Here is a 44,703-nt window from a genome sequence, read left to right on the forward strand (position 1 = left end):
ATGCTCCAGATGCCGCCGGATCCACCGCGTCGAACTCGACGAGACCACCGCCCTGGGTAGATCGCGGGGAAGCGCCTCGACGAATGCCACCGCGCCCGCGACCGCTTCGATCCCGTCGCGCATCACCCGCTCGTCCTCCGCCAGCCGCGCGGTGTCGAACTCGGGCGGCAGCGCCCGGCCCATATACCGCTCCAGCCGCGCCCGGAAATCCGCCCCCGAATAGCCCATGAAATTCGCCATCGACTCCTCGGCCGTCGTCGGATGCCCGTTGGCCGTCAGCCATCCCGCGATCTGCCGGTTGCCGACATACTCGCTCTCGATCAGCACCCCGTCGAAATCGAACAGCACGGCGGCGAACCTCATGCGCGCGCTCCGAACAGCGCCGACCCGACGCGCACATGGCTGGCGCCGATCATGACCGCCGTTTCGAAATCATCCGACATCCCCATGCTTAGGCCTGCTATCCCCTCCTCGCGCGCCAACTTGGCGAGCAGCGCGAAATACGGCGCGGGTTCCAGCCCGGCGGGCGGCAGGCACATCAGCCCCGCGACCGGCAGTTCGGCCGCTCGCGCTTGGGCGATCAGCGCGGGCAGGTCCGCGATCCCGCACCCACCCTTCTGCGCCTCGTCGCCGATATTGACCTGCAAGAAGCAATCCGGCCGCCGCCCCGCCCGGTCCATCGCCTTGCCGAGCGCGCTCACCAGCGAGGGCCGGTCGACCGAATGGATCGCGTCGAACAGCGCCACCGCCTCGTCCGCCTTGTTCGATTGCAATTGCCCGACGAGATGCAGCTGCGCGTCCGGATACTCGTCCCGCAGCGCGGGCCATTTCTCCGCCGTCTCCGCTACCCGGTTCTCGCCGAAATCGCGCTGCCCCGCCTCCAGCAACGGCCTGATCGCACTCGCCGCGTGCGTCTTCGACACTGCGACCAGCGTCACGCCGCCCACGGGCCGTCCGACCGATGTCGCCGCCCTGGCAATCCGGTCGGTGATCGCGCTCAACCTGATGCCAGCCGTCATCCCGGGCCCTATAGAAGCGCCGATGCGTGCCCGATACCCCGCCCGGTGGCTCATGACCGACGAGCGGATGGGTGACGCGCTGATCCCGACGCTGCTGAGGTTGCCGCCCGGGTCGGGCATTGTATTCCGGCATTACATGCTCGCCGACAGCGAGCGCCGCACGCTGTTGGGGCAGGTACGCCGGATCGCCCGAGCGCGTCGGCTGGTACTGGTGGTCGCACGGCCCGCGCGCGTCGGCCGCGCGGACGGGGTGCACGGGACGGCCAAGGGCAAGGGGGTGCGGACCTGGCCTGCGCACGACCGGCGACAAGCAATAGCGGGCGCGCGGGCCGGGGCTGACCTGCTGTTCGTGTCACCGGTGTTCCCGACGCGCTCGCACTCAGGGGCAAAGGCGATCGGCGCAGCCGGGGCGGCGGCAATCGGGCGGGGGCTGGGGGTGAAGCTGGTCGCACTCGGCGGGATGACGGAGCGGCGTTTCAGAGCATCGCAGTGGCTTGGCTTTTCAGGATGGGCGGCCATCGACGCACTTATCTACCCTCTCCCGCCTTCGCGGGAGAGGGACAGGCGCATAGCGCCAGGGTGAGGGCAGGACCGCTTGCGAGGGGAGCACCGCCACCCGCAGCAGCGCCGCGGCAAAGCCGCGCCGTCGGTCGCAGCTACGCTACGCCGGCCGAGCTTGCGCGAGTCTTGCGCCAGCGTGGCGCAAGCCGCGCCGCGCCGCGCTAGAAGCGAAAAGCCGTCCCTAAATAAACCGCTTGGCTGTCCCGCCGATCGTCCAGCCGCGCGATCCGCTCGCGGTCGGTCCGGTACCGGACCCCCGCCGTCACATCCAGATTGCGAGTCAGCGAATAGGAGCTGCCCACATCGAGCGAATAGCTCCGCTCCCCGGCAACCAACTGCGGCCCGCTACCTGCCGCCCGGTCCGCGCCCGCCTTCACACGCGCGGTCAGGCGCGGCAGCGAATAGCTCACGCCGACCTCCGCCGACTCGCGCCCGCCGAGCCGCCCAGGTAGCTCGACCTTGGCGATGTCGCCCGACAGCGCGAACCGCCGCCAGCCAACTGCTAGACCCAGATTATACGCGATAGGGGCCAAGCCCACCGCAGGTGATGTAGCGGCCGTGCGGTCCGCATCCGGACGGTTCGCCCGTGCGCGCACCGCGACGGTCACCTCACGGCTGTTCTTCGCCTCGGCGGGCGTGAAGCGGAAACCCCGCGCCTCCAGCCCGCCCCGCGCGAACAACGCCGCCAACCGAGGGTCGGCCGAAGACGGCGTGAACGCGCCGGCACCGCGCGCCGGCGCGCGCTTCACCATCCTACGGGTCTGCTCGCTCGCAGCGGCCGCAGGCAGGGCGACGGCCCCGGCGGCGACAAGCGCCCCGGCGACGGCTCCCGCGATAATGCGGCCCCTGTTGCTCCCGATTTTCACATTTCAACACCTGTTGCGCCGCGCCGGCAATTCCAAGCACCAATAGCTTGGAGCGTTCGCGCCGCGCCCTTTTTTCGCCCAACTGTTGCTATCCCCACACAATCTGCGTCGCCAGCCCGCTCCTTGCGGCTCCGGAACCGCGCTAGTAGAGCGAGCGCAAATACCCGCTTTCCAGGACCGCCGCCCATGATCCGCCCATCCCGCCTCCTGCTCGCGCCGTTGCTGATCGGCGTGGTGCTCCCTCTCGCTGCCTGTGGGAGCGGGCGGGGTGGCGCGACCGCCGACCTCGCCGCGTCCAAGGTCACGACGATCGGCGTCAACTCGTATCTGTGGCGCGCCAGCCTGGACACGCTGTCCTTCATGCCGCTCGTCCAGACGGATTCGAACGGCGGCGTCATCGTCACCGACTGGTACGCCAACCCGCAGACCCCGACCGAGCGGATGAAGGTCACCGTCACCATCCTCGACCAGGATCTGCGCGCCGATGCGCTTCGCGTCGCCGCGATCCGTCAGGTGGCCCAGGGCGGTCAATGGGTCGCCGCCCCCGTCCAGGCCGCGACCGTCCAGAAGCTGGAGGAGATCATCCTCACCCGTGCCCGCGACCTGCGCCGCGGCGCGATGGCGAGCTGATCCCGACCTCATGACGTCACGCTTCAACGCGCTGAAGGCGGATGCGGCTTGGCAATCGGTGTGGGACGAACGCCGTACCTTCGCGGCCGACGATAACTCCGCCAAGCCGCGCAGCTACGTCCTCGAGATGTTCCCCTATCCGTCAGGGCGCATCCACATGGGCCATGTCCGCAACTACACCATGGGCGACGTCCTCGCGCGCTACCGCCGCATGACGGGGCACGAGGTGCTCCACCCCATGGGGTGGGACGCGTTCGGCATGCCCGCCGAGAACGCCGCAATGGAGAAGGGCGTCCATCCCGGCGGCTGGACCCGCGCCAACATCGCCGTGATGAAAGCGCAGCTCAAACGCCTCGGCTTCGCGCTCGACTGGAGCCGCGAACTCGCCACCTGCGAGCCCGACTATTACGGCCACGAACAGGCGCTCTTCCTCGATCTCTTCGCGGCGGGCCTCGTTTACCGCAAGGAATCGGCGGTCAATTGGGACCCGGTGGATCGCACCGTGCTCGCCAACGAACAGGTCATCGACGGCCGCGGCTGGCGCTCAGGCGCCCTCGTCGAACGGCGCAAGCTCTCCCAGTGGTTCCTGCGCATCACCGACTTCGCCGACGAATTGATCGAAGGCCTGGGCGACCTGAAAGATTGGCCCGACAAGGTCCGCCTGATGCAGGAAAACTGGATCGGCCGGAGCCAAGGCCTGCGCTTCAGGTTCCTTCTAAGCCCCTCCCCTTCAGGGGAGGGGTTGGGGAGGGGAACGCCGGCTGCAAGCGAGAACCAGGATACCCCTCGACCAGCGTTCTCCTCCCCCAACCCCTCCTCTAAAGAGGAGGGGCTTAAAAGTGTCGAAGTCTTCACCACCCGCCCCGACACCATCTTCGGCGCGAGCTTCGTCGCGGTCGCCCCCGACCACCCGATCGCCCAAGCGGCCGCCGCGAATAATCCCGAAGCAGCCGCCTTCATCGAGCTGTGCAAGCGCGGCGGCACCACCGCCGCCGAACTCGACACGCAGGAGAAGCTGGGCTTCGACACCGGTATTACAGCCGCCCACCCGTTCGACCCCGACTGGCGGCTCCCGGTCCACATCGCCAATTTCGTGCTGATGGAATACGGCACCGGCGCTGTGTTCGGCGTCCCCGCGCACGACCAACGCGACCTCGACTTCGCGCGCAAATACCACCTGCCCGTCCGCCGCGTCGTCGCCGAGGGTAACGAGACCGCCCCCGACTTCGCCGGCGAGAACGCCTATACCGGCCCCGGCCTCATCGTGAACTCGGGCTCCCTCGACGGCATGGACATCGAGACCGCCAAGCGCGCCGTCATCGCCCGCGCCGAGAGCGAGGGCTGGGGCGTCGGCACCACCGTCTACCGTCTGCGCGACTGGGGCGTGTCGCGCCAGCGCTACTGGGGCACTCCGATCCCGATCATCCATTGCGACGCCTGCGGCCCCGTCGCGGTCCCGCACGACCAACTGCCGGTCATCCTGCCCGAGGACGTGACGTTCGACGTCCCCGGCAATCCACTCGACCGCCATCCGACCTGGAAGCACGTTGCCTGCCCCTCCTGCGCCGCCCCCGCCCGGCGCGAGACCGATACGCTCGACACTTTCGTCAATTCCAGCTGGTACTTCATCCGCTTCGCCAGCCAGCCTGGCGACCGACCCTTCGACAAGGCGGCGGCCGAACGGTGGCTTCCCGTCGGTCAGTATATCGGCGGTGTCGAGCATGCGATACTTCACCTCCTCTACGCCCGCTTCTGGACCCGCGCTCTCCGTCGCATCGGCCGCCTCGACGTCGCCGAACCCTTCGCCGGCCTGTTCACCCAAGGCATGGTGACGCATGAGACCTACCGCTCAGCCGACGGCCGCTGGCTCTCCCCCGAGGAGGTGCAGGATGGCGTCGAACGCTCGACCGGCTTGTCCGTCGAGGTCGGCCGCATCGAGAAGATGTCCAAGTCGAAGAAGAATACCGTCGACCCCGAACCCATCGTCGACCAATACGGCGCGGACGCGGTTCGCTGGTTCATGCTCTCCGACAGCCCGCCCGAACGCGACCTGCCCTGGTCCGAGGCCGGGATCGAAGGTGCCTGGCGCTTCGTCCAACGTCTCTGGCGCCTGTTCGCAGACACGCACGGCGGCGAAGGCCATGACAAGCAGCTAGCCCGCAAGCTCCACCAGACGATCGCCGGCGTCGCCGCCGACATCGAGGCGCTCGCCTTCAACAAAGCCGTCGCCAAGCTTTACGAACTCGTCAACGCGATCGAGAAAGCCCCGGCGTCCGCCACCCGCGCGCAGGCCGTCCGAACCGCAATGCTGCTGGTCGCTCCCATGACGCCGCACCTCGCCGAGGAGGCCTGGGACGCCGCTGGCGAGGACGGCCTGATCGCCGACGCGCCGTGGCCCGAAATCGACCCCGCGCTCCTGGTCGCCGACGAGGTGACGATCGCGGTCCAGATCAACGGCAAGCTCCGCGACACGCTCGTCCTCCCCAAGGGCCTACCCCGCGAGGAGGTCGAGACCGCCGCGCTCGCCTCGGACAAGATCGTCCAGTTCCTCGGCGGCCAGGCCCCCCGCAAGGTCATCGTCGTTCCCGATCGGCTGGTGAACCTCGTCGCATGAAGCGGTTCGTGATCCTCCTCGCGCTCGCGCTCCCCGCCTGTGGACTCAAGCCGCTCTATGCGGGCGGCGCGAGCGGCCCCGTCGCCTCCGCGCTCGGCCCCGTCGAGATCGCCGCGATCGAGGGCCGCGCGGGCTGGTTGATGGCCAACGCGCTCCGCGATCGCCTCGGGGATGGCGGCAGCGCGCGCTACCGCCTGGACGTCCGCCTCGACGACGCGATCACCGGTCTCGGCATCCGCCGCGACGACGCCGTCACGCGCGAGCGTCGCTCGGTCCGCGCCCGCTACCAGCTCGTCGACCTCACCGACGGCTCGGTCGTGCTCGACGCCACCGCAGGCTCGGACGCGGGCATCGACGTGGTGCAGTCCGAATACGCCACCATCGCCGCCGAGAATACCGCGCTCGAGCGCCTGTCGCTGATCGTCGCCGACGAGATCGTCGCCCGCTTGGCACTCTACGCTCGCGCCAACCCGCGGTTGGAGGCCGCCCAGTGAAGGCCGCCGCGTGAAGGCCAACGCCGGCCAGATCAGGGCCGCGCTCGACAACCCCCGCCACCGCCTGATCCTGCTCCACGGCCCCGACGCCGGCCTGGCGAACGATCTCGCCGCCCGCCTCGGCCGCGCGGTCGGCGACGGGGCCGAGCGCGTCGACCTAGACGGCCCGGCGCTAAAAGCCGACCCCGCCCGCCTCGCCGACGAGGCCGCGTCGATGTCGCTGTTCGGCGACAAGCGCTGGATCCGCGTCACCGGCGCCGGCGAGGAGTCGGTTCCCGCTATAGCCGCGCTGCTGGAAGCCGAACGCGCGGGCAACCCCGTCCTCGCCATCGCCCCCACGGCCAAGGCCACCTCGAAGCTCGTCAAGCTCGCGCTCGACGGGCGCGACGCGCTCGCCTTTGCCTGCTACCCGCCGAGCGCCGCCGATCTCGAACGCCAACTGGCCCAGACCGCACGCGAGCTCGGCCTTCGCGCCGACCCTCTCCTGCTCCGCCGCGTGATCGCGGCGAGCGGCGGCGAGTCCGCGGTCGCCGTCCGCGAGCTCGAAAAGCTCGCCCTTTATCTCGACGCCGCCGCCGACCGCCCCGCCGACCTCACCTCCCAGGCGCTCGATGACCTCGCGGCCGACCGGGGTGAAGCGGAGGCCGACCGCCTCGTCGATGCCGTGCTCGCGGGCGAACCCGCCGCGCTGGGCCGAGAGCTCGCCCGCCTGCGCGAGGCGGGGGTCTCGCCCATCCCCTGGCTCCGTCAACTCCAGCGCCGCCTACTCAGCCTGGCGGCGATGCGCGCCGATCTCGACGCGGGCGAAACCGTGGACGCCGTGATGAAGCGCCACCGCGTTTTCTTCCGCGAGGAACAGGCCACCGCGCGCGCGCTCCGCGCCTGGCCCGCTGACCAACTCGCCCGCGCCCTTACCCACATCCGCGCCGCCGAGCGCGCGATCATGGCCCCGGGCAACGCCGGCCCCGTCCTCGCCGAACGGGCCGTCGAAACGATTGCCCGCGCCCAGGCGAGGCGTCGCTGACATGTGCAACCGCTACCGCATGACCGCCGATTCGTCCGAACTCGCGGCCCGCTACGGGTTCGACCTGCCGCCCAAGGTGCTCGACATTCCACCCCCCGAGCTGTTCCCCGACCGCCCGGCCTTGGTCGTGCGCGAAGACAACGGCGCCCGCACCCTCGACGTCATGAGCTGGGGGTTCCCGTTCCAGACCCCCGGCAAGACCAAAATGCTGGAAAAGCGCGTCACCAACGTCCGCAACCTGGAGAGCGGCTTTTGGCGTAATGCGCTCACCGATCCCGCGCGCCGCTGCCTCGTTCCCTTCACCGCCTTCAGCGAATACGGCCAGACCCGAGGGCAGGACGGCAAGCTACCGCTTCACTGGTTCACCGTCCCCTCGCGCCCGATCACCAGCTTTGCCGGCATCTGGCGACCCATTGGCGACGACGCGCGCGCCTACGCCTTCCTGACCTGCGAACCCAACAGCCTCGTCGCCCCGATTCACCCCAAGGCGATGCCCGTCTTGCTACATGAGGAGGACGAGCAGCGCTGGCTGAGCGGCGAACTCGGCGATCTGGTAAGCCCGTTCCCGTCACAGCTGATGATCGTCGACGCCGACTAACGCCTTGGTAGGTTATCTTCCGGCGATACGCGCCGTCTCTAACGACCGATCGACTGAAGCCAGCGCAGGATCGCCGATTGCGACCGGGGCAGGTAGGCGAGTTCATGCCCAGCCTCGGGCACCAATTCGAATTCGCCGCGCCGTGCGACCTTTACCAGCTTCGCCCCGTGAGCTGGCGCGATCAGGCCGTCGCGTCCCCCGTGCAGGATGAGCGTCGGGGCGGCGACAAGCGCCAGCTTGGCCGCATTTTCATATCGATCGCGGATGAGCAGCCGCGCGGGGAAGAACCGCATCTGCGACGCCGCCACGTCGGCGAGACTGGTGAAGCCCGAGATCAGCACCAACCCGGCGACCTCATGGTGCGTGGCCAGCTCGGTCGCCACACCCGAGCCGAGCGAGTTGCCGACGATCACGACATTTGCGGACCGTACGCCTCGATCGGCGAGCCACCGCATCGCGGCCGCGCCGTCGCGGTACAAGCCTTCCTCGCTCGGCGATCCGGAGTTCCCGCCATAGCCCCGATATTCCGGCAACAGCAGCCCATAGCCCTCCGTCGCCAACGCGCGCGTGGCCATGATCGCGCCACCCAAGTCGTCGCCATTGCCATGAAAGAAGACGATTACGGGACGCATCCCGACGGCCGGCCGATAAAGTGCGCGGAGCCTCAGTCCGTCGGTCGTAGCTAGCCGGGCTTCCTCGAACGGCGACGGATCTTCTTTCGAGACGAAGACCGCGCGAGACGCGGGATAGATCAACCTTCGCTGCATGCCGAACAGCATGACCGTCGCCGTGACATACAGCGTGCCTGCGATCCCGAGCGCGATCAGGAGGGTCCTACCCAACCGCTCGTCGAGTAGCCGCCTCGCTCAAATTCCCTCGCCCGTCAGCCGCTGGCATACCATGTCCAGCTGATCGAGCGTCGCATAGCCAAGCGTCAGCGTACCGCCGCTTTCCCCGTGCGCGATCCTGACCGAGAGGCCGAGCAGGTCGGCAAGCTGGTTTTCAAGCGCCGCGACATCGCCGTCGGCGGCCGGCGTCGGACTCTTCGGCCCGCCGCCGACCGGGCGTGAGGGCCGCTCGGGCGCGCCCTTCGCGCCTCGCGCCAGCTTCTCCGTCTCACGCACCGACAGTCCGCGCGTCGCCACCTCGCGCGCCAGTTCCTCGACCTCGCGCGACCCGAGCAGCGCGCGCGCATGGCCCATGCTGAGCGCACCCTCGACCACCATCGCCTGCACGCTCTCGGGTAGTTCCAGCAGCCGCAGCAGGTTTGCGACATGGCTTCGCGATTTATGGACGATCTTGGCCAGCGCCTCCTGCGTGTGTCCGTACTCGCCCGATAGTCGCTGATACGCCAGCGCCTCCTCGATCGCGTTCAGGTCCTGGCGCTGGATGTTTTCGACGAGCGCGATCTCCAGTGTCTCGGCGTCGTCGAACTCGCGCACCACGACGGGCACTTCGGTCAGCCGAGCCCGCTGCGCCGCTCGCCACCGCCGCTCGCCAGCGACGATCTGGTACGCGCGCCCGTGCGGCCGGACCACGATCGGCTGGATCACCCCGCGCGCGGCGATCGATGCGGCAAGCTCGTCGAGCGCCGCATCGTCGAACCGCCTGCGTGGCTGGTCCGGATGAGGTGTCATCGCGCTCACCGGCAGCATGCGGACGCCCGGCGACGTGTCGCGCCCATCGCCCGTGATCGGCTCCTCGCGCGCGAGATCGCCGAGCAGCGCGTTCAGCCCGCGGCCCAGCCCCCCGCGCCGCTTGCCCGCCCCCTCCTTTGCGATCTCGCTCACTCGGCCGCTTCCACCTGCGCGTGGACCGGAAGGCGTCCGATCAGCTCTCGGGCGAGCGCGATATAGGCTTGGCTTCCCGTGCAGCGGTGATCGTAGATCAGCGCCGGCAGCCCGTGGCTCGGCGCTTCAGACAACTTGACGTTGCGCGGGATCACCGTGTCGAACACCACGCGTCCCAGCACCGACCGGACGTCGGTCGACACCTGCTCGGTCAACCGGTTGCGCCGATCGAACATCGTCAGCGCGACGCCGACGATCGACAGGCCCGGGTTGAACCGGGTGCGGATGCGATCGACGGTGGTCAGCAATTGGCTCAGCCCCTCAAGCGCGAAGAACTCGCATTGCAGCGGTACGAACAGCGAGTCCGCCGCCACCATCGCGTTGATCGTGAGCAGCCCAAGTGATGGCGGGCAGTCGATCAGCACAATGTCGTATCCTCGCCTAGATCGCTGCAGCGCTCGGTCGAGCCGGTGAGTCCGCTCGGGCATCTCGACCAGCTCGATTTCCGCGCCCGACAGATCCTGCACGGCGGGAACCAAGTCGAGCAATGGCACAGGCGTACGCATCGCCGCCTCGTCGATCGTCGTCGCCCCCAGCAGCACGTCGTAGCTCGACCGCAAACGCTGAGACTGCCCAATGCCGAGGCCAGTCGACGCGTTACCCTGCGGATCGAGATCGATCATTAACGTCTTCTTGCCCGTTGCCGCCAATGCCGTGGCAAGGTTGATCGCGCTGGTCGTCTTGCCGACGCCGCCTTTCTGGTTGGCGATCGCGATGATCGTCATCGGCCGAACGCGCCTCGCAGCACGACGATCTGGGACTCGGCATCGGTCAAGCTTTGTTCCACGTGAAACACCCGCGCATGCTGGGACAGTCCGGCCAGCTCCTCCGCGCTTACCCGCCCGCGCGGCAACAGCCAGACCGTGTCGCGTGATGCCACGTGCCGGGCCGCTTCCACAAGCGCCGCAATCGACCCGACCGCGCGCGCGCTGATTGTTTTCGCACGCTCGGCGACCGCCTCCACCTTGCAGGCGTGGACGGTGACATGCGGCAGTCCAAGCGAGGCTGCGGCCTCCTCCAGGAATGCGGCGCGTCGTCGGCGGGGCTCGACCAGATGCACCGCCGTATCGCGCACGATCGCTATCGCCAGCCCGGGGAAACCCCCGCCCGTGCCGATATCCAGCCATGCCCCGTCGGCGGGCGCGAGATCGGCAAGCTGAAGCGAGTCGACGATGTGCCGCGACCAGATGCCCGCCACCGTCGAGGGTGCGATCAGGTTTTGTCGTGTGGTCTCGTCGGCGATCATCGTCGCCATCTCTTCGAGTTTGCCCGCGACCTGCGCGTCGAACCGGTCGGCGACCCAGCCTCGCGCCTCGTCCTCCGTCACGCCGCTCGGCGTCCGTCCGCCCGTTTGGCATGCAGCAGAATCGCCGTGAGCGCGGCCGGCGTCACGCCGCGCACTCGGCCGGCAGCGGCTAGGCTGTCGGGCGACGCCGCGCTCAGCCGCTCCACCATCTCCGTCGAAAGCCCTGTGACCGCCTGGTAGTCGAGCGCGGTCGGCAGCGGATGATCGCCCCGCGCCCGCTCCGCCACCTCGGCTGCCTGCCGCTCGAGGTGAGGCGCATAGCGGGCATCCTCGATGATCTCGGTGACCACGTCCGGGTCGATGCCGATCTCGCTACCCGGCGCGACATCCTGAAGCACGACCGTCGGGATGCTCAGCCAGCCCCAGGCCGATCGCCGCGCCCCGTCGCGCGAGACGCGGACTTCGTTAGCCGCCAGCCCCGACGCGGTTCGCGTCACCTCCAGCCGCTCGCGGAACTCCACGCGCTCCGCCTCGCGCACGTCCAGATGCCGCAAGCGTTCGTCGGACAAGCATCCCAGCCGTCGCCCGATCGGCCCCAGTCTCGTCTCGGCATTGTCGGCGCGCAACGACAAGCGGTACTCCGCCCGCGCGGTCAGCATCCGGTACGGCTCGGTAACGCCGTGAAGTGTCAAATCGTCGATCATCACGCCCAGATAGCTCGTCGCGCGGTCCGGCAGATACGCCTCGACCCCAATCGCCGCCGCCGCCGCGTTCAGTCCCGCGACGATCCCCTGCCCCGCCGCTTCCTCGTACCCGGTCGTACCATTCACTTGCCCCGCCAGAAACAGTCCCGGCACTACCCGCACCTGCAGGCCCCGCCCGAGCGAACGTGGGTCGATATGATCATACTCGACCGCATAGCCCGGCACCGTGATGGTCGCTCGTTCCAGCCCCGCGATCGATCGCACCATCGCCTCCTGCACGTCGACCGGCAGCGAGGTGGAAATGCCGTTGGGATAGACGACGTGATCGTCCAGCCCCTCGGGCTCCAGGTTGATGCGGTGGCCTTCGCGGTCCCCGAACCGGTGGAGCTTATCCTCGATCGACGGGCAGTAACGCGGTCCCGACGCCACGATCGCTCCGTCGAACAACGGCGAGCGGTCGAGCCCCGCACGGATGACGTCATGGGTGCGCGCGTTGGTCCGCGTCACCCCGCACGCAATCTGCGGCGGACGCGTATGGCGGTCGCTCATCGGCGACATCGTCCAGACCTCGGCGTCCGACGGCTGCTCGGCGACCCGCGCCCAGTCGATCGTGCGCCCATCCAGTCGCGGCGGCGTTCCCGTCTTCAGCCGCGCCATCGGCAGCCCCAGGCCGCGAAGCTGAGTGGCCAGCGCACCCGCCGGCCGCTCCCCGATCCGCCCGCCCGCCATCCGCTCATCGCCCCGGAACATCCGTGCCGCCAGGAATGTCCCCGCCGCGATTACCACCGCCCGCCCGCTCAGCGTCGATCTGTCGGTGAACATCACGCCTGCAGCGACACCACCCTCGATCAGCAACGACGCGACCTCGCCCTCGACCACCCGCAATCCCGGTTGCGCCTCGATCATCGACCGCACCGCCGCCGCGAACAACCGTCGGTCGGCCTGCACGCGCGGGCCCCGCACCGCCATCCCTTTGGACCGGTTCAGCATCCGGTGATGGATCGCGGCCGCATCCGCCGCTCGTGCGATCGCCCCATCCAAAGCGTCGACCTCGCGGACGAGATGCCCCTTGCCCAATCCGCCGATCGCCGGATTGCACGATAAAGCGCCGATCGTCCGCCGGTCCATCGTGACGAACACCGTCGTCGCTCCCCGCCGAGCACTCGCCAGCGCTGCCTCGACGCCCGCATGTCCTCCGCCGATGACGATTACGTCGCTCATCGGGACGTCATACTCACCCTAACCTATGCGGTCAAAGTTGTTCCACGTGGAACAACTTACTTTCCGATACAGAACCGCCCGAACAGCGCATCCAGCATCGCCTCGGTGGCATCCGCTCCCGTGACTCGCGCCAGCAGCACGCGCGCTTGGCGAAGCCGTTCCGCCAGGAGCAACGGGTCGTCCTCACTTACCAGTTCGGCTGCCGCCTCTCCCGCCAACGCCCGCTGTCTCTCATTCAGCGACGGCCGGTCCTCCTGCGGCAGCAATCCAGCCGCCCGCGCCGCGATCACACGCCATAACGTCGCAATCGTCCCGGGCTGCGTGCTGGAGGTGACAACATCCACACCTTCCGGCGGCTCTCCCCGACCTGCCGCATCTGCCCGAGCCCAAACCCACACCGCCTCGCCCGGCGGTGCGTCATCGCCCAACCATACAACGATATCAGCTACTTGCGCCGCTGCCCGCGCCCGCTCCACCCCCATCGCCTCAATGGGATCCGCGCTCGCCACGACCAGCCCGGCCGTGTCGGCCAGCACATACGCGACACCTTCGCCAACAACCGGCACCTCGATCACGTCGCGCGTAGTCCCCGCGACCGGCGACACGATCGCCGCCTCGCGCCCGGCAAGCAGGTTGAGCAGCGTCGACTTGCCCGCATTGGGCGGCCCCGCCAGCACCACACGCAGCCCATCGCGCAACCGCTCGGCCGCCGGTCGCGCGAGCACCTCCTCGATCTCCGCCCGCAGCGCCGCGACCGCCCTTCCCGTATCGCCCAGATCGACCGCGACATCGTCCTCCTCCGCGAAGTCCAGGGCCGCCTCCACCTCCGCCGACAGCGCAAACACGCGCTCGCTCCATCCCCGAACCAGCGTGCTCACCATGCCCTCGGCCGCGCCGATCGCCTGGACGCGCTGCGCCTCCGTCTCCGCCGCAAGCAGGTCGGCGAGCCCTTCCGCCTGCGCCAAGTCGATCCGCCCGTTTACCAGCGCCCGCCGCGTGAACTCCCCCGCCTCCGCACGTCGCAGGCCGAGCGCCGCCAACGCCTGCTCGACCACCGCCACCACCGCCCGCCCGCCATGCAGATGCAGCTCGACCAAATCCTCCCCCGTCGCGCTGTCCGGCCCCGGGAACACCAGTACCAACGCCCGGTCGAGCAGCCGTCCTTCGCCGTCGCGGAGCGCCCTGAGCGCGGCCCGCCGAGTTTCCGGCAATCGGCCCGCCAACGCCCGCGCCGTATACAGCGCCCCAGGCCCGCTTACCCGCATTACCGCGATCGCGGCCGGCGGTCGCCCGCTCGACAGCGCGTATATCGTATCGCTCACTGGCCGGGCTTGGCTCCGGCCCCGTTTCCGGCCTCGAACAGCCGCCGCCAGAATGTCAGGCCCGCCTCGCCCATCGGCGCCCAGCTCTTGAGCATGCCCTCCAGCATCTCCGGCTTGATCCCGCCCTCCACCATCTCGCCCAACCGCGCGACGTACCGATCATGGAGCGGCGTCAAGTCCGGCAACCCGACCGCGCGCCGCGCCTCCTCGGGAGTGATGTCGACATCGATCGTGACCTTCATGCGGGAAACCCTCTTGAGCGCCGCCGGAGAGCCCGGCATTGACGGCCACCATGCGCGCGGACACGCCCCGCCCGCAACAGCCCCGGAGCATCCCATGACCAGCATCACCGTCGCGACGTCGGACGGCTCGGCCAGCTTCGACGCCTATCTCGCGCAACCAGCCGGCGCTCCCCGCGCCGCAGTGATCGTCATCCAGGAGATCTTCGGCGTCAACGAAGGCATCCGCCGCAAGTGCGATACGCTGGCGCAGGCGGGCTATCTTGCGCTCGCTCCCGACCTGTTCTGGCGTTTGGAGCCGGGTGTCCAGCTGGATCCGGATGTCGAACCCGAGCTTCAGCGCGCATTCGGCCTGATGAACCGCTTCGACCAAAATCAGGGTATCGCCGACATCGAGGCCACCATCCGCGCAGCCCGTATCCGAGTGGACGGCGGCAAGGTCGGCGTGGTCGGCTACTGTCTTGGCGGTCGCCTCGCCTTCATGACTGCGGCGCGCACCGACGTGGACGCCAGCGTCGGCTATTACGGTGTCGGCCTGGACGGCCTGCTCGGCGAGAAGCATGGCATCGCCAACGCGCTCCTGCTCCACATCGCCAGTGAGGATCATCTCGTCCCCAAGGACGCGCAGGCGGCGGTCCATGCCGGCCTCGACGACCATCCCCGCGTCACGATCCACGACTATCCCGGCGAGGACCACGGGTTCGCCGCCGAGATGGGGCGGCGTCGCTCCGAACAGGCGGCTGGCCTAGCCGACCAGCGCACCACCGAGTTCTTTGCGCGTCACCTCGCCTGAGCCGTCACTCACGCGAACAGCGTGGTGATCCCGATCTTGGGGTCGATCGCCCCGTCATAGATCATCTTGCCCGCGACATAGAGTATGACCACCAGCCCGACATAGGCGATCCAGCGATACCGCTCGATATACCGGGCGATCAAATTCGCCGCCAAGCCCATCAGCGCCACCGACAGCACCAGCCCGATGATCAGGATGCCCGGATGCTCGCGCGCCGCGCCCGCCACCGCGAGCACATTATCCAAGCTCATCGACACGTCCGCGAGCGCCACCGCCCAAGCCGCGCTCGCGAAGCTGCGCGCCGGGCGGATATTCTCGACACCGTCCTCGGTCGGGCGGCTGTGATGCAGCTCGCGCCACATTTTCCACGCCACCCACAGCAGCAGCAGCCCACCCGCGAAAATCAACCCGACGATGCCGAGCAGCCACGTCGCGATCAGCGCGAAGCCGATCCGGAGCACCAAGGCGGCGATGATGCCTATCAGGATCACTTTCTTGCGCTGCTCGTCGGGGAGCCCCGCCGCCAGCGCGCCGACCACGATCGCGTTGTCGCCCGCCAGCACGATGTCGATCAGCAGGACCTGCCCGAACGCGGTCAGCCGCGACGCTTCGGTGATGTTGGCGAAGTCGCCGAGGGCGAGCTGCCACATCTCGGACAAGGAGGGCGCGGCGGCGGTGGCCGCGGCCGCTCCGGCGGTGAGGAGGGTCAGGATCATCAGAGGCGCTTAGCGGGGGAACGCGCCGCGGCAAAGCCGCGTCGTCGGTCGTAGCTGACGCTATGCCGGCCGAGCTTGGGCGTGTCTTGCGCCAGGGTGGCGCAAGCCGCCCTGCGCTACTGATTCATACTGTCGAAGAACACCTCGTTCGACTTCGAGTCCTTCATCTTGTCGAGCAGGAACTCCATCGCGTCGATCGTCCCCATCTGCATGAGGATACGACGCAGGACCCACATCTTGGACAGCTTGGCCTTGTCGACCAGCAGCTCCTCCTTGCGCGTTCCCGACTTGCCGACATCGAGCGCCGGGAAGATGCGCTTGTCCGCCACCTTCCGGTCCAGCACGATCTCCGAATTGCCCGTGCCCTTGAACTCCTCGAAGATCACCTCGTCCATCCGGCTGCCGGTATCGATCAACGCGGTGGCGATGATCGACAGCGATCCGCCCTCCTCGATGTTGCGCGCCGCGCCGAAGAAGCGCTTGGGCCGCTGGAGCGCGTTGGCGTCCACGCCGCCCGTCAGCACCTTGCCCGAGCTCGGCACTACCGTGTTGTAGGCGCGCCCGAGCCTGGTGATCGAGTCGAGCAGGATCACCACGTCGCGCTTGTGCTCGACAAGCCGCTTGGCCTTCTCGATCACCATTTCGGCGACTTGGACGTGGCGCGTCGCAGGCTCGTCGAACGTGGAAGAAACCACCTCGCCCTTCACCGACCGCTGCATGTCGGTGACTTCCTCCGGCCGCTCGTCGATGAGCAGCACGATCAGGAACACCTCGGGATGGTTATCCGTGATCGCCTTGGCGATGTTCTGGAGCAGCATCGTCTTACCGACCCGCGGCGGCGCTACGATCAGCGCGCGCTGGCCCTTGCCCTGGGGAACCACGATGTCGATCACCCGCGCCGACTTGTCCTTGACCGTCGGATCGACCTGGTCGAGCGTCAGTTTCTCTTCGGGATAGAGCGGCGTCAGATTGTCGAAATTGACCCGGTGCCGGACGACGGACGGATCGTCGAAATTGACGGAGATCAGCCGCACCAGCGCGAAATACCGCTCGCCGTCCTTGGGCCCGCGAATCTCCGCCTCGACCGTATCGCCAGTCCTGAGCCCGAACTTGCGCACCTGGTTGGGCGAGACGTAGATATCGTCGGGCCCCGCCAGATAGTTCGATTCCGGCGAGCGCAGGAAGCCGAACCCGTCGGGCAGCACCTCGATCGTGCCCAAGCCCATGATCTCGTCGCCGTTATCGGCCTGCACTTTCAGGATCGCGAACAGCAGGTCCTGCTTCCGCAGCGTCGACGCCCCCTCGACGCCCAGCTCCTCGGCCATCCCCACCAGCTCGGCGGGCTTCTTCGATTTCAGGTCTTTGAGATGCATGCGGGGTCTGCCGACAAGGGATCGGGGAAAAGCTCGGGTTCGCGAAAGACCGCGTGTTCGAAGCTGGCGCGCGAAGACGGAGGACCCGCCTGCGGTTACATCAGGATCTAAAAGGAACCGCCGCGCTCGTCAAGGCGGACGCGGGTCGGGCTCAATCCCGCGCGAAGATCTCTACGTGGGGAATAACCAGCCCGAGCGCCGGCACCGTCAAATCCGCGGGCTCCTGATACGTTCGATCCGACCAGGCATCGGGCCCGGTTCGCTGCAACACCCTCATCCGCTCGGCGAGCGGATCGACGAAAACGATCGTGTCGATGGTCGGCACGAGCCGATATTCGCTCAGCTTCACGCCCTCATCCTCACGACGCGTGCTCGGCGAGAGGATCTCGATTGCGACCTTGGGATCGTCCAGCGCTTTAGCCTCGTCGGACGTGTCCCGGTCGCCGCCGCAATCGATGGATACGTCGGGGTAGCGCACCGAACCGGAATGGGTGCGGATGGCCATGTCGGACCCGAACGGACGACACCCCGATCCACGAAGCGCGCGGCGAAGGAACCCGTAAAGATTCATCTGCACCCGGGCATGGGCCACCGTGCCGCCCGCCATCATGCGGATCACGCCGTTATCCAGCTCCGCCTTCACGTCCGACCCGAAATCGATCCGCAGGAACTGTTCCGCAGTCAGCAGGACGAGTTCAGGTTGTGTGGCCATATCTTCGCTTACTCCAGACCACGTCGCGCGGGAAGCCGAAGCCTCAAGGCTTCACGATCGCCAGCACCACGATCACCGCGATCAGCAGCGCGGGCGCCTCGTTCGCCAGCCGCAGGCGCTTGTTCGTCAGCGTCGGCTTCCCCGCCGCGAGCTTGCGCGTGTAGCCTATCGCCCATCCGTGATAGCCGAGCAGCAACGCCACGAACAACAGCTTGGCATGCAGCCAGCCCTGCCCCCAAGCCCCCGACATCGTCGCCAGCACCACCCCCAGCACCAGCACCACGATCATCGCCGGAGTCAGGATGATCTTGCGCAACTTGCCCTCGCGCTCCACCCAGCGGGCCGCGTCCGCCGTGTCGGCCAGGTTCTCCTGATGATACACGAGGTAGCGCGGGAGCATGAACAGCCCGGCCATCCAGTAGATCACGAAGATCAGATGCGCCGCCTTGATCCAGTCATACGCCACCGATAGCCGCTCCCACATCCCGTATCAGCCCCGCACGTCGCGCCGCACCCTGGCGATCAGCCGTTCGACATTGGCGATCGGCGTATGCTGACCGATGCCGTGGCCCAGGTTGAACAGATGGGGCCGCTCCGGAAACGCCGCCAGCACCCTGTCCACGCCGCGGTCGAGCGTCTCGCCGCCGGTCAGCAGAGCGAGCGGATCGAGATTGCCTTGTACCGGCATTCCCGCCGGCAGCGCCCCGTCCGCCCAAACCGGATCGACGGTCTCGTCCAGCCCGATCGCATCGGGCGCGACCCCGGCGGCGTAGGCGGCCAGCTTGGCCCCCGCACCCTTGGGAAAGCCGATGATCGGCACCCCCGGGCACCGCTCGCGCAGGCGCGTCACGATCTCGGCGTTGGGCGCGATCACCCACCGCTCGAACTGTTCGGGGCTGAGCGACCCCGCCCAGCTGTCGAACAGCTGCACCGCCTCGACCCCAGCCGTGATCTGCCGGGCGAGATACTCGACCGTGAGTTCCAGGATCGCGCCCACGATTTCCGCGAACGCCGCTTCGTCGCGGTACGCGAAAGCGCGCGTCTCACCCTGATCCTTCGATCCCGACCCGTTCACCATATACGTCGCCACGGTCCAGGGAGACCCCGCAAAGCCCAGGAACGTCGTCTCGGTAGGCAATGCCCGCGCTACCCGCGCGACGGTCGCGTAGACCGGCTCCAGCCGCTCGGGCGCCCGTTCCAACGCACCCAGCGCGTGATCCACCAGCGGCGGCGTCAGCCGCGGTCCCTCGCCCACCCCGAAGCTGAGATCCTGCCCGAGCGCCCACGGCACCATCAAAATGTCCGAGAATAGGATAGCCCCATCGAACCCGAACCGCCGGATCGGCTGCAACGTCACTTCCGCCGCCGCTTCCGGATCGGTCGCGAGCGCGAGGAAACCGCCTTTTTCCGCCCGAAGCGCGCGATATTCGGGCAGATACCGCCCCGCCTGCCGCATCAGCCAGATGGGCGGTACATCGAGCCGTCGACCTTCCAGCACGCCGAGCAACGGTTTCAACGACGTGGGCAAACCGGGAGCTTCTCTCTTCTACCTAAAGAAAATCTTAAAAAGGTTGTGATGATAGTGGTCGCGTTGGCGACGGGGATTAAGCTGGCCTCCCCGGTTTGCCAACAGCCGCGAGCGGTTATCCACACGGGGATGCGCGTGAGTCCGACGACCGTCCCCGTTATCCACAGCCGGTGGACGATTGCTCCACCTGTGAACGAGCCTGTGGACCGACGCGGACTTGTCCACTGCGGATCGCCCGCTTGGCGGAAACCGCCGGTTCCGCTACCCCCCGTCCCCGGCTTATCCACAGATCGGTCCCTATCTTCACGTGACACGGCTCCACCTCCACCTCCTGTCGGACTCGACCGGCGAGACGCTGGAGAACATCGCCAAGGCCGCGCTCGCCCAGTATGACGCGGTCGACACGATCCGCCATTTCTGGCCCATGGTCCGAACCGAAGCGCATCTGGAACGCATCCTCCAGGAGATCGCGCAGAATCCCGGCCTCGTCATCTTCACGCTCGTCAACCAAGCGACGCGCCGCACCCTCGAACAACGCTGCCGCACGCTCGGGCTTCCCGCGGTCGCACCGCTCGATCCCGTCAACGACGCGCTCTCCGCGCTGCTCGGCCAGCAGGCCAAGGCGCGTCCCGGCCGTCAGCACGTCCTCGACGCGGCCTATTTCGCGCGCGTCGACGCCATCCAATTCACGATCGCGCATGACGACGGGATCGGTCAGGACGAGTGGGAGGAGGCCGACATCATGCTCGCAGGGGTCAGCCGCTCGTCCAAGACCCCCACCTCGATCTACCTCGCCAACCGCGGCTACAAGGTCGCCAACATCCCCGTCGTGGTCGAAAGCCCGCCGCCCCGCTCGCTCTACGCGCTCCGCCGTCCGCTCATCGTCGGCCTGACCACCAGCGCCGACCGCTTGATCGCCATCCGCCGCAACCGCCTCCTGTCGCTCAACCAGGCCACGGAGACGAGCTATGTCGAACAGGAGTCCGTCGCCCGCGAGATCGCCTTCGCGCGCCGTATGTTCGCCGATAACGGCTGGCCCGTGATCGACGTCACCCGCCGCTCGATCGAGGAAACCGCCGCGGCGATCATCGCGCTCCTGAACGACCGCGGCGGGACCACCGACAGCATCGAGGGCGTCGCGTGAGGCTGATCCTCGCCTCGCAGTCTCTTTCCCGCCGCGCCATGCTCGCCGCCGCCGCGGTGTCGTTCGAGGCGATGAGCCCGCAGGTCGACGAGGACGCCGCCAAGGCGGCGCTCGGCCGGGAACGCCCCCGCGACCTCGCCGACGCGCTAGCCGAATTGAAAGCGGTCAAATTGTCCGCGCGGTTCCCGGACGCGCTCGTGCTGGGCGGCGACTCGCTCGTCGCGCTCGACGACGGAGCGGTACTCGACAAGCCTTACAGCCGCGAGCAGGCGGCCAACCACCTCGCCCGTATGTCCGGCCGCGTCCACCGGCTCTGGAGCGCCGCCGTGATCGCGGAAGGCGGCCGCCCCGTCTGGCGTCACGTCGAGTCGGCGGAAATGTCGGTCCGCCCGCTGTCCTACAGCTTCATCGACGCGTATCTCGAGTCGGAATGGCCGGCGATCGCGGGATGCGTGGGCTGCTACAGGATGGAAGGGCTCGGGGTGCAGTTGTTCTCGCGCGTGGTCGGATCGCACTTCACCGTGCTCGGCATGCCGTTGCTGCCCGTGCTCGACTATCTCCGCGTCCGCTCCGTCCTTCCCGCGTGACGCGCGCGTACGCGTAGGGGTGTGACTTTCATGACTTTCTACGCTCCCGGCCGATCCTACGCCGAAGTGATCGGCGATCCGATCTCCCATTCCAAGTCGCCGCTCATCCACGGCTTCTGGCTCCACGCGCTCGACCTCGACGCCGATTACCGCGCCGCCCGCGTCGCGCCCGCCGATCTCGCCGCTTATTTCGCGTCCCGCCGCGCCGATCCGGACTGGCGCGGATGCAACGTCACGGTCCCGCACAAGCTCGCCGCGCTCGACCATGTCGAAGACCGGGGCGATATCCGCACTACGATCGGCGCGATCAACCTCGCCATGCGTGCCGAGGACGGCGCGCTGATCGGGGCCAACACCGATGCGGGCGGCTTTTACGCGCCAATCGCCGGCTTCGACTTCGCGGGCAAGCCGGTGGTCGTGATCGGCGCGGGTGGCGCGGCCCGCGCGGTGCTGTTCGCGCTGGCCAAGATGGCGGTCGGCCCGGTCACGGTCCTGAACCGCACGCCGCTGAAAGGCGCGGCGCTGCTGTCGACCTTCGGGCTGAAGGGCCGCGCGCTGCCTCTCACCGCCCCGCTCCCGCCCGCGGCGCTGCTCGTCAACGCCAGCCTGCTCGGCATGACGGGCCAGCCCCCGCTCGAGATCGACCTGACCCCGCTTCCCGAGGAGGCGGTCGTATACGACCTCGTTTACGCCCCGCTCGAGACCGACCTCCTCGTCCAGGCGAACGACCGCGGGCTGGAAACGGTCGACGGACTCGAAATGCTGGTCGCCCAAGCCGCGCTCGCCTTTGAACTCCTGTTCGGCGTCGAGCCCCCGCGCGAACGCGACGACGAGTTGCGCGAGCTGCTGACGGCATGATTACGATCGGCCTCACCGGCTCGATCGGCATGGGCAAATCCACCGTCGCCGCCATGTTCGCGGAAGCCGGACTTCCCGTCTTCGACGCCGACGCCACCGTCCACCGGCTGCAGGGCCCCGCCGGTCGCGTCGTCGCCGCGATCGAGGCGGCATTCCCGTCGACCACCGGCCCAAGAGGCGTGGACCGCACCGCGCTGGCCGAGGCGGTGCTGGGCGACGAGGCGGCGATGCGGCGGTTGGAAGCGATCGTCCACCCCGCCGTCGGCGAGGAACGCGCCGCTTTCCTGACGGCCAACGCCGACGCCCCGCTTATCTTGTTCGACGTCCCGCTCCTGTTCGAGACCGGCGGCGACGCCCACGTCGACAAGATCGTCGTCGTCTCCGCGGCACCGAAGATCCAGAGCGCCCGCGTCCTTGCCCGCCCCGGCATGACCTCGGCCAAGCTCGAGGCCATACTCGCCCGACAACTGCCCGACGCTTCCAAGCGCGCCCGCGCCGACTTTGTCATCGCGACCGATGTCACACTCGAAGAGACCCGCGCCGCCGTCGCTCGCGTGGTCGCTTGCCTACTGCCCGACAAAGACTGATATCGTTCCGATGCGCGAGATCGTCTTCGATACCGAGACCACCGGCTTCGACTTCTCGCGGGGCGACCGCCTGGTCGAGATCGGCTGCCTCGAGATCGTCAACCGCGTCGAGACCGGGCGCAGCTTCCACGCCTACCACCATCCCGAGCGCGCCATGCCGCCCGAGGCCGCGGCGGTGCATGGGCTCACAGACGCTTTCCTGTCGGACAAGCCGCTTTTCCACACGCGCGCCGACGAGCTTCTGGCGTTCCTGGGGGATGCGCCGCTCGTCGCGCATAACGCCACCTTCGATTTCGGCTTCCTCAACGGCGAGTTGCAACGCTGCGGCCGAGCCCCCGTTTCGCTCGATCGCATGGTCGACACCTTGCCCATGGCGCGCATCCGCCATCCCGGGGCCAAGCACACGCTCGACGCGCTCTGCTCGCGCTTCGGCATCGACCGCTCGCACCGCGTCCTCCACGGCGCTCTGCTCGACGCGCAGCTCCTGGCGCAGGTCTATGTGGAGTTGACCGGCGGTCGCCAGATCGGCTTGGGACTCCTCGCCGACACACCCGCGGCGCCCGCGCCCGCTGCCGTCGCTACCGAGCGGGTCGACCGCCCGGTCAGGGTTTTCGAGGTATCGGCGGGAGAACTTGCCGCCCACGGAGCGTTCATATCCACCCTCGTCGATCCTCTTTGGCGTTCGGCGACGCGGTGACGACAACAGAAACGGAGTGAGTTCATGGAGATTCGGGTATCGGGCCATCAGGTCGATGTGGGCGACGCGCTCAAGACCCACGTCGAGGACCGTCTCCAGGCGATCGCGACCAAGTATTTCGCCCGCGCGGTCTCGTCCAACGCCACCTTCGGCAAGGGGCCGCACGATAACGGCTTCACCTGCGACATCGTCACGCACGTCACGCGTGGGTTGGTGCTCAAGGGCCGTCACGACGCTCAGGACGCGCATCTCGCCTTCAATGGCGCGGCCGATCACATCGACAAGCAGCTCCGCCGTTACGGCCGCCGCCTAAAAGGGCATCATGTGGACACGGCCGATCTCACGGCGACCGCCGGGACCCTTGGGACTTCCGACAATGCGCGTTACACCCTGTTCCAAGACGGCCGCCACGATGAGGAGGAAGCGCCCGACGCCCCGCTCATCGTCGCCGAAACGCGTGTGGACGTGCCCGAGGCGAGCGTGGGCGATGCCGTGATGATGCTCGACCTGCGCAACACGTCCGCGCTGCTGTTCAAGAACTCCGGCACCGGTGACCACAACATGGTCTACCGGCGCGGCGACGGGACGATCGGCTGGGTGGAGCCTGGCGCAGAGGGGCAGCCCGCCACGGCCGGCTGACTCGCTCAAGCCCGGCCGGCGCAGCCCCGCTGCGACCGACGACGCGGCTTCGCCGCGGCGCTTCTTGCACTAGGAAGCGCCGCCCGCTCCCTCCCGCCTGGACTGTCCGCGAATGTCCGATCTGAGCGACCTGCTGCGGCCCGAAGCCGTCCTGTTCGACCTGGCAGGCGGCGGCAAGAAGGCTTTGCTCCAGACGATGGCCGGCATCGTCGCACCCCAGATCGGGATCGATGCACGCCATATCGCCGATCGCCTGAACGAGCGCGAACGGCTCGGGTCGACCGGCTTCGGCCACGGCGTCGCGATCCCGCATGGCCGCGTCGACGGACTGGAACAGATCGTTGCCGGCTTCGCGCGCCTCGCCCAACCGGTCGAATATCATGCGGTCGACGACCTGCCCGTCGACCTGATCTTCCTCCTGCTCTCGCCGGTTGACGCGGGTGCGGCCCACCTTAAGGCGCTCGCCCGCGTGTCGCGCACGCTGCGCGACCAGCGTTTCCTCGCCAAGCTGCGCGGAGCCGGCTCGCGCGATGCGCTCTACGCGCTATTCACGACGGACGAGGCGCGTGACGCGGCCTGAAGGCGAGGCGGCGCATCACCGGGCGCTGGAGTCGCTCTACGCCGCCGCCCCGATCAATACCTTGTTCCCTTCCACGCTCGAGATCGAGGCGGGCGGGGTCGCGCGCATCCGCTTCATGCTCGACAAGCGCCATTTCCACGCCGCCGGCGCGGTTCACGGCACCAGTTACTTCAAGATGCTCGACGACGCCGCCTTTTACGCCGCCAACAGCTTGGTTACCGACCGTTTCCTGCTCACCACCGCCTTCACGCTCTTGTTCACCCGACCACTCGGACCGGGACCCGTCGTCGCGGAAGGCCGCTGGATCAACGGCCGCCGGCGCGTCTTCAACGCCGACGCCCGCCTGCTGGACGCGAGCGGTGAGGAGGTCGCGCGCGGCACTGGCACCTTCATGCGCTCGCGCATCTCGCTGGCCACGCTCCCCGGATACGGGCTGGCGTGAGCGATCGCCTGCCCGCTTCGGTGGTCGCATCGGCGCTGATCCGCCGGGTCAACGACGCCGGCGGCTTTGCAACGGTGCGCGCCAAGGGCGACGCACAAGGAGGAACGCTTCTGCTGATCACGACGATGCGGGGCGGCGACGCGAAGCTTTTCGAACGCGGGATCGACTCGTCCGGGGCACCGGGACCGATCGACGCGACTCCAAGCAACGGGTCGATGGTCGCCGTGGAGGAGTATTGGCGCAGACGCCGCGCTCGCGATCCCGATCTATGGGTGATCGAACTGGACAGCCCGGACGCGGAACGGTTCGCCGCTGAAACCCTGCGCGCAGGTTGACGCTTCCGTCAGCCTAGACAACGGGAACTAATCGAAATCAGCGTTGTACCGAACCCGTGTGCGATACGGTGGCGGTTACGCAGTCGGGGGGCAATCCCGGACCGGTGCCACAGGCTTGCAATGTTCGAGCCGCGTCGCCCGTCCGCGAACCAACCGCATATTTGTGATAACCAGTGACGATTATTCAGCATGCCGCAACGATTGCGGCGATGACCCTGGCCCTTGGCGGCCTGGCACTCACTACGTCGACCAACGCCGCCGAACTCGATCGGCCCGCGCTTACCTCGGTTCTCATCACACCTGCCACGAACGTGCCAGTGCCGCCGCTGGTTCCAACCATTTTTCCGACGCTCGACCCTGAAGTACCTGCGGCGATCAAGCACGCGCCCGCGACCTTCAGCTCGCTCGATGCCGCCGTCGCCGCCCATGCGGCGGGCGAGACCGGCAACGAGGAGGCGCTCCGCTGCCTCGCCACCACCATCTATTTCGAATCCAAGGGCGAGCCGCTCGCTGGCCAGCTCGCGGTCGCCCACGTTGTCCTCAACCGCGCTAAGTCGGGCCGCTTCGCCTCCGACGTGTGCGGAGTGGTCAAACAGCGTGGCCAGTTCTCGTTCGTGCGTCGCGGCGTGCTGCCCGCGGTCGACGCCGTGAACCGTATGTATCGTACTGCCGAGGCCGTCGCCAAGGTCGCCCTAGCGTCTGCTTGGAAGAGCCCCGCGCCGAACGCCTTGTTCTTTAACGGCCGCAAGGTCGGACTGCCCGGGCGCTTGACGAAGGTCGCGCTGATCGGGAATCATGTTTTTTACAGGTGAAGTGCGGCCTGCGACGCCTCGTCGCAGGACTCGCACAAGCCCGGCCGGCGTAGCATAGCTACGACCGACGACGCGGCTTTGCCGCGGCGCATCCCCACCACACCCTTGTCCTGTTCGCTTCTTGTTCCTAAACGAAGGGCGTGCTTCTCCAAACACCTCCCTCCTGCATCGACCAGACCGACGGCGCGCTCTGCGCGGCCGATGTCGCGCGCGGCGTCATTCGCATGCTCCACCGCCATGACCTGACCGCGATGGCGGAGGTGCCGCTCGAGGGTGGCCGCCGCGCCGATCTGATGGCGATTGATGCTCGGGGACGTATCATCATCGTCGAGATCAAGGTGTCGCGCGCCGACCTGCTCGGCGACGGCAAGTGGCCGGACTATCTGGGCCATTGCGATCGCTATTACTGGGCATTGCCGGCCGGGTTCGACCTGTCCCCGCTCGACGCGGCACCGTTCCTGCCACACCGCACCGGCGTAATCGTCGCCGACCAGTATGAGGCGGAGATCGTCCGCGAAGCCGCGACGGCCTCGCTGCCCGCGCATGTCCGCAAGCGCTGTACGCTCGCCTTCGCACGCCGCGCGGCACGGCGGATGCTCGCGCTGACCGACCCCGACGCCTACGCGGTCTAGAGCTTGGGCCCCGATACCGCACGCGTCGCCCGCTTGGGCGCATCCTCCAGCAGCTTGGCGAGCGCCGGGTTGCGTGCGTCGCGCCGGGCGTAATCGCGCGCCGACATGCCCGCGACGTTGTCGGTCTGGTCGGGGTCCGCCCCTGCCGCCAAGAGCAGGCGCGTCACCGCCACGTCGCGCCGTTGGACCGCGCGGATGAGTGGAGTTTCGCCGCCACCATTGCCCAGGTCGACGCGCGCCCGGCCGGCGATCAGCACGGGGATCAGCCCGGCATGGCCGCCATCGACCGCGAGCAGCAGCGGCGTGTTGCCGCGCCCGTCGCGCAGGTTGGCGTCGGCACCCTTCTGAAGCAGATAGCGCGTGTAAGGCTCGTCGCCGCGCTTGGCGACGATGTGCAACGCGCCCTCCCCGTTGCCGCTGTCGCGCGTGTTGACGATGTTTGCGCCCGGCCGATCAAGGATCGCGAGCACGTCGTTGCCCTTGGCGGACTTGACCGCCTGGAGGAACTTGTAGCTCTCCGACTGCTGCTGCGCACCGGCCGGCACCGCCGGCGCGAGCAGGAGGGCGGCTTGGACAAAGGCTCTTGGCGACATCACGCGGCACCCCAGATATGGTCAGCCGGACACACGGCTTCATCCCCCGCCGCTAACAGAACAAGAATGGCCACGTCATGAACATTCGTTTCGTCCCCGCGGTCGCCGGCCTGGCGCTGCTGGTCGCAGGCTGCCGCGCGGCGAGCCCGCCCGAGCAGCCGCCGCTGGCGGGCGCGAGGATCGGCGGACCGTTCGCGCTCACGGACGAGAACGGGCGTACCGCGACCGACCGCGATCTCGCGGGCAAATGGCGCATCATGTATTTCGGTTACACCTTCTGTCCCGACATCTGCCCGACCGACGCACAGAATATCGGCGCGGGCCTCAAGAAGTTCGAGAAGGACGATCCCGAGCGAGGGGCGCGCGTCACGCCCGTGTTCATCACCGTCGATCCCGCGCGCGACACGCCCGCCGTGCTCAAGACGTTCACCAACGCCTTCCACCCGCGCATGCTCGGTCTGACGGGCAGCACAGAGGCGATTGCGCGAACCGCCAAGGCGTATGCCGTCTATTACGCCAAGGGCGATCTCGCGCCCGGCGGCGGTTATCTGATGGACCATCAGCGCGTCACCTACCTGATGGACCCGCAAGGTCGTCCCGTCGCGCTCCTGCCCGCCGACAAGAGCGCCGACGCGGTCGCGGCCGAGCTGGCACGGTGGGTGACGTGACGCGCTTCTGGGAGGACACGCCGCTCGACCGGCTCGACCGCGCCCAGTGGGAGCAGTTGTGCGACGGCTGCGGCAAATGCTGCATCCACAAACTTGAGGACGAGGATACGGGCGAGCTGGTCGCGACCAACGCCGCCTGCCGTCTGCTCGACCGGCGCAGCGGGCGCTGCTCCAACTACCGGCACCGCCGCGCGTTCGTGTCCGAATGCGTGCGGCTGACACCCGGCAACGTGCGCGGGATCGACTGGCTGCCGTCGACCTGCGCCTACCGCCTGCGCGCGGCCGGCGAGAAGTTGCCCGGCTGGCACCACCTCAATTCAGGCGACCCCGAGGCCGTCCACCGGGCGGGCGTGTCCGTGCGCGGCTGGACGATCAGCGAGGACGAGGCGGGCGACCTGGAGAACCACGTCGTCGACCGCGTGCTGTGACCCCCGACGCGTTCGAGGTCGTGCGTAACCCGCGTGCGAGGCGAGCGCGGTTGACCTTCGACCCGGCGAGCGGGCGCGCGCGGCTCGTGCTGCCCGCCCGCGCCGCGCTAAAGCCCGCGCTGGCCTGGGCGCGCGGAAAAGCCGACTGGATCGCGGAGCAACAAGCGGCGCTCCCCGAGGCGGTGCCCTTCGAGCCCGGCGCGGTGATCGAGGTCGCGGACGAGCGCCTCGAGCTTTGCTGGACGCCAGGTGGTCGTCGCGCTCTGATGCGCCACGGGGACCGGCTTCTCGCCGAAGGTCCGCCCGAGACGCTGCCCCGCCGCGTCGACGCCTGGCTCAGGCGCGCGAGCCTCGACCTGCTCGCCCGCGAGACGGCCGATTTCGCTGACAAGGCGGGCGTGGTCGTCGCCAGGGTCATGGTCGGCGACGCGCGGGGGCGTTGGGGCAGCTGCTCAAGCGGCGGCGCGATTCGCTATAGCTGGCGGCTGCTGCTCGCGCCCGGCTGGGTGCGCCGCGCCACCGTCGCGCACGAGGTCGCGCACCGCGTCCATATGCATCACGGCCCCGCCTTTCACGTATTGGTGCGCGAGCTGCTCGGGACCGACCCGACGCCTGCGCGCGCGTGGCTGCGAACGCACGGCGCGCGGCTTCACTGGATCGGTCGCTCGGCTTCCTCATAGCCGCGCGGCGGCTCGCGGCGGTACTCGCTGGGCGGCACCTCACGCCGATATGCACCGCGCGCCGGAGAGTCGCGGCGCGGCCAGTCGTCGCGCCCCGTCGCGCGGTCGATCCAGTCCTGGTCCATCCGGTCGGGCGATGCCCGCTCCTGCTCCGGGGGAGCCGGACGCGGATCGAACGCCGGCGCCGGCGGGGCGGCGGCGGGAGCTTCCCCGCCGTCCGCGAACGGGTTGCCGTTCTCGTCCACGTACGTCGTGTTGTCCGGCGCGCCGAAATAGCTCTCCTCGTCGGGTTCGATCTGCCATTCGGGGAGCGTCACCTCCGTCTCGAACTGCTCGATCGGGCGTTTGGCGACCGCCGCGCGCATGAATTGCGCGAACGCCCGCGCCGGGGCGCGGCCGCCCGACAGGCCCGCGACCGGCCGCGCATTGTCGCGCCCCATCCACACGCCCGTCGTCAGCCCGCTGGAGAAGCCCAGGAACCAGCCGTCCTTGGCGGAGGTTGTCGTGCCGGTCTTGCCCGCCACGGGCCGCCCGATCTGCGCCTCGCGCCCCGTGCCCGCATTGACCGCGGTCTGGAGCAGGTCGGTCATCTGCGCGGCGACATACGGCGCGACCAGCACGCGACTGCGGTCAACCTCGTGTCGGTAGATCTCCTGACCGTTCGCGGTCACGCGCGTGATGCCGAACGGCGCGACGGCCACGCCCTTGGACGCGACCGACGCGAAGGCGCGGGTCATGTCGATCAGCCGGACGGTGGAGGTGCCGAGCACCATCGAGGGATGCGTGTTGACCGCCGTCGTGATCCCGAACCGGCGCGCCATATCGGCCACCGTCGCGAAGCTGACTTCCTGCCCCAGCTTGGCGGCGATCGTGTTGAGCGAATAGGCGAAGGCGGTGCGGATCGAGACCACGCCCGAGTGCCGGCGCGAGTCGTTGCGCGGGCTCCACCCCTCGATCGTCACGGGCGCGTCGAGGACGGTGTCCTCGGGCTTGTGGCCGGCCTCCAGCGCGGCGAGATAGACGAACAGCTTAAAGGACGAACCCGGCTGGCGCTGCGCCTGCGTCGCGCGGTTGTAGATGGACGACACGTAGTCCTTGCCGCCCACCATCGCGCGCACCGCGCCGTCGCGGTCGAGCGAGACCAACGCGCCTTGCGTTCCCGCGGGCGCCTGCGCGCGGATCGCGGCATCGGCCGCACGCTGCATGGCGGGGTCGAGCGTGGTCCACACCTCCAGCGGCGCTTCCTGCTCGTCGATCAGCAGATCGAGCTGCGGCAGCGCCCAGTCGGTGAAGTAGCGTACGCTGTTCTGCTTGGGCGCCGGCTCCAGCCGCAGGTCCTGCGGATCGGCGTAGGCGGCCTCGGCCGGGCTGATCGCGCCGGTCTCCACCATCGTCTGCAGCACCACGCCCGCACGCCCTTGGGCGGCCTCGGCATCGGCGGTGGGGGAGTAGTTCGACGGCGCTTTCACCAGCCCGGCGATGACGGCGGCCTCCGCCAGGCTGAGCTGCCCCGCGCCGTGGCCGAAGAAGCGGCGGCTGGCCGCGTCGATGCCGTACGCGCCACCGCCGTAATAGACCTTGTTCAGATAGAGTTCGAGGATCTCGTTCTTGGAGAATTTGCGCTCCATCGCCAGCGCCAGGATCCATTCGCGGAACTTGCGCCCGAACTTTTTCTGGCTCGACAGAAATACGTTGCGCGCGAGCTGCTGGGTGAGCGTCGATCCGCCCTGCGTCCAGCGCCCGCGCTCCCACCGCACCTTGACAGCGCGCGCCAAGCCGATCGGGTCGACGCCGGGGTGGCTGCGGAAACGCCTGTCCTCGACCGACACCGTCGCGTCACGCATCACTCTCGGGATCTGGCCGTAAGGAAGCCACTGGCCGTAGCTGGGGCCGAGCGACACCAGGATCGATCCGTCGGCAGCGTGCACGCGGATCATCTGGCCGTTGGGCGACGATCGCAGCTGGTCGAAGCTCGGCAGCTGCGACCGCGTCACATACACCGCGACCACCAGCGCGCCGAGCGCAAGCAGCCCCAGCGCGAGAAGGACCTGAGACGTACGGACGATCCGCTGGCGCCAGGGTGAACGCCTGGGGGAAGTTGGACGCCGGGATGTGGGGGTACGCGATGCCATGGAACGCGCGCAGGGTTAGCGGGTCATGGTGAACGCGGCAATAACGCCGCGCCTTTCGCTCAGCCGCGCGGGCGGAACTCGAGCGACACCGAATTCATGCAGTAACGCCGGCCCGTGGGCGGCGGACCGTCGGGGAAGACGTGGCCCATATGGCTGTCGCACCGCGCGCACCGCGTTTCCGTCCGCGTCATGCCGTGGCTGACGTCGGTATGGTCGCTGACCCGGTCGGGCTCGATCGCTTGGCTGAAGCTCGGCCAGCCGGAACCCGAATCATACTTGTCGGCGCTGTCGAACAAGTCGAGCTGACACGCGGCGCAACGATAGACGCCGTCGGCCTTGTTGTCGTTGTAGCGGCCCGAAAAGGCGCGTTCGGTGCCAGCCTCGCGCAGCACGTTGAATTGCTCTGGGGAGAGGCGCTTGCGCCACTCGTTCTCGGACAGGTTCAGGCGTTCCATTCCGCTTATTTCGGCCCCCGGATGCTGGTCTTCAAGCCTCACATCATCCTGGTCGCGCGCGCAATCACCTGGATCAGGAACGGCGCGCGGGCGAGCCAGGGCAGGGCGCGCGGGGCGATCGGCCCCTCGGCCAAGTCGCGCACCAGCCCCGCCATGCGGACCGGAACTCCCGCGTCGTGGGCGAAGCGGCGCTGCCACCCCGCGCTCGCCGCCGCGCCGCCGTGCGCATAAGCGGCCGCCGCGGAACACCCGCTGGCGACCGCGATCCCCATGCCTTCGCCCGCCAGCGACGGGATGACCGCCGCCTGATCGCCGAGCCGGAACAGCCCCGCCACCCCCTTGCGCATGCGCCAGCCGTAAGGGACGTTTGCGACCGCATCGACGCCGCACCCCGACTCGCGCATCGCCAACCAGTCGCCGAATACGGGCGTCTCGCGCGCGATCGCCTGAAGGAGCGCATCGGGCGACCCCGCCTCGTGCAGTCGCGAACGGCGGACGGCGAGGCACAGATTCGCGGTCCCGTCCTCCTGCACGGCCAACCCGGCATAGCCGCGGTCGAACAGATGCAGCTCGATCGCGTCCTCGATCCGGCGACGCATCGCGTCGGTGGGCGCGATCCGGACGCGGAGCCCGAGCGCCGGGTCGTCGCCCGCTCCCGGAGTCGGCCGCGCGAGCCCGCGCAGGTCGTGCTTGCCCACGGCGAGGAACAGCGTGCCTGGCGACAGCGTCGTCCCATCCGCGAGCACCATCGATCCCGCCTCCGCGCTCCTGACCGCCACCCCGCGCTCCACACCCGCGCCCGCTCGCTCAGCCTCGGCGAGCATGACCGTATCGAACGTACGCCTGGACACCGCCAGCGCCGGGCGGGGGAGGGGAGCCTCGACCTCGCGCCCGCTTGCGAACACGTGGACGCGGCCGATCCGTCGCCGGCTGAGCCTGTCGGGATCGATGCCCAGAGCGTGCAGCCGGTCGAGCGTCCGCCAGCTCAGGAACCCGCCGCACAGCGCGTCGCCCGTCTCACGCGAGCGCTCGAGCACCACCGGCCGCGCACCGCCGCGCGCGAGCACGATCGCCGCGGCGCTGCCGGCCGGCCCGGCTCCGACGATCAGCGCAGTCGTTCGACGCATAGCCGGAACGGAAAGGCGCGGAACACGCGCGCGCCGTCGACGCCCGCCTCCGCCAGGATCGCCCGCCATTCGAGCGGACGAAACGACCGGGCGATCGATACGCGCCCATCATGGCGCACGACCGGGTGCCAGCGGGCGAGGGCGGCGAGCAGCGGCCACCCCGCATGCGCGACCCGGTGGCGGTGGACATCGTTGACGAACCAACTCCGCGCGTTGGCTTCCATGAATCGAAGAAAGGCGATCAACTGCACGGGCGTCATATGGTGCGTCACCAGGTTGGATACGACCGCGTCCCATCCGCCGCCCTGATCGGCGTAATCGCCCGTCACGTAGCGGATGGGCATATCGCCCGGCGTATGCGCAGCGGCTGCGGGCTGGCTGCGCGGATTGAGATCGACGCCGACCAGCTCCGCCGTGACGTCATGCCGCACGGCCCAGCGCGCGACGGCGCGCAGCATGTCGCCGTCGCCGAAACCGACATCGAGCAGTCGCAACCGGCCGTTCCGAACCGCGCGCGTCAGAAAGGCGAGCGTGGGCCGCCTGGCGAGCGTCACCGTGTTCACGCGCGCTAAATCACCGACCGCCGCGGCATAGATAGCGGCGTCGAGGTCGTCGGCATCCATCAACTCGTCGGCGGTAGAGCGAACGCCGAGACTCAAGTGGGGCTCCGGAAACCAAAGCCTTCAGCAGCCAGGCCGGGTCCGAAAGCGAGCGCCAGCCCCTCCTTGATCGCCGGCCCTGCAAGCAACCGGGCGAGCACGAACATCAACGTTGCCGACGACATGTTGCCGTTCTCGGCGAGCACCGCGCGCGAGCTGTCGAGCGCATGTGGAGGCAACCGGAACGCGTTCTGCACCGCGTCGAGGATCGACCGTCCGCCCGCATGCACCGCCCAGCCGTCGATCAGCTCTGCCGGGCGTCCGCCGGTCGCGTGGTGGGCAAAATCGGTGTTCGCCAGCGCGTGCGCGATCCGGCCCGGCACCTCGCCCGACAAGTGCATCGCAAAGCCGTGGTCGGTGATGTCCCACCGGATCAGCGAGTCCGAATCGGGGAGCGTCGTCGCGAACGGCCGGTCGATCGCGAAGCCATGGGGGTCGGCGGTCACGAGCGCCGCCGCTGCACCATCGCCGAACTGGAGCATGGCGAGCAAGGGTTCAAGATCATTTACCTCCTGCAGATGCAGGGTGGACAGCTCGACCGTGACGACGAGCACGCGCGCGCCCGGGTCGGAGCGGACGATGTGGCGCGCGCTGCGGAGCGCGGCGACCGCGGCGTAGCAGCCCATGAAGCCGACCAGCAACCGCTCGACCGAAGACGACAACGCCAGCCGGCGCGCGACGATCTGGTCGATGCCCGGTGCCACGAAACCGGTGCAACTCGCCACCACCAGATGCGTGATCCCGTCCAGCGGGATTCGCTCGGCCAACGCCGAGACGGCTCGGAGCACGAGTTCGGGCGCGGCCTGGGCATAAACGGCCATGCGGCGCGCGGTACCCGGGCGCTCGCCGTGATAGAAGCCGTCCGCCTCGACAGGCGAGCCGCCGCCCGGCGTCTCCGGGAGAACCGACCAGCGGTGACGGATGGCGGCGCGCGTCGCCATGCGGTCGAACAGCCTGGCCTCGCGCGGCGACACGCGCGCGCGCGCCCAGGCGATGAAGGCGTCGTGGATGTCGTGAGCAGGCACCGCGGTGCCGATGGCGTTGATGTGGGGCGTCAAGCGTGCGACTCGGAGGAACGGAAGCCCTCAACGCGCCAACCGCGATAAGTGCCCCGCACGCACCAGGGTCTGGAGGCGGGGCGGATGTGCGAACGATGATCGCTAGGTCGGGGTGGGTGACGTCGGAGGACGTCACAATGCCTGCAGCCGGGCCAGCGGCTCGCCCGCGCGGATCGGGCGCCCTTCCTCGACCTCGAAATCGAGCGTCACGCCTTTCGGAAGGAAGACGAGAATGGTGGAGCCGTGCTCGAACCAGCCCATCTCCGCACCCTTCGCGAGCGTCGCCGCGCAAGGAACGCGCGTCGACCCGATCTCGCGAAGCATCCGCTCGGTATCGAGACAATGGAGGCGGATGCTGGCCACCAGGATCGCGGCGACGGGAACCAGCAGCATCGAAATTTGCGAATTCGCGAGCCGCGCCTCGATCACCGCCCGCTCGTTGCGGCAAAACAGGCGTTCCACCCGCTTCAACGCTATCGGGTTCACGTTCCAGCAGTCACCCGACAGGTACGTCACGCCTTCGACGATCAGGTCGTGCGGTGCGTGGAAGCGGTGGTACATGCCCGCGGTCAGGCGCAGGGTCACGAAGCTTCCGCCACGAAACCGATCGGCCACGGCCGGGTCGGGCAACAGGTCGCGCAACCGGTACGGGAAACCCTTGACCTGATGGAGCCGGTCGCCCTCGATCGCGCCGTGCGCGCCGACGATGGCGTCGCAGGGGCTCGCCACCACCGCCGGGTCGGGGTCGAAGTGGCGGGCGCCTGATTTCAGGGCGCGGGTGAAGCCGTGACGCAACGACCGGAAGCGCGTTTCCGCCGAGTCGGACAGGTCGACGTCCCCGAACACGCGCCACAACGCGATCGCCGGCACCCGCACCATCGGGTGCTCCGCGCGCGCGACCCGGCCGACGAACCGCGTCGCCAATCGCCTGGGCAGTCGGTTGGTCAGGAGGAAATTGACGTCCTCGTGCAAGAGCACGCGCATGACGCCCGCCATCATGCCGCCGACCGGTGTCATGGCCGCGTCACGCCGATGCGCTTGGGTTCGGCATGATCTTTCTGCTCCTCCCCCTCGCCGCGGCGGGCGCGGGCCTGCTCGCCGCGACGAAGGGCCGCGCGCGGGTCCGGCTGTCCCGCGCCAAGCACCGTTCGCTCGGCGGTCATGTCCGCCTGGCCAAGCGCGTGGCCGGGTCGATCCCATTCTACGAATATGCCGACGACCGCTTCTTCAATGTCGACGGCGCGGCCGCCAACGTGTCGGAGCTGCGTCGCGCAGGATTTCAGCGGCTCGCGGCATCGTATGCCGAGCTGTTCCCGCGCACGCTCGAGCTCACCCGCGAAGCGCGGGAGGGCTATAGCGACCTGCAGTTCACGGGTGCGTACCGCGTACCGTTCCAATTCAGCCGCCGCGTGCGCGAGGCGCTCGGCGTCGGCGCGTTCCTCGAGCGTTCGGACGGACCGATCCTGTGGGACCTGGACGGCAACCGCCTGATCGACCTGACCGGCTCCTACGGCGTCAACCTGTTCGGCCACGAATTCTACAAGGAGACGATCCGCGAAGGCGCGGCCGCGGTGGAGGCGCTGGGCCCCGTATTGGGCGGGCTGCATCCCGTCGTCGCCGACAATGTCGGCCGGTTGCGCGCGCTGACGGGGATGGACGAGCTGTCGTTCCACATGTCGGGGACGGAGGCGGTGATGCAGGCGGTGCGGCTTGCGCGCTATCACACCCGTCGCCGCCGCATCGTGCGCTTCGCGGGCGCCTATCATGGCTGGTGGGGCGACGTGCAGCCCGGCATCGGCAATCCCGTTCCCGAGGACGGTACGCTCACGCTCGCCGAGCTGTCGGACCGGACGCTGGACGTGATCCGCCGTCGGCGCGACATCGCCTGCGTGCTGGTCAACCCGCTCCAGGCGCTCCACCCCAACGGGGCCGCGCCGTCCGACGGGCAGCTCGTCGCGGGCGGTCGGCGCGCGGGCGTCGACCGCGAGGGTTACGCGGCGTGGCTCGTCCGGCTGGCCGAGGCATGCCGAGCGGGCGGGGCCGTGCTGATCTTCGACGAGGTATTCGTCGGTTTCCGCCTCGCGCCCGGCGGGGCGGCCGAATATTTCGGGGTGCGCCCCGACATGGTGACCTATGGCAAGACGCTTGGCGGCGGATTGCCGGTGGGCGTGCTCGCCGGGCCGCACCGGCTCATGAAGCGGTGGCGCGACGACCGGCCGGTCGACATCTGCTTCGCGCGCGGCACGTTCAACGCGCATCCCTATGTCATGGGCGCGATGAACGCGTTCCTGCGCCGGCTGGATCTGCCGGAGGTGCGGGCGCTCTATGATGGGCTCGACGAGCGTTGGGACGGGCGCGCCGCCCGGCTGAACGCCCTGCTCGCCGCCGAAGGGCTGCCGGTGCGCGTCGCCAATCTCCAGACGATCTGGACGGTGCTTTACGACGCGCCGTCCGCCTATAACTGGATGCTGCAATTCTATCTCCGCGCGCACGGGCTGGCGTTGAGTTGGGTGGGCACGGGGCGGCTGATCTTCAGCCTGGACATCGACGACGCACTGTTCGACGAGATCGCCGAGCGTTTCGTCGCGGCCGGGCGGGCGATGCGCGACGACGGCTGGTTCCATTGCCCGCAGGGTACGACCGGGAAACAGGTCCGCCGCCGAGTGCTCCGGGAGGCGTTCGCGGCGCGTTTCCGCCGGAAGCGTGTTCAGGCTGCCTCCTGACGATCCATTCGCTCGCCGCGCAGCAGCCGAGCGGGTGCTCCCCGATACAGCTTGAAGTCGTTCAACGGGTCGGTGACGATCTTGGTCGCCCAGACCAGCCCCGTCTCGACATCGCGCTGGACGAAGAGCTGCAGCGAGCGGAAAGCGATCGCGCCTACCCCCAGGAACAGCCACGCCGTGCCCACGCGGCGCAGGGTCGTCGTCCAATCCGCAGGCATGTCCAACACGCCCCATAGCGTCGGTTGCACGACCAAGACGACGGGCACGGACGCCCACAACGACATCAGCACCCATTTGCGGAACAGATTATAGCCGACCTTGATCTCCTCCTTGTGAGCGTGGGTCGCGTCGTTCCGGTGATCATAGCCCTTGGGCTCGAAGAAGAAATGGCCGGCCTGGCGGCTGGTCATCGCCACGCCCCAGGCCAGCAGGCTCGCCACCGCGGCGTCCACGAACAGCAGCATGTACGCCGCGATGAAGGTGCAGGCGCTGACGAAATGGAGGCTCTGGTTGACCAGGCTGTGATGGTAGAAGCGGTGGTCGTCCCAACGCTGCTCGGCGAGTTGGGCGCGGAAGCTGGACATCGAAGAGGTTCCTTAGCGGGCGGCGTGCTTGGCGAAGCGGACGAGCGAGAAATGGCCGAGCGGGGGAAGCGGACGGCGCTCGAGCAGTGACACGTCGTCGCGATCGGCCAGCCAGTCCTCGTAGAGCGACCAGGGAAAATCGGTGCGGAACCCCAGACGACTGGTCACGGGCATCAGCCCCCGCTCGATCGCGCCGCGCATTCCGCCATCCGCGCCGACGCGGGTGGTGACAATGATCTCGCCGCCCGGCCTGCACACCCGCGCCAACTCGTCCAGCGCGCGCTCCGGGTTGGGCACGGCCGAAACCACATACTGCGCGACCACCGCGTCGAACGAGCCGTCGGCGTAGCGCAACCGCTCGGCGTCGCCGAGCTCGACCGCTTCCACATGGGCGAGCCGGAGGCGGCGTACCCGTTCGCGCGCCTTCTCCAGCATCGCCTCCGACAGGTCCATTCCGACCACGCGGCTCCGGTCGGAATAGTGGGGGAGGGATATGCCCGTGCCGACGCCCACCTCCAGGATGCGGCCGCCGACCCGCTCCGCCGCGTCCACCGCCGCGGCGCGTCCCCGGCTGAATACGGGGCCGAAGACCAGGTCGTATATCGGGGCCCAACGATCATAGGCCTTGGCGACCCCTGCGGCGCTCATGGTCGTGATTTGCAAGATGTTCTCCTGCCCGATCCGATCGCGGCTCGGAGCCGAACGCGCCGTAGCACCGGCATATTTCGATGAAGCGACGTTTTTGCTTCATCTTTGTCTCGCCGAAGCCTCCGTTCCGTCACGCTGAGTCCGTTGCTCGAACGGGGCCGGCCCATGACGGCCGAGCTTCCGCGACCGCGTGGAGATCATGAACTCCCGCACTTCCGGCCTTTGCTCGGGAACTCCGAGGTGAAGCGCAGCGGGATCAACGATGGGCGGGGGAGGGATCGTTCATGGTGCGGCCGAGAAGACTCGAACTTCCACGTCCTTTCGGACACAGCCACCTCAAGGCTGCGCGTCTACCAATTCCGCCACGGCCGCACGTGATACCGTCGATCGCGCGGATCGACGGCGGGTAGGCGAGCGTCCCTAGCGCAGCTCACCGGAAGGCGCAACGCCAAAGCCGGAGGGTGTCAGCCCTCCCGCCCCGCGAAGCTCAGCTCCAGCCGCTTGGAATTGGCGGGCACGTCGAGCTTGGCCGAATTGAAGTCGATCGCGCCGCCCGGCGCAAGCGAGCGTCGCTGGGGCGTGATCGTCCAGCTATAGACCAGCCGTCCGCCCTCGTCGCGCAGCTCGGCGCGGATGTCGGGCACGCGCTGCGACGCTCCGCTCGGATTGAGCACCTGGCCGCTGACCGCAAACAGCTCGGAGCCGTTATCGAGCTCGCGCCGCTCTATCGGATTGTCCTTGATGCGGAGCGGACTCTCGGCGGCGGCCGCGAGCCCGAGCCGGCTCGCGATGTCGGGCGCACCCAGATACAGGATCGCGCCCGTGCCGCCGAGCATAAGCAGACCCGCCGCGATCGCCGCCGCCGTCCGACGCCGCGCGGGGTTGCGGCGCGCGGGCGCGTCGGGCTCGTGGCGCGCCTTGGCGGTCGGCTCGATCCGAGGCGCGATCGGCGGTGGGGGCGCGGCGACGGGAGCGGGCGCAGGTTGGGACTCGGGCGCACGCTCGATCGGTTCGGGTCGCGGCGCGATCGCGGGCGTCGCGGCTTGAGGCGTGACTTCGGCGACCGGCTCGGGCTCGGTCGCCGCCTGGAACCAGCTGTGGCGGCACTGCGCGCACCGCACGGTCCGCCCGCTGGCCCCGACCGCGCTGTCGGGCACCAGATAGCGGGTGCTGCACTCGGGACATTCCAGGATCATCGGGCGTTTACCGGACGTAGGCGAGGGCATCCCGCATCGGTCGGGGAGGGGTAAAGCACGTCCGAGCGCGCGCTTGCAAGGGTCGTGGGGAACGATCCGCCACGCCGCGTCGGTCGTCTTGCGACGCGGGCCGAAGCTTGTAAACGTCGCCCGCGCATGACGACCATCGTCCAATTCGAGAATGTCGGCTTGCGATACGGCACGGGACCCGAAACGCTGTCCGACATCAGCTTTTCACTGGGACCCGGCGCGTTCCATTTCCTTACTGGCGCGTCGGGGGCGGGCAAGACATCGCTGCTGAAGCTCCTGTATCTTGCGCAACGGCCGAGCCGGGGCGTGATCCGGCTGTTCGGCGAGGACGCGGTCACCATGCCGCGCGCGCGACTGCCCGGATTCCGGCGGCGGATCGGCGTGGTGTTCCAGGACTTCCGGCTCGTGCCGCATTTGTCCGCCTGGGACAACATCGCGCTCCCGTTGCGCGTCGCGGGGGTGGTCGAGGCCGATCTGGAGCAGCCGGTGCGCGAGATGCTCGGCTGGGTCGGACTCGCCGAGCGGGCGCATGCGCGGCCTGCGACCTTGTCCGGCGGCGAGCAACAGCGCGTCGCCATCGCGCGCGCGGTGATCGCGCGGCCCGAGCTGCTCGTCGCCGACGAGCCGACCGGCAACGTCGACCCGGAGATGGCCGACCGGCTGATGAACCTGTTCGAGTCGCTCCACCGGCTCGGCACCACCGTCGTGATCGCGACGCACGACCTCCATCTGCTCGGCCGCGTTCCGCACGCGCAGATGCTCCGGCTCGACCGGGGTCACCTGCTCGATCCGACCGGCGGGCTGCGCTACCCGCCGCGCGCGCCATCATGAGCGGGGGCGGGGAGACCGGCACCCGAGTCCTCGACGAGGCGGGGGGACTGCGCGCGATGACGGGGATCATGGGGATCATGCTGTTCCTGCTGATGCTCGCCGCCGCGCTTGGGCTGGGGACGCTCGGCGCGGCGCGGACGCTCGACCGGCGGCTCGCCGGGCGGTTGACGGTTCAGGTCGTCGACGGTGACCCGGCCGCGCGCGACGCCGCCGCCGAGCGGGTGACCCGGGCCTTGCGCTCCTCGCCCGGCGTCGCGCGCGTCCGGCCGGTAGGCCAGGCGGAGCTGCGCCGGTTGGTCGAACCCTGGCTTGGCTCCGACGCGGGCGTGGGCGCGCTGCCGATCCCCGCGCTGATCGATGTCGACCTGACCGGCGAGGGCGCCGCGCCCGCCGTCGCCGCGGCCGTCAGGCGCGCCGCCCCGACCGCGCGCGTCGACCGGCATGCGGCGTGGATGTTGCCCGTCAGCCGCTTCATGGCGCTGCTGACCGGGCTCGCCGCCGCGCTGGTCGGGGTGCTGGCGGCGGCGACGCTCGCGGTGGTGGTGCTTGCGGTGCGCAGCGGGCTCGACGTCCACCGCGGCACGATCGAGGTCATGCACATGCTGGGCTCGACCGACATCCAGGTCGCGCGGCTGTTCCAGCGGCGGATCGCGATCGACGCGCTGATCGGCGGAGGGGTGGGCGGGCTGATCGCGCTGGGCGTCGTGTGGCTGCTCGGCCGACAGCTCGGCGCGCTCGGGTCGGAGCTGCTGGGCGGCGTGACGCTGGCGCGGCGCGACTGGATCCTGCTGCTGCTGCTCCCGCCGGCCTTCATGCTGCTCGCGGCGGCCGCGGCGCGGCGCGCGGTGCTCGGCCACCTGGCGCGCACGCTGTGATCCTGCGGCTGCTGTCCGCGTTGGTCATCGCCTGGGGCCTGGGATTCGCGGCGTTCAGCGTGTCGCTGCCCGGCCCGCTGTCCGGCGCGACCACCGATGCGATCGTCGTGCCGACGGGCGGGCCGGGCCGGATCGACCGCGGGCTCGAGCTCATGGCGGCCAAGCAGGCCAGGCGCATGCTGGTGACCGGCGTGGGCGCGGGCGTCCGGCCGCGTGATCTGGCCGCGACCTACGACGTGCCGCCGCGGCTGTTCCGCTGCTGCGTCGATCTCGGCCGCGAGGCGGTCGATACGCGGTCGAACGCGGAGGAGACCGCGCGCTGGCTGCGCGGGCACCGCTACCGCACCGTGCGGCTCGTCACGGAGGATTGGCACCTGCCGCGCGCGCGGATGGAGCTGGAGGCGGCGATGGGGCGCGACGCGGTGATCCTGGGCGACGGGGTGCCCGGCGAGCCGCGTTTCGGAACGCTCGTCAATGAATACAACAAGCTGCTGCTGCGCCGCGTCGCGCTGTGGGTAGGGATCGGCGGATGAACGGCTTCCGGACCCTCCTGTACCGGCTGATCTTCTATGCGGGGTCGGTGCCGATCGTCGGCACCGCGCCGATCTCCGCGCTGTTCGGGCGGCGGGCGGCGATCAACCACGCGCTCGCCTGGTTCACCTGGCACCGCTGGTGCACCCGCTGGATCGTCGGCATCCGCACGCGCGTCGAGGGAACCTGGCCGACCTATCCGGTCCTGTATGCGGGCAAGCACCAGGCGATGTTCGAGACGATCGAGGTCGCGCTGATGCTCGGCGGGCCCGCGATCGTGCTCAAGCAGGAGCTGACCCGGATCCCGTTCTGGGGCTACGCCACGCGCAAATACGGCCACATTTCGGTGGACCGCGAGGCTTCGGCCAGGATGCTTCGCCGGATGATGGCCGAAAGCGCCGAGCTGAAGGCGGAAGGACGGTCGATCCTGATCTTTCCGGAAGGAACGCGGGTGCCGCCGGGCGAGCAGCCGCCGCTCCGGGCCGGATTCGCGGGACTCTACAAGGTGCTGAAGCTGCCAGTGATCCCCGTGGCGGTCGATAGCGGGCTGGTCTGGCCCCGGCACGGCCCCAAGCGCCCCGGCGTGATCACGATCCGCTTCGGCGAGGAAGTGCCCCCCGGCCTGCCGCGCGAGGAGGCGGAAGCGCGGGTGCATGCGGCGATGAACGCGCTGGAGGTGTCGTTGTAGGCGGCACCGGCCCGCTCCCCCACCCGGCCGCCCATCCAGGATATTCTGTGGGCGGCCGGGTGGGGGAGCGGGCCGGTGCCGCGTCCGGCGTCAGTCGGACCTAAGGATGTGAGCGCCCGAAATCCTGCCCGTCATCGTCCTGCCCCTGCTCGACGACCGAGCGGCGGACGGCGCGGGTGCGGGTGAACAGCTCCTCCAGCGCGTCGCCGTCGCCCCAGCGGATCGCCCGGCTGAGCGCGGACAGGTCCTCCGAGAAGCGGCCGAGCATGTCGAGCACCGCCTCGCGGTTGGACAGGAACACGTCGCGCCACATGACCGGGTCGGACGCGGCGATGCGGGTGAAGTCGCGAAAGCCGCCCGCCGAGTATTTGATCACCTCCGACCGCGTCACCTCCTCCAGGTCGCTCGCGGTGCCGACGATGGTGTAGGCGATCAGGTGGGGCAGGTGGCTCGTCACCGCGAGCACGCGGTCGTGATGGTCGGGGTCCATGCATTCGACCTGCGCGCCCAGCTCGCGCCAGAAGGCGGAGACCCGTTCGACCGCCCATGGCGGCGAGGCGCTCGTCGGGGTGAGGATGCACCAGCGGCCCCGGAACAGCGTGGCGAAGCCCGCCTCCGGCCCGCTGCGCTCGGTGCCCGCGACCGGGTGCGCGGGGACGACCGCGACGCCGGGGAGCGCTTCGGCCAGCGCGCGCGAGACCGATCCCTTGCACGACCCGACATCAGTCACGACGACGCCGTCGGGCAGGTCGGCCGCGAGTTCGGCCGCGACCGCGCCGATCTGGCCGACGGGGACGCACAGGATCACCAGGTCGGCGTCGATCACCGCCGCGCCCGCAGAGTCCGCGACGTCGTCGCACAGCTTCAGGCCCACCGCCGCCGCGCGCACCTCCGGGCTGGCGTCGTGACCCGTCAGCCGCACGGTCGGCATCGCCGCCCGCACCGCGCGCGCGACCGACGAGCCGATCAGCCCCAACCCGATCACCGACACGCGCGTGAAGGGAAGCAAGTTCAGGCCGTCCGCTCGACCAGCCGGCGGAGCGCGGCGGCGACGCCGCGCGTCTCGTCCGCCGTCCCGATCGTGATGCGCAGCGCCTGGGGCAGCTTCTGGCCGGGGAGCCAGCGGACGATGTAGCCCTCGTCCATCAGGCCCCGGTACGCCGCCTCGGCGGTCAGGCGACCCTCGAACACGACCAGCACGAAATTGGCCTGGCTGGGGATCGCGCGCAGGCCGGCATTGCCGAGACTCGCGACCTCGCCCGCGAACCAGCGGCGGAGCTCGGCGTTCTCGGCCCGGCAACGTCCCACCCAGTCCGGATCGGCGAGCGCGGCGACGGCGGCGTGCTGGCCGGCGATCGTGACCGAGAAGGGCAGGCGAATGCGGTGCATCGCCTCGATGATCGGGGCGGCGGCGTAACCCCAGCCGATCCGCTCGGCGGCCAGCCCGTACATCTTGGAGAAGGTGCGCGTTACGAGCACGTTGGGCGCGGTCGCGGCGAGTTGCATCGCGCCGTCGTCCTCCCCCTCGTCGATATATTCGGCATAGGCGTGGTCGAGCACGAGCAGCACGTGCGGGGGCAGCGCGGCGTGAAGCCGGGCGATCTCGCCGCGCGGGGCGTAGGTGCCCGTCGGGTTGTTCGGATTGGCGATGAACACGATGCGCGTCCGCTCGGTGACGCAGGCGAGCACCGCGTCGATGTCGGTGGCGTAGTCGCGGTCGGGAGCGATCACCGGGGTCGCGCCGTTCCGCCGCGCCGCGATCTCGTAGACCGCAAAGCCGTAGCGCACGAACACCACCTCGTCGCCGGGCCCCGCGAAGGCGCCCGCCGCCAAGTGCAGCACCTCGTCCGAGCCGTTGCCGTAGATGATGCGCCCCGGATCGATGCCGTGCGTCGCCGCCAGCGCATCGCGCACGATCGTCGCGCCCGCGTCCGGATAGCGCTCCAGGCTGTTCGCGGCCTCCGCGAACGCCGC

The 44,703-nt window shown here is 69.1% G+C and carries 53 protein-coding genes and 1 tRNA gene; 26 read left to right on the forward strand and 28 right to left on the reverse strand.

All coding sequences use genetic code 11. From position 1 onward, the window contains the following. Both ACFE7F_RS08285 and ACFE7F_RS08290 read right to left on the reverse strand, forming a co-directional pair. A partial coding sequence (locus tag ACFE7F_RS08285; RefSeq protein ID WP_375403380.1) for an HAD family hydrolase occupies positions 1-363 on the reverse strand: 363 nt, incomplete at its 3' end. Beyond that, on the reverse strand, positions 360-1,019 hold the full coding sequence (locus ACFE7F_RS08290; protein ID WP_375403381.1) for a YggS family pyridoxal phosphate-dependent enzyme: 660 nt from the start codon (positions 1,017-1,019) through the stop codon (positions 360-362). The genes ACFE7F_RS08290 and ACFE7F_RS08285, both read right to left, overlap by 4 nt. 22 nt (positions 1,020-1,041) lie before the next feature. Here ACFE7F_RS08290 and ACFE7F_RS08295 point away from each other — a divergent pair, with 22 nt between their 5' ends. Beyond that, on the forward strand, positions 1,042-1,602 hold the full coding sequence (locus ACFE7F_RS08295) for a thiamine phosphate synthase (RefSeq protein ID WP_375403382.1): 561 nt from the start codon (positions 1,042-1,044) through the stop codon (positions 1,600-1,602). A gap of 139 nt (positions 1,603-1,741) precedes the next feature. Here the strand turns inward: ACFE7F_RS08295 and ACFE7F_RS08300 are convergent, their stop codons facing one another. Continuing rightward, positions 1,742-2,332: a hypothetical protein gene (locus tag ACFE7F_RS08300; RefSeq protein WP_375403383.1), complete on the reverse strand. Its 591-nt coding sequence runs from the start codon at positions 2,330-2,332 to the stop codon at positions 1,742-1,744. 300 nt (positions 2,333-2,632) lie between these two features. Here ACFE7F_RS08300 and ACFE7F_RS08305 point away from each other — a divergent pair, with 300 nt between their 5' ends. The 5 genes from ACFE7F_RS08305 to ACFE7F_RS08325 are packed head-to-tail and all read left to right on the forward strand — an operon-like array spanning position 2,633 to position 7,806. Beyond that, complete coding sequence (locus ACFE7F_RS08305) at positions 2,633-3,076, forward strand: DUF3576 domain-containing protein (RefSeq protein WP_375403384.1); 444 nt, start codon at positions 2,633-2,635, stop codon at positions 3,074-3,076. 10 nt (positions 3,077-3,086) lie between these two features. Further along, the gene (gene leuS, locus ACFE7F_RS08310; protein ID WP_375403385.1) at positions 3,087-5,690 is read left to right on the forward strand and encodes a leucine--tRNA ligase; all 2,604 of its coding nucleotides are present in this window, start codon (positions 3,087-3,089) and stop codon (positions 5,688-5,690) included. After that, positions 5,687-6,184, forward strand: coding sequence for an LPS assembly lipoprotein LptE (gene lptE, locus ACFE7F_RS08315; protein WP_375403386.1), 498 nt, complete (start codon positions 5,687-5,689; stop codon positions 6,182-6,184). Before leuS ends, lptE begins: the two co-directional genes overlap by 4 nt. A gap of 10 nt (positions 6,185-6,194) precedes the next feature. Continuing rightward, a complete protein-coding gene (holA, locus tag ACFE7F_RS08320; protein WP_375403387.1) occupies positions 6,195-7,208 on the forward strand; it encodes a DNA polymerase III subunit delta in 1,014 nt (337 codons plus the stop codon). Between the two features lies 1 nt (position 7,209). Beyond that, the gene (locus ACFE7F_RS08325; protein ID WP_375403388.1) at positions 7,210-7,806 is read left to right on the forward strand and encodes an SOS response-associated peptidase; all 597 of its coding nucleotides are present in this window, start codon (positions 7,210-7,212) and stop codon (positions 7,804-7,806) included. 38 nt (positions 7,807-7,844) lie between these two features. Here the strand turns inward: ACFE7F_RS08325 and ACFE7F_RS08330 are convergent, their stop codons facing one another. From ACFE7F_RS08330 to ACFE7F_RS08360, 7 genes are read right to left on the reverse strand one after another with little or no spacing between them, the layout of a single operon-like run. Beyond that, positions 7,845-8,648, reverse strand: a complete 804-nt coding sequence (locus ACFE7F_RS08330; RefSeq protein WP_375403389.1) for an alpha/beta hydrolase — start codon at positions 8,646-8,648, stop codon at positions 7,845-7,847. Between the two features lie 24 nt (positions 8,649-8,672). Continuing rightward, on the reverse strand, positions 8,673-9,587 hold the full coding sequence (locus ACFE7F_RS08335) for a ParB/RepB/Spo0J family partition protein (protein ID WP_375403431.1): 915 nt from the start codon (positions 9,585-9,587) through the stop codon (positions 8,673-8,675). Positions 9,588-9,592: 5 nt separating this feature from the next. Continuing rightward, positions 9,593-10,381: a ParA family protein gene (locus ACFE7F_RS08340; protein WP_375403390.1), complete on the reverse strand. Its 789-nt coding sequence runs from the start codon at positions 10,379-10,381 to the stop codon at positions 9,593-9,595. Next, positions 10,378-10,983: a 16S rRNA (guanine(527)-N(7))-methyltransferase RsmG gene (gene rsmG / locus ACFE7F_RS08345; RefSeq protein ID WP_375403391.1), complete on the reverse strand. Its 606-nt coding sequence runs from the start codon at positions 10,981-10,983 to the stop codon at positions 10,378-10,380. The genes ACFE7F_RS08340 and rsmG overlap by 4 nt, the downstream gene beginning before the upstream one ends. Next, positions 10,980-12,827 carry a tRNA uridine-5-carboxymethylaminomethyl(34) synthesis enzyme MnmG gene (gene mnmG / locus ACFE7F_RS08350; RefSeq protein ID WP_375403392.1) on the reverse strand — a complete coding sequence of 616 codons (1,848 nt, stop codon included), beginning with the start codon at positions 12,825-12,827 and terminating at the stop codon, positions 10,980-10,982. Before mnmG ends, rsmG begins: the two co-directional genes overlap by 4 nt. A gap of 56 nt (positions 12,828-12,883) precedes the next feature. Further along, a complete protein-coding gene (mnmE, locus tag ACFE7F_RS08355; protein ID WP_375403393.1) occupies positions 12,884-14,149 on the reverse strand; it encodes a tRNA uridine-5-carboxymethylaminomethyl(34) synthesis GTPase MnmE in 1,266 nt (421 codons plus the stop codon). Next, positions 14,146-14,391: a DUF6489 family protein gene (locus ACFE7F_RS08360; protein ID WP_375403394.1), complete on the reverse strand. Its 246-nt coding sequence runs from the start codon at positions 14,389-14,391 to the stop codon at positions 14,146-14,148. Before ACFE7F_RS08360 ends, mnmE begins: the two co-directional genes overlap by 4 nt. A 94-nt stretch (positions 14,392-14,485) precedes the next feature. Here ACFE7F_RS08360 and ACFE7F_RS08365 point away from each other — a divergent pair, with 94 nt between their 5' ends. Then, the gene (locus ACFE7F_RS08365) at positions 14,486-15,181 is read left to right on the forward strand and encodes a dienelactone hydrolase family protein (RefSeq protein WP_375403395.1); all 696 of its coding nucleotides are present in this window, start codon (positions 14,486-14,488) and stop codon (positions 15,179-15,181) included. Positions 15,182-15,189: 8 nt separating this feature from the next. On the opposite strand, the gene ACFE7F_RS08370 is transcribed toward ACFE7F_RS08365, so the two are convergent. The 5 genes from ACFE7F_RS08370 to hemE all read right to left on the reverse strand — a co-directional run bounded on the left by ACFE7F_RS08370 (position 15,190) and on the right by hemE (position 19,510). Beyond that, positions 15,190-15,897: a TerC family protein gene (locus tag ACFE7F_RS08370; RefSeq protein ID WP_375403396.1), complete on the reverse strand. Its 708-nt coding sequence runs from the start codon at positions 15,895-15,897 to the stop codon at positions 15,190-15,192. A 116-nt stretch (positions 15,898-16,013) separates the two neighbouring features. Further along, positions 16,014-17,270 carry a transcription termination factor Rho gene (rho, locus tag ACFE7F_RS08375; RefSeq protein ID WP_375403397.1) on the reverse strand — a complete coding sequence of 419 codons (1,257 nt, stop codon included), beginning with the start codon at positions 17,268-17,270 and terminating at the stop codon, positions 16,014-16,016. 151 nt (positions 17,271-17,421) lie between these two features. Beyond that, complete coding sequence (locus ACFE7F_RS08380) at positions 17,422-17,982, reverse strand: Uma2 family endonuclease (protein WP_375403398.1); 561 nt, start codon at positions 17,980-17,982, stop codon at positions 17,422-17,424. Between the two features lie 43 nt (positions 17,983-18,025). Further along, a complete protein-coding gene (locus tag ACFE7F_RS08385; RefSeq protein ID WP_375403399.1) occupies positions 18,026-18,466 on the reverse strand; it encodes a CopD family protein in 441 nt (146 codons plus the stop codon). A 6-nt stretch (positions 18,467-18,472) separates the two neighbouring features. Further along, complete coding sequence (gene hemE, locus ACFE7F_RS08390; RefSeq protein WP_375403400.1) at positions 18,473-19,510, reverse strand: uroporphyrinogen decarboxylase; 1,038 nt, start codon at positions 19,508-19,510, stop codon at positions 18,473-18,475. Positions 19,511-19,817: 307 nt separating this feature from the next. Here hemE and ACFE7F_RS08395 point away from each other — a divergent pair, with 307 nt between their 5' ends. The 11 genes from ACFE7F_RS08395 to ACFE7F_RS08445 all read left to right on the forward strand — a co-directional run bounded on the left by ACFE7F_RS08395 (position 19,818) and on the right by ACFE7F_RS08445 (position 26,823). Next, positions 19,818-20,654: a pyruvate, water dikinase regulatory protein gene (locus tag ACFE7F_RS08395; protein ID WP_375403401.1), complete on the forward strand. Its 837-nt coding sequence runs from the start codon at positions 19,818-19,820 to the stop codon at positions 20,652-20,654. Continuing rightward, complete coding sequence (locus ACFE7F_RS08400; protein WP_375403402.1) at positions 20,651-21,241, forward strand: Maf family protein; 591 nt, start codon at positions 20,651-20,653, stop codon at positions 21,239-21,241. The genes ACFE7F_RS08395 and ACFE7F_RS08400 overlap by 4 nt, the downstream gene beginning before the upstream one ends. A 30-nt stretch (positions 21,242-21,271) precedes the next feature. Continuing rightward, positions 21,272-22,099 (forward strand): shikimate dehydrogenase family protein, encoded by an 828-nt coding sequence (locus tag ACFE7F_RS08405; RefSeq protein ID WP_375403403.1) that lies wholly within the window; start codon positions 21,272-21,274, stop codon positions 22,097-22,099. After that, entirely contained in the window at positions 22,096-22,686 is a 591-nt protein-coding gene (gene coaE / locus ACFE7F_RS08410) for a dephospho-CoA kinase (RefSeq protein ID WP_375403404.1), read from the forward strand. The genes ACFE7F_RS08405 and coaE overlap by 4 nt, the downstream gene beginning before the upstream one ends. 10 nt (positions 22,687-22,696) lie before the next feature. After that, a complete protein-coding gene (gene dnaQ, locus ACFE7F_RS08415; RefSeq protein WP_375403405.1) occupies positions 22,697-23,383 on the forward strand; it encodes a DNA polymerase III subunit epsilon in 687 nt (228 codons plus the stop codon). 24 nt (positions 23,384-23,407) lie between these two features. Next, complete coding sequence (gene hpf / locus ACFE7F_RS08420) at positions 23,408-24,022, forward strand: ribosome hibernation-promoting factor, HPF/YfiA family (protein ID WP_375403406.1); 615 nt, start codon at positions 23,408-23,410, stop codon at positions 24,020-24,022. A 112-nt stretch (positions 24,023-24,134) separates the two neighbouring features. After that, a complete protein-coding gene (locus ACFE7F_RS08425) occupies positions 24,135-24,602 on the forward strand; it encodes a PTS sugar transporter subunit IIA (protein ID WP_375403407.1) in 468 nt (155 codons plus the stop codon). Then, positions 24,553-25,044, forward strand: coding sequence for a PaaI family thioesterase (locus ACFE7F_RS08430; protein ID WP_375403408.1), 492 nt, complete (start codon positions 24,553-24,555; stop codon positions 25,042-25,044). The genes ACFE7F_RS08425 and ACFE7F_RS08430 overlap by 50 nt, the downstream gene beginning before the upstream one ends. Then, on the forward strand, positions 25,041-25,379 hold the full coding sequence (locus ACFE7F_RS08435) for a DUF1491 family protein (protein ID WP_375403409.1): 339 nt from the start codon (positions 25,041-25,043) through the stop codon (positions 25,377-25,379). The genes ACFE7F_RS08430 and ACFE7F_RS08435 overlap by 4 nt, the downstream gene beginning before the upstream one ends. Positions 25,380-25,588: 209 nt before the next feature. Further along, positions 25,589-26,191 carry a cell wall hydrolase gene (locus ACFE7F_RS08440; RefSeq protein WP_375403410.1) on the forward strand — a complete coding sequence of 201 codons (603 nt, stop codon included), beginning with the start codon at positions 25,589-25,591 and terminating at the stop codon, positions 26,189-26,191. 140 nt (positions 26,192-26,331) lie between these two features. Then, on the forward strand, positions 26,332-26,823 hold the full coding sequence (locus ACFE7F_RS08445; protein ID WP_375403411.1) for an MmcB family DNA repair protein: 492 nt from the start codon (positions 26,332-26,334) through the stop codon (positions 26,821-26,823). Here ACFE7F_RS08445 and ACFE7F_RS08450 read toward each other — a convergent pair. Beyond that, positions 26,820-27,416 carry an ankyrin repeat domain-containing protein gene (locus ACFE7F_RS08450; RefSeq protein WP_375403412.1) on the reverse strand — a complete coding sequence of 199 codons (597 nt, stop codon included), beginning with the start codon at positions 27,414-27,416 and terminating at the stop codon, positions 26,820-26,822. The two genes, ACFE7F_RS08445 and ACFE7F_RS08450, sit on opposite strands and share 4 nt — an antisense overlap. 77 nt (positions 27,417-27,493) lie before the next feature. Here ACFE7F_RS08450 and ACFE7F_RS08455 point away from each other — a divergent pair, with 77 nt between their 5' ends. From ACFE7F_RS08455 to ACFE7F_RS08465, 3 genes are read left to right on the forward strand one after another with little or no spacing between them, the layout of a single operon-like run. After that, positions 27,494-28,084, forward strand: coding sequence for an SCO family protein (locus ACFE7F_RS08455; protein WP_375403413.1), 591 nt, complete (start codon positions 27,494-27,496; stop codon positions 28,082-28,084). Then, positions 28,072-28,512: a YcgN family cysteine cluster protein gene (locus ACFE7F_RS08460; protein WP_375403414.1), complete on the forward strand. Its 441-nt coding sequence runs from the start codon at positions 28,072-28,074 to the stop codon at positions 28,510-28,512. Before ACFE7F_RS08455 ends, ACFE7F_RS08460 begins: the two co-directional genes overlap by 13 nt. Positions 28,513-28,562: 50 nt before the next feature. Next, a complete protein-coding gene (locus ACFE7F_RS08465; protein WP_375403415.1) occupies positions 28,563-29,192 on the forward strand; it encodes a M48 family metallopeptidase in 630 nt (209 codons plus the stop codon). Here ACFE7F_RS08465 and ACFE7F_RS08470 read toward each other — a convergent pair. From ACFE7F_RS08470 to asd, 6 genes are all read right to left on the reverse strand, one after another. Then, positions 29,162-31,324, reverse strand: coding sequence for a transglycosylase domain-containing protein (locus ACFE7F_RS08470; protein ID WP_375403416.1), 2,163 nt, complete (start codon positions 31,322-31,324; stop codon positions 29,162-29,164). The genes ACFE7F_RS08465 and ACFE7F_RS08470 overlap by 31 nt on opposite strands. A 59-nt stretch (positions 31,325-31,383) precedes the next feature. Next, entirely contained in the window at positions 31,384-31,779 is a 396-nt protein-coding gene (gene msrB, locus ACFE7F_RS08475) for a peptide-methionine (R)-S-oxide reductase MsrB (protein ID WP_375403417.1), read from the reverse strand. Positions 31,780-31,817: 38 nt separating this feature from the next. After that, positions 31,818-32,906, reverse strand: coding sequence for an NAD(P)/FAD-dependent oxidoreductase (locus ACFE7F_RS08480; protein WP_375403418.1), 1,089 nt, complete (start codon positions 32,904-32,906; stop codon positions 31,818-31,820). Further along, complete coding sequence (locus ACFE7F_RS08485; protein ID WP_375403432.1) at positions 32,885-33,529, reverse strand: methyltransferase domain-containing protein; 645 nt, start codon at positions 33,527-33,529, stop codon at positions 32,885-32,887. Before ACFE7F_RS08485 ends, ACFE7F_RS08480 begins: the two co-directional genes overlap by 22 nt. A 32-nt stretch (positions 33,530-33,561) precedes the next feature. Continuing rightward, on the reverse strand, positions 33,562-34,623 hold the full coding sequence (locus tag ACFE7F_RS08490; protein WP_375403419.1) for a type III polyketide synthase: 1,062 nt from the start codon (positions 34,621-34,623) through the stop codon (positions 33,562-33,564). Between the two features lie 132 nt (positions 34,624-34,755). Continuing rightward, positions 34,756-35,640, reverse strand: coding sequence for an archaetidylserine decarboxylase (gene asd, locus ACFE7F_RS08495; RefSeq protein WP_375403420.1), 885 nt, complete (start codon positions 35,638-35,640; stop codon positions 34,756-34,758). A gap of 32 nt (positions 35,641-35,672) precedes the next feature. Between asd and ACFE7F_RS08500 the strand changes: the two genes are divergently transcribed. After that, a complete protein-coding gene (locus tag ACFE7F_RS08500) occupies positions 35,673-37,346 on the forward strand; it encodes an aminotransferase class III-fold pyridoxal phosphate-dependent enzyme (protein WP_375403421.1) in 1,674 nt (557 codons plus the stop codon). Here the strand turns inward: ACFE7F_RS08500 and ACFE7F_RS08505 are convergent. The 4 genes from ACFE7F_RS08505 to ACFE7F_RS08520 form a co-directional block, all read right to left on the reverse strand. Then, a complete protein-coding gene (locus tag ACFE7F_RS08505; RefSeq protein WP_375403422.1) occupies positions 37,331-37,930 on the reverse strand; it encodes a hypothetical protein in 600 nt (199 codons plus the stop codon). The two genes, ACFE7F_RS08500 and ACFE7F_RS08505, sit on opposite strands and share 16 nt — an antisense overlap. Positions 37,931-37,942: 12 nt before the next feature. Continuing rightward, positions 37,943-38,593, reverse strand: a complete 651-nt coding sequence (locus tag ACFE7F_RS08510; RefSeq protein WP_375403423.1) for a class I SAM-dependent methyltransferase — start codon at positions 38,591-38,593, stop codon at positions 37,943-37,945. Between the two features lie 270 nt (positions 38,594-38,863). Next, positions 38,864-38,950: transfer RNA gene (locus tag ACFE7F_RS08515), tRNA-Leu, on the reverse strand. A 92-nt stretch (positions 38,951-39,042) separates the two neighbouring features. After that, positions 39,043-39,774: a zinc-ribbon domain-containing protein gene (locus ACFE7F_RS08520; RefSeq protein WP_375403424.1), complete on the reverse strand. Its 732-nt coding sequence runs from the start codon at positions 39,772-39,774 to the stop codon at positions 39,043-39,045. Positions 39,775-39,930: 156 nt separating this feature from the next. On the opposite strand from ACFE7F_RS08520, the gene ftsE reads away from it, so the two are divergent. From ftsE to ACFE7F_RS08540, 4 genes are read left to right on the forward strand one after another with little or no spacing between them, the layout of a single operon-like run. Continuing rightward, positions 39,931-40,635, forward strand: coding sequence for a cell division ATP-binding protein FtsE (ftsE, locus tag ACFE7F_RS08525; protein WP_375403425.1), 705 nt, complete (start codon positions 39,931-39,933; stop codon positions 40,633-40,635). After that, positions 40,632-41,510 (forward strand): cell division protein FtsX, encoded by an 879-nt coding sequence (locus ACFE7F_RS08530; RefSeq protein ID WP_375403426.1) that lies wholly within the window; start codon positions 40,632-40,634, stop codon positions 41,508-41,510. The genes ftsE and ACFE7F_RS08530 overlap by 4 nt, the downstream gene beginning before the upstream one ends. Continuing rightward, positions 41,507-42,043 (forward strand): YdcF family protein, encoded by a 537-nt coding sequence (locus ACFE7F_RS08535; protein WP_375403427.1) that lies wholly within the window; start codon positions 41,507-41,509, stop codon positions 42,041-42,043. The genes ACFE7F_RS08530 and ACFE7F_RS08535 overlap by 4 nt, the downstream gene beginning before the upstream one ends. Continuing rightward, positions 42,040-42,729: a lysophospholipid acyltransferase family protein gene (locus ACFE7F_RS08540; protein ID WP_375403428.1), complete on the forward strand. Its 690-nt coding sequence runs from the start codon at positions 42,040-42,042 to the stop codon at positions 42,727-42,729. The genes ACFE7F_RS08535 and ACFE7F_RS08540 overlap by 4 nt, the downstream gene beginning before the upstream one ends. 100 nt (positions 42,730-42,829) lie before the next feature. Here the strand turns inward: ACFE7F_RS08540 and ACFE7F_RS08545 are convergent, their stop codons facing one another. Further along, positions 42,830-43,738: a prephenate/arogenate dehydrogenase family protein gene (locus ACFE7F_RS08545; protein ID WP_375403429.1), complete on the reverse strand. Its 909-nt coding sequence runs from the start codon at positions 43,736-43,738 to the stop codon at positions 42,830-42,832. Positions 43,739-43,740: 2 nt separating this feature from the next. Next, the coding region (locus ACFE7F_RS08550; protein ID WP_375403430.1) for a pyridoxal phosphate-dependent aminotransferase at positions 43,741-44,703 on the reverse strand (963 nt) is incomplete at its 5' end.

The organism is uncultured Sphingomonas sp. (assembly GCF_964235535.1).
Lineage (GTDB): Bacteria > Pseudomonadota > Alphaproteobacteria > Sphingomonadales > Sphingomonadaceae > Sphingomonas.

What these genes read in the sequence shown, in the direction of transcription:
- asd (WP_375403420.1), bottom strand. Translation starts at nt 35,640, where the DNA reads ATGACACCGGTCGGCGGCATGATGGCGGGCGTCATGCGCGTGCTCTTG.
- ACFE7F_RS08455 (WP_375403413.1), top strand. Translation starts at nt 27,494, where the DNA reads ATGAACATTCGTTTCGTCCCCGCGGTCGCCGGCCTGGCGCTGCTGGTC.
- ACFE7F_RS08380 (WP_375403398.1), bottom strand. Translation starts at nt 17,982, where the DNA reads ATGGCCACACAACCTGAACTCGTCCTGCTGACTGCGGAACAGTTCCTG.
- ACFE7F_RS08450 (WP_375403412.1), bottom strand. Translation starts at nt 27,416, where the DNA reads ATGTCGCCAAGAGCCTTTGTCCAAGCCGCCCTCCTGCTCGCGCCGGCG.
- ftsE (WP_375403425.1), top strand. Translation starts at nt 39,931, where the DNA reads ATGACGACCATCGTCCAATTCGAGAATGTCGGCTTGCGATACGGCACG.
- ACFE7F_RS08440 (WP_375403410.1), top strand. Translation starts at nt 25,589, where the DNA reads ATGACCCTGGCCCTTGGCGGCCTGGCACTCACTACGTCGACCAACGCC.
- leuS (WP_375403385.1), top strand. Translation starts at nt 3,087, where the DNA reads ATGACGTCACGCTTCAACGCGCTGAAGGCGGATGCGGCTTGGCAATCG.
- ACFE7F_RS08300 (WP_375403383.1), bottom strand. Translation starts at nt 2,332, where the DNA reads ATGGTGAAGCGCGCGCCGGCGCGCGGTGCCGGCGCGTTCACGCCGTCT.
- rho (WP_375403397.1), bottom strand. Translation starts at nt 17,270, where the DNA reads ATGCATCTCAAAGACCTGAAATCGAAGAAGCCCGCCGAGCTGGTGGGG.
- ACFE7F_RS08370 (WP_375403396.1), bottom strand. Translation starts at nt 15,897, where the DNA reads ATGATCCTGACCCTCCTCACCGCCGGAGCGGCCGCGGCCACCGCCGCC.
- msrB (WP_375403417.1), bottom strand. Translation starts at nt 31,779, where the DNA reads ATGGAACGCCTGAACCTGTCCGAGAACGAGTGGCGCAAGCGCCTCTCC.
- ACFE7F_RS08505 (WP_375403422.1), bottom strand. Translation starts at nt 37,930, where the DNA reads ATGTCCAGCTTCCGCGCCCAACTCGCCGAGCAGCGTTGGGACGACCAC.
- lptE (WP_375403386.1), top strand. Translation starts at nt 5,687, where the DNA reads ATGAAGCGGTTCGTGATCCTCCTCGCGCTCGCGCTCCCCGCCTGTGGA.
- hpf (WP_375403406.1), top strand. Translation starts at nt 23,408, where the DNA reads ATGGAGATTCGGGTATCGGGCCATCAGGTCGATGTGGGCGACGCGCTC.
- ACFE7F_RS08295 (WP_375403382.1), top strand. Translation starts at nt 1,042, where the DNA reads ATGCGTGCCCGATACCCCGCCCGGTGGCTCATGACCGACGAGCGGATG.
- coaE (WP_375403404.1), top strand. Translation starts at nt 22,096, where the DNA reads ATGATTACGATCGGCCTCACCGGCTCGATCGGCATGGGCAAATCCACC.
- ACFE7F_RS08405 (WP_375403403.1), top strand. Translation starts at nt 21,272, where the DNA reads ATGACTTTCTACGCTCCCGGCCGATCCTACGCCGAAGTGATCGGCGAT.
- ACFE7F_RS08305 (WP_375403384.1), top strand. Translation starts at nt 2,633, where the DNA reads ATGATCCGCCCATCCCGCCTCCTGCTCGCGCCGTTGCTGATCGGCGTG.
- ACFE7F_RS08470 (WP_375403416.1), bottom strand. Translation starts at nt 31,324, where the DNA reads ATGGCATCGCGTACCCCCACATCCCGGCGTCCAACTTCCCCCAGGCGT.
- ACFE7F_RS08500 (WP_375403421.1), top strand. Translation starts at nt 35,673, where the DNA reads ATGATCTTTCTGCTCCTCCCCCTCGCCGCGGCGGGCGCGGGCCTGCTC.
- ACFE7F_RS08365 (WP_375403395.1), top strand. Translation starts at nt 14,486, where the DNA reads ATGACCAGCATCACCGTCGCGACGTCGGACGGCTCGGCCAGCTTCGAC.
- ACFE7F_RS08540 (WP_375403428.1), top strand. Translation starts at nt 42,040, where the DNA reads ATGAACGGCTTCCGGACCCTCCTGTACCGGCTGATCTTCTATGCGGGG.
- dnaQ (WP_375403405.1), top strand. Translation starts at nt 22,697, where the DNA reads ATGCGCGAGATCGTCTTCGATACCGAGACCACCGGCTTCGACTTCTCG.
- ACFE7F_RS08485 (WP_375403432.1), bottom strand. Translation starts at nt 33,529, where the DNA reads ATGGATGCCGACGACCTCGACGCCGCTATCTATGCCGCGGCGGTCGGT.
- ACFE7F_RS08325 (WP_375403388.1), top strand. Translation starts at nt 7,210, where the DNA reads ATGTGCAACCGCTACCGCATGACCGCCGATTCGTCCGAACTCGCGGCC.
- ACFE7F_RS08520 (WP_375403424.1), bottom strand. Translation starts at nt 39,774, where the DNA reads ATGATCCTGGAATGTCCCGAGTGCAGCACCCGCTATCTGGTGCCCGAC.
- ACFE7F_RS08425 (WP_375403407.1), top strand. Translation starts at nt 24,135, where the DNA reads ATGTCCGATCTGAGCGACCTGCTGCGGCCCGAAGCCGTCCTGTTCGAC.
- mnmG (WP_375403392.1), bottom strand. Translation starts at nt 12,827, where the DNA reads ATGAGCGACGTAATCGTCATCGGCGGAGGACATGCGGGCGTCGAGGCA.
- ACFE7F_RS08340 (WP_375403390.1), bottom strand. Translation starts at nt 10,381, where the DNA reads ATGACGATCATCGCGATCGCCAACCAGAAAGGCGGCGTCGGCAAGACG.
- ACFE7F_RS08480 (WP_375403418.1), bottom strand. Translation starts at nt 32,906, where the DNA reads ATGCGTCGAACGACTGCGCTGATCGTCGGAGCCGGGCCGGCCGGCAGC.
- ACFE7F_RS08290 (WP_375403381.1), bottom strand. Translation starts at nt 1,019, where the DNA reads ATGACGGCTGGCATCAGGTTGAGCGCGATCACCGACCGGATTGCCAGG.
- ACFE7F_RS08430 (WP_375403408.1), top strand. Translation starts at nt 24,553, where the DNA reads ATGCGCTCTACGCGCTATTCACGACGGACGAGGCGCGTGACGCGGCCT.
- ACFE7F_RS08530 (WP_375403426.1), top strand. Translation starts at nt 40,632, where the DNA reads ATGAGCGGGGGCGGGGAGACCGGCACCCGAGTCCTCGACGAGGCGGGG.
- ACFE7F_RS08385 (WP_375403399.1), bottom strand. Translation starts at nt 18,466, where the DNA reads ATGTGGGAGCGGCTATCGGTGGCGTATGACTGGATCAAGGCGGCGCAT.
- ACFE7F_RS08360 (WP_375403394.1), bottom strand. Translation starts at nt 14,391, where the DNA reads ATGAAGGTCACGATCGATGTCGACATCACTCCCGAGGAGGCGCGGCGC.